Annotated in this window: 51 protein-coding genes, 2 tRNA genes and 1 pseudogene (1 of these 54 cut by a window edge); 31 read left to right on the plus strand and 23 right to left on the minus strand. The window is 62.2% G+C overall.

The genetic code is table 11. The annotated features are described in order from the left end of the window. Positions 1–184: 184 nt before the first annotated feature. From FSO04_RS07150 to FSO04_RS07165, 4 genes are read right to left on the minus strand one after another with little or no spacing between them, the layout of a single operon-like run. Complete coding sequence (locus tag FSO04_RS07150) at positions 185–1,045, minus strand: efflux RND transporter periplasmic adaptor subunit (RefSeq protein ID WP_154559016.1); 861 nt, start codon at positions 1,043–1,045, stop codon at positions 185–187. A 13-nt stretch (positions 1,046–1,058) separates the two neighbouring features. Continuing rightward, positions 1,059–1,259: a DUF1656 domain-containing protein gene (locus tag FSO04_RS07155; protein ID WP_054042269.1), complete on the minus strand. Its 201-nt coding sequence runs from the start codon at positions 1,257–1,259 to the stop codon at positions 1,059–1,061. Next, a complete protein-coding gene (locus FSO04_RS07160) occupies positions 1,249–3,459 on the minus strand; it encodes an FUSC family protein (protein WP_154559017.1) in 2,211 nt (736 codons plus the stop codon). The genes FSO04_RS07155 and FSO04_RS07160 overlap by 11 nt, the downstream gene beginning before the upstream one ends. An 11-nt stretch (positions 3,460–3,470) precedes the next feature. Continuing rightward, positions 3,471–5,027 (minus strand): efflux transporter outer membrane subunit, encoded by a 1,557-nt coding sequence (locus tag FSO04_RS07165; RefSeq protein WP_168435594.1) that lies wholly within the window; start codon positions 5,025–5,027, stop codon positions 3,471–3,473. Between the two features lie 223 nt (positions 5,028–5,250). On the opposite strand from FSO04_RS07165, the gene FSO04_RS07170 reads away from it, so the two are divergent. Together FSO04_RS07170 and FSO04_RS07175 are read left to right on the plus strand one after the other, a co-directional pair. After that, on the plus strand, positions 5,251–6,189 hold the full coding sequence (locus FSO04_RS07170; protein ID WP_154559019.1) for a LysR family transcriptional regulator: 939 nt from the start codon (positions 5,251–5,253) through the stop codon (positions 6,187–6,189). A 132-nt stretch (positions 6,190–6,321) separates the two neighbouring features. Further along, positions 6,322–6,576, plus strand: coding sequence for a hypothetical protein (locus FSO04_RS07175; protein WP_154559020.1), 255 nt, complete (start codon positions 6,322–6,324; stop codon positions 6,574–6,576). A gap of 135 nt (positions 6,577–6,711) precedes the next feature. Here FSO04_RS07175 and FSO04_RS07180 read toward each other — a convergent pair whose 3' ends face one another. From FSO04_RS07180 to wrbA, 5 genes are all read right to left on the minus strand, one after another. Further along, entirely contained in the window at positions 6,712–7,431 is a 720-nt protein-coding gene (locus FSO04_RS07180; RefSeq protein ID WP_154559021.1) for an SOS response-associated peptidase, read from the minus strand. A gap of 122 nt (positions 7,432–7,553) precedes the next feature. Further along, positions 7,554–8,360 carry a metallophosphoesterase gene (locus tag FSO04_RS07185; protein WP_168435595.1) on the minus strand — a complete coding sequence of 269 codons (807 nt, stop codon included), beginning with the start codon at positions 8,358–8,360 and terminating at the stop codon, positions 7,554–7,556. 51 nt (positions 8,361–8,411) lie between these two features. After that, a complete protein-coding gene (locus tag FSO04_RS07190) occupies positions 8,412–9,830 on the minus strand; it encodes an FAD-binding oxidoreductase (protein WP_154559023.1) in 1,419 nt (472 codons plus the stop codon). A gap of 74 nt (positions 9,831–9,904) precedes the next feature. Further along, on the minus strand, positions 9,905–10,357 hold the full coding sequence (locus FSO04_RS07195; protein WP_168435596.1) for a DUF2069 domain-containing protein: 453 nt from the start codon (positions 10,355–10,357) through the stop codon (positions 9,905–9,907). Then, positions 10,354–10,956, minus strand: coding sequence for an NAD(P)H:quinone oxidoreductase (gene wrbA / locus FSO04_RS07200; RefSeq protein WP_115780521.1), 603 nt, complete (start codon positions 10,954–10,956; stop codon positions 10,354–10,356). Before wrbA ends, FSO04_RS07195 begins: the two co-directional genes overlap by 4 nt. A 101-nt stretch (positions 10,957–11,057) precedes the next feature. Here wrbA and FSO04_RS07205 point away from each other — a divergent pair, with 101 nt between their 5' ends. Next, positions 11,058–12,401 carry a YihY family inner membrane protein gene (locus FSO04_RS07205; RefSeq protein ID WP_372342731.1) on the plus strand — a complete coding sequence of 448 codons (1,344 nt, stop codon included), beginning with the start codon at positions 11,058–11,060 and terminating at the stop codon, positions 12,399–12,401. A gap of 39 nt (positions 12,402–12,440) precedes the next feature. Here FSO04_RS07205 and FSO04_RS07210 read toward each other — a convergent pair whose 3' ends face one another. The 3 genes from FSO04_RS07210 to FSO04_RS07220 form a co-directional block, all read right to left on the minus strand. Next, positions 12,441–12,761 (minus strand): Mpo1-like protein, encoded by a 321-nt coding sequence (locus FSO04_RS07210; protein ID WP_012433756.1) that lies wholly within the window; start codon positions 12,759–12,761, stop codon positions 12,441–12,443. A 199-nt stretch (positions 12,762–12,960) separates the two neighbouring features. Then, entirely contained in the window at positions 12,961–13,806 is an 846-nt protein-coding gene (locus FSO04_RS07215) for an alpha/beta fold hydrolase (protein WP_154559024.1), read from the minus strand. Continuing rightward, entirely contained in the window at positions 13,803–15,233 is a 1,431-nt protein-coding gene (locus FSO04_RS07220; protein ID WP_154559025.1) for an O-acetylhomoserine aminocarboxypropyltransferase, read from the minus strand. The genes FSO04_RS07215 and FSO04_RS07220 overlap by 4 nt, the downstream gene beginning before the upstream one ends. A gap of 250 nt (positions 15,234–15,483) precedes the next feature. On the opposite strand from FSO04_RS07220, the gene FSO04_RS07225 reads away from it, so the two are divergent. From FSO04_RS07225 to FSO04_RS07240, 4 genes are all read left to right on the plus strand, one after another. Beyond that, complete coding sequence (locus FSO04_RS07225) at positions 15,484–15,948, plus strand: CBS domain-containing protein (protein ID WP_054042287.1); 465 nt, start codon at positions 15,484–15,486, stop codon at positions 15,946–15,948. Positions 15,949–16,088: 140 nt separating this feature from the next. Next, on the plus strand, positions 16,089–18,026 hold the full coding sequence (locus tag FSO04_RS07230; protein ID WP_154559026.1) for an MFS transporter: 1,938 nt from the start codon (positions 16,089–16,091) through the stop codon (positions 18,024–18,026). A gap of 70 nt (positions 18,027–18,096) precedes the next feature. Continuing rightward, entirely contained in the window at positions 18,097–19,197 is a 1,101-nt protein-coding gene (aroC, locus tag FSO04_RS07235) for a chorismate synthase (protein WP_154559027.1), read from the plus strand. Positions 19,198–19,242: 45 nt separating this feature from the next. Beyond that, positions 19,243–20,718: a tetratricopeptide repeat protein gene (locus FSO04_RS07240; protein WP_154559028.1), complete on the plus strand. Its 1,476-nt coding sequence runs from the start codon at positions 19,243–19,245 to the stop codon at positions 20,716–20,718. 132 nt (positions 20,719–20,850) lie between these two features. On the opposite strand, the gene FSO04_RS07245 is transcribed toward FSO04_RS07240, so the two are convergent. Then, positions 20,851–22,524, minus strand: coding sequence for an electron transfer flavoprotein-ubiquinone oxidoreductase (locus FSO04_RS07245; RefSeq protein ID WP_154559029.1), 1,674 nt, complete (start codon positions 22,522–22,524; stop codon positions 20,851–20,853). A gap of 191 nt (positions 22,525–22,715) precedes the next feature. Between FSO04_RS07245 and FSO04_RS07250 the strand changes: the two genes are divergently transcribed. Further along, on the plus strand, positions 22,716–23,492 hold the full coding sequence (locus FSO04_RS07250) for an SDR family oxidoreductase (protein ID WP_154559030.1): 777 nt from the start codon (positions 22,716–22,718) through the stop codon (positions 23,490–23,492). Positions 23,493–23,583: 91 nt separating this feature from the next. Continuing rightward, the gene (locus FSO04_RS07255) at positions 23,584–24,015 is read left to right on the plus strand and encodes an acyl-CoA thioesterase (RefSeq protein ID WP_154559031.1); all 432 of its coding nucleotides are present in this window, start codon (positions 23,584–23,586) and stop codon (positions 24,013–24,015) included. A 37-nt stretch (positions 24,016–24,052) separates the two neighbouring features. Here the strand turns inward: FSO04_RS07255 and FSO04_RS07260 are convergent, their stop codons facing one another. Further along, positions 24,053–24,598: a LuxR C-terminal-related transcriptional regulator gene (locus tag FSO04_RS07260; RefSeq protein ID WP_154559032.1), complete on the minus strand. Its 546-nt coding sequence runs from the start codon at positions 24,596–24,598 to the stop codon at positions 24,053–24,055. Positions 24,599–24,852: 254 nt separating this feature from the next. On the opposite strand from FSO04_RS07260, the gene FSO04_RS07265 reads away from it, so the two are divergent. The 15 genes from FSO04_RS07265 to FSO04_RS07335 all read left to right on the plus strand — a co-directional run bounded on the left by FSO04_RS07265 (position 24,853) and on the right by FSO04_RS07335 (position 38,850). Then, positions 24,853–25,557, plus strand: coding sequence for a CoA transferase subunit A (locus tag FSO04_RS07265; RefSeq protein WP_028200192.1), 705 nt, complete (start codon positions 24,853–24,855; stop codon positions 25,555–25,557). 2 nt (positions 25,558–25,559) lie between these two features. Then, complete coding sequence (locus FSO04_RS07270; RefSeq protein ID WP_097389913.1) at positions 25,560–26,201, plus strand: CoA transferase subunit B; 642 nt, start codon at positions 25,560–25,562, stop codon at positions 26,199–26,201. A 348-nt stretch (positions 26,202–26,549) separates the two neighbouring features. Further along, positions 26,550–27,461, plus strand: a complete 912-nt coding sequence (locus tag FSO04_RS07275) for an alpha/beta fold hydrolase (RefSeq protein WP_154559033.1) — start codon at positions 26,550–26,552, stop codon at positions 27,459–27,461. A 96-nt stretch (positions 27,462–27,557) separates the two neighbouring features. Continuing rightward, positions 27,558–27,911 (plus strand): RidA family protein, encoded by a 354-nt coding sequence (locus FSO04_RS07280; protein WP_028200195.1) that lies wholly within the window; start codon positions 27,558–27,560, stop codon positions 27,909–27,911. A gap of 83 nt (positions 27,912–27,994) precedes the next feature. Beyond that, on the plus strand, positions 27,995–30,238 hold the full coding sequence (locus FSO04_RS07285) for a RelA/SpoT family protein (protein ID WP_154559034.1): 2,244 nt from the start codon (positions 27,995–27,997) through the stop codon (positions 30,236–30,238). Positions 30,239–30,388: 150 nt separating this feature from the next. Then, a tRNA-Val gene (locus tag FSO04_RS07290) sits at positions 30,389–30,465 on the plus strand. A gap of 251 nt (positions 30,466–30,716) precedes the next feature. Beyond that, a complete protein-coding gene (gene thrS / locus FSO04_RS07295) occupies positions 30,717–32,624 on the plus strand; it encodes a threonine--tRNA ligase (protein WP_154559035.1) in 1,908 nt (635 codons plus the stop codon). Between the two features lie 49 nt (positions 32,625–32,673). Further along, positions 32,674–33,198 carry a translation initiation factor IF-3 gene (gene infC / locus FSO04_RS07300; protein WP_074263967.1) on the plus strand — a complete coding sequence of 175 codons (525 nt, stop codon included), beginning with the start codon at positions 32,674–32,676 and terminating at the stop codon, positions 33,196–33,198. A gap of 248 nt (positions 33,199–33,446) precedes the next feature. Then, a complete protein-coding gene (gene rpmI, locus FSO04_RS07305) occupies positions 33,447–33,644 on the plus strand; it encodes a 50S ribosomal protein L35 (RefSeq protein ID WP_097389908.1) in 198 nt (65 codons plus the stop codon). 29 nt (positions 33,645–33,673) lie between these two features. Further along, positions 33,674–34,033, plus strand: a complete 360-nt coding sequence (gene rplT, locus FSO04_RS07310; RefSeq protein WP_006052502.1) for a 50S ribosomal protein L20 — start codon at positions 33,674–33,676, stop codon at positions 34,031–34,033. A 157-nt stretch (positions 34,034–34,190) separates the two neighbouring features. Beyond that, entirely contained in the window at positions 34,191–35,204 is a 1,014-nt protein-coding gene (gene pheS / locus FSO04_RS07315) for a phenylalanine--tRNA ligase subunit alpha (RefSeq protein WP_028200200.1), read from the plus strand. Positions 35,205–35,341: 137 nt separating this feature from the next. Continuing rightward, entirely contained in the window at positions 35,342–37,777 is a 2,436-nt protein-coding gene (pheT, locus tag FSO04_RS07320; RefSeq protein WP_154559036.1) for a phenylalanine--tRNA ligase subunit beta, read from the plus strand. Between the two features lie 68 nt (positions 37,778–37,845). Next, positions 37,846–38,256: an integration host factor subunit alpha gene (locus FSO04_RS07325; RefSeq protein ID WP_154559037.1), complete on the plus strand. Its 411-nt coding sequence runs from the start codon at positions 37,846–37,848 to the stop codon at positions 38,254–38,256. Between the two features lie 46 nt (positions 38,257–38,302). Continuing rightward, complete coding sequence (locus FSO04_RS07330) at positions 38,303–38,710, plus strand: MerR family transcriptional regulator (protein WP_154559038.1); 408 nt, start codon at positions 38,303–38,305, stop codon at positions 38,708–38,710. 63 nt (positions 38,711–38,773) lie between these two features. Continuing rightward, positions 38,774–38,850: transfer RNA gene (locus FSO04_RS07335), tRNA-Pro, on the plus strand. A 297-nt stretch (positions 38,851–39,147) separates the two neighbouring features. On the opposite strand, the gene FSO04_RS07340 is transcribed toward FSO04_RS07335, so the two are convergent. The 4 genes from FSO04_RS07340 to FSO04_RS07355 all read right to left on the minus strand — a co-directional run bounded on the left by FSO04_RS07340 (position 39,148) and on the right by FSO04_RS07355 (position 44,587). Continuing rightward, positions 39,148–39,375 (minus strand): hypothetical protein, encoded by a 228-nt coding sequence (locus FSO04_RS07340; RefSeq protein ID WP_154559039.1) that lies wholly within the window; start codon positions 39,373–39,375, stop codon positions 39,148–39,150. A 644-nt stretch (positions 39,376–40,019) separates the two neighbouring features. After that, the gene (locus FSO04_RS07345; protein WP_154559040.1) at positions 40,020–41,150 is read right to left on the minus strand and encodes an acyl-CoA dehydrogenase family protein; all 1,131 of its coding nucleotides are present in this window, start codon (positions 41,148–41,150) and stop codon (positions 40,020–40,022) included. A 12-nt stretch (positions 41,151–41,162) separates the two neighbouring features. Beyond that, a complete protein-coding gene (locus FSO04_RS07350; protein ID WP_154559041.1) occupies positions 41,163–42,371 on the minus strand; it encodes an acyl-CoA dehydrogenase family protein in 1,209 nt (402 codons plus the stop codon). A gap of 95 nt (positions 42,372–42,466) precedes the next feature. After that, positions 42,467–44,587 carry a 3-hydroxyacyl-CoA dehydrogenase NAD-binding domain-containing protein gene (locus FSO04_RS07355; RefSeq protein ID WP_154559042.1) on the minus strand — a complete coding sequence of 707 codons (2,121 nt, stop codon included), beginning with the start codon at positions 44,585–44,587 and terminating at the stop codon, positions 42,467–42,469. Between the two features lie 141 nt (positions 44,588–44,728). Between FSO04_RS07355 and FSO04_RS07360 the strand changes: the two genes are divergently transcribed. Together FSO04_RS07360 and FSO04_RS07365 are read left to right on the plus strand one after the other, a co-directional pair. Next, entirely contained in the window at positions 44,729–45,637 is a 909-nt protein-coding gene (locus FSO04_RS07360; protein ID WP_154559043.1) for a LysR family transcriptional regulator, read from the plus strand. Between the two features lie 99 nt (positions 45,638–45,736). Then, positions 45,737–45,925, plus strand: a complete 189-nt coding sequence (locus FSO04_RS07365) for a hypothetical protein (protein WP_154559044.1) — start codon at positions 45,737–45,739, stop codon at positions 45,923–45,925. A gap of 67 nt (positions 45,926–45,992) precedes the next feature. On the opposite strand, the gene FSO04_RS07370 is transcribed toward FSO04_RS07365, so the two are convergent. After that, the gene (locus tag FSO04_RS07370; RefSeq protein WP_154559045.1) at positions 45,993–46,895 is read right to left on the minus strand and encodes a LysR family transcriptional regulator; all 903 of its coding nucleotides are present in this window, start codon (positions 46,893–46,895) and stop codon (positions 45,993–45,995) included. A gap of 94 nt (positions 46,896–46,989) precedes the next feature. Between FSO04_RS07370 and FSO04_RS07375 the strand changes: the two genes are divergently transcribed. From FSO04_RS07375 to FSO04_RS07390, 4 genes are all read left to right on the plus strand, one after another. Then, the gene (locus tag FSO04_RS07375) at positions 46,990–47,868 is read left to right on the plus strand and encodes an alpha/beta fold hydrolase (RefSeq protein WP_154559046.1); all 879 of its coding nucleotides are present in this window, start codon (positions 46,990–46,992) and stop codon (positions 47,866–47,868) included. Between the two features lie 17 nt (positions 47,869–47,885). Then, positions 47,886–49,304 carry a 3-isopropylmalate dehydratase large subunit gene (gene leuC / locus FSO04_RS07380; protein WP_154559047.1) on the plus strand — a complete coding sequence of 473 codons (1,419 nt, stop codon included), beginning with the start codon at positions 47,886–47,888 and terminating at the stop codon, positions 49,302–49,304. Beyond that, the gene (gene leuD / locus FSO04_RS07385; RefSeq protein ID WP_154559109.1) at positions 49,301–49,915 is read left to right on the plus strand and encodes a 3-isopropylmalate dehydratase small subunit; all 615 of its coding nucleotides are present in this window, start codon (positions 49,301–49,303) and stop codon (positions 49,913–49,915) included. The genes leuC and leuD overlap by 4 nt, the downstream gene beginning before the upstream one ends. Before the next feature lie 102 nt (positions 49,916–50,017). Continuing rightward, positions 50,018–51,361 carry a dicarboxylate/amino acid:cation symporter gene (locus tag FSO04_RS07390; protein ID WP_154559048.1) on the plus strand — a complete coding sequence of 448 codons (1,344 nt, stop codon included), beginning with the start codon at positions 50,018–50,020 and terminating at the stop codon, positions 51,359–51,361. Between the two features lie 42 nt (positions 51,362–51,403). Here FSO04_RS07390 and FSO04_RS48255 read toward each other — a convergent pair. After that, positions 51,404–51,502 (minus strand): annotated as a pseudogene (locus FSO04_RS48255) (LuxR C-terminal-related transcriptional regulator); the annotation flags it as partial. A gap of 386 nt (positions 51,503–51,888) precedes the next feature. Between FSO04_RS48255 and FSO04_RS07400 the strand changes: the two are divergent. Then, complete coding sequence (locus FSO04_RS07400; protein WP_154559050.1) at positions 51,889–52,269, plus strand: DUF5594 family protein; 381 nt, start codon at positions 51,889–51,891, stop codon at positions 52,267–52,269. A gap of 20 nt (positions 52,270–52,289) precedes the next feature. On the opposite strand, the gene FSO04_RS07405 is transcribed toward FSO04_RS07400, so the two are convergent. The 3 genes from FSO04_RS07405 to FSO04_RS07415 all read right to left on the minus strand — a co-directional run. Further along, positions 52,290–53,870, minus strand: coding sequence for a methyl-accepting chemotaxis protein (locus FSO04_RS07405; protein WP_168435598.1), 1,581 nt, complete (start codon positions 53,868–53,870; stop codon positions 52,290–52,292). A 21-nt stretch (positions 53,871–53,891) separates the two neighbouring features. Continuing rightward, positions 53,892–55,691 carry a methyl-accepting chemotaxis protein gene (locus FSO04_RS07410; RefSeq protein WP_154559052.1) on the minus strand — a complete coding sequence of 600 codons (1,800 nt, stop codon included), beginning with the start codon at positions 55,689–55,691 and terminating at the stop codon, positions 53,892–53,894. 296 nt (positions 55,692–55,987) lie between these two features. Beyond that, positions 55,988–56,749, minus strand: the 3' portion of a protein-coding gene (locus FSO04_RS07415; RefSeq protein WP_154559053.1) for an aminotransferase-like domain-containing protein. The gene runs 630 nt beyond the window's last position; the window shows 762 of its 1,392 coding nt (coding positions 631–1,392); the start codon falls outside the window, past its right edge — the gene reads right to left on this strand; its stop codon occupies positions 55,988–55,990.

Below are 56,749 nucleotides of genomic sequence, written 5' to 3' on the forward strand. Positions count from 1 at the left end.
CTTACCCACGACCGCCCAGAAAAGCCAAACCCCATCTCCATCTCGCGTACAAGGTCGCTTGATGGAATGGGGCTTAAGTTGAGAGCATTGCCCCGCACAGGGGCAACGCTAATAGACCACTAACAATCAAGGAAAGGCCAAAGCCCTAAGAACGCTGACAAAAAGCGCCGCGAAGGCAACCCCCTCAGCTTGGCTTAACAACAACAGTACAAGTAATCCCAGCAGCCAACACAACCCCATCAGGCACAGAATCAATCTTCACCCGCACGGGCACACGCTGTGCCAACCTCACCCAATTAAAAGTCGGATTCACATCAGCCAGCAGCTCACGGCTTTCGGGATTATCCCGATCATAGATCCCACGAGAGATGCTCTCGACATGCCCTTGAAGGGTGCCACCGCTCATCAACCGAACTTCGGCCTTATCCCCGATACGCACATGAGGCAACTTGGTCTCTTCGAAGTAGCCGTAAACCCAAAAAGAATGACTATCAACAATCGCCAGCTTAGCTGACCCAGCAGTAGCATAATCGCCACGAAACACATTCAAATTAGTGACATACCCATCAACCGGCGCCACCACGCGAGTGCGCTCCAGATTCAACTTAGCAGCATCAAGCGAAGCCAAAGCCTGCTGATAAGAAGCCTCAGCAGCAGAAGCAGTATGAGTCGCATTCTCACGGCTCTCTTTAGACACAACCAAAGCATCCATATCCGCCCGCCGCTGCGCATCATCCCGCTTCATCTGCAACTCCGCCTTCCGCGCAGCGACAGCAGCTTCCGCCTGCTCAACAGCAATCTGATAATGCGAAGGATCGATCTGCATCAACAGATCCCCCTTCTTGACCAGTTGATTATCCTTAACAGGCAAATCCACAACAGCGCCGGAAACATCAGGCGCCACATTCACAATCTCAGCGCGCACGCGCCCATCACGTGTCCACGGCTCATCCATGTAATGAACCCACAACACACGCCCAATCAAAATCGCGACAATAAAAATAACGGTTGTCGCGACGAAGCCCACAACATTTCGGATGGTCATGTTTCGACTCTGATCAACGATAAACGGCGAGACCCAGCACGCCGCACACACACACGAGCAAGCTGGCCCGGAACAAGGACGGATGCCACACCACGCGATACAGGCCCGTATAGGCGATCACGCGGTCCAGCACCCAGGTAAGCGCGGCGCCCGCGACAAACAGCAGCACGATGGCCGGCACGTAGGCGTCGAAAACGGCGATATCACGTGGCATGACGAACTCCTTCTGACGCGTCGGCACGTCCGCTCATCAGCGGTTCAAGCGGCGATTGCGGATCGAGCAGCGCGGTACGAATGAAATGCAGTTGACTCAGAATGCGTTGCAGCCGATGCCGATCCTCACGCGGTGGCGTGAAGGTGGCGAGCATCAGTTGGACTGCGGCAATCGCATCGGTGGTGGCGGCGAGCGCGCGGTCGAAGCGGTCCGCACGCGGCCGTTCGAACAGCGCGGTCACCGCATCGCGCATCGCACGCAATGTGACGCGCCACGGCATTGACTTCGCGTAGCGCGCGTCGCGGGGCAACGCCGCCACTTCGCCGCGCAAGTCGATCATCGCGTTGCCCACTTCGAGCACCGAGAAGAGCCAGCGCAAGGTGTCGCGTTTGACCTCGGGTTCGTTCTGCGCGAGCGCGTTGATCTGGGACATCAGATCGCGTGCACCGCTCTCGAAGCGTGAACGCACCCGGCGCATGCCCGCGCGGCTCGCCAGCGTCACCTGGCGGCGCAAGTCCATCAGCAGACGGTTGCGCAGCCAGGGCGTCGACGGCGGTAGCAGCACGGCAAAGGCAATCGCGCACACCAGCATCGACAGCACCAGCGCAATCGCATCGTTGATGGTGCCGCTCGGGTCGTAGTGAATCAGGTTGTCCGGGCCGGCGAGGAAACAAAAGAAGATGCAGTAGCCGACGCCGTAGCCGGCCAGCGCGGGCCGCGTCGTCATGAATACGCCGAGCAGCAGGAACGGCGTGAGCGCAGCGCACAGCAGCGGAAAACCGTCGATGTGCGGATACACGCCGTACACCGCGATCATCCCCATCACCGAGGCGACCAGCGTGCCGGCGGCCATCTGGAACGCCGTGCGCTTCGGATTCGGCGATGCTGACGCCAGCGCGCAGACCGCCGCGGCATCCAGTGTCAAGGTCGAGCCGCTCGGCCAGGCAGTCGCGATCCAGAACGCGCCGAGCACGATCATGACGATGGCCGCGCGTAAGCCGGCGACGCCCGCTGCAATTCCATTCGTCTTCGGTTCGTAACGCTCGATCCAGCGCTCCCGCTCGTGCGTGTCGACGGCAAGCGATGCATAGGTGGCCGCGTACGCGTGCAGGTCGTCGATGAAGCGATACAGCAGTTCGGCGCCGGTGTCGAAGTCGAGCAGCGGTGCGTCCGGCTGCGTTTCCAGTGCGGCGCGTGTTTCGCGCACGCGCTTGGGCAGCTCCGCTTTGTAGGCGTCGAGTTGCGCGGCGGCGTGGGCGGCATCCGTGGCGCTCAACACCGGTTCGCCGGATTTCGCGAGCAACGGGGCGATTTCCTTGAAGTACGGTTCGAGCGCTTCGACCGCGACCATCGCGCCGCTCGTGTGCGTATCGCGCAGCCGGTTCATCAACTGATGCAGCGCGTGAAAGCGCGTCGACGCGGTCATGAACTCGCTGTTCAGACGCGCCAGACGGCCGCCGCGCATCCGCGAATCGGGACCTTCGAACACGGCGACACTGCGCGCGGCTTCGAAACCCACGATGTCGGCGACAAAGCCTGCATTGGTTGCTTCGATCTGCGCACGGTCGTTGCGGCCGGCCAACGAGGCCGAAACATACTCGACGAACGCCGAGAAACGCGCCCGCACGGTGCCGCGCATCTGCAAGCCGGCGAACTGCGGAAACACGAGACCACTGACGGCGCCCGCGCAGACGATGCCGACCACCACTTCAGCCACCCGCGTGAGCGCGCTGAGAAACGCGCCATCCGGATGCTGCGAGGCGGGGATGCCGATCAGCGCGGCGGTATAGCCGGCCAGTACGAACCCATACGATTTGAAGTTGCGATTACGCGCGGCGCCAGCGGTGCAGATGCCGACCCAGATCGCGGTCGTGACGATGAACAGTTCCGGCTGCTGCGCAAACAGGCCGATCAACGCGAGCATCACGACGAGGCCGACCAGCGTGCCGCAGATCCGGTAGAAGCTCTTGGCGAACACCATCCCGCTTTGCGGCTGCATCACGATGAACACGGTGGTCATCGCGGTGCGCGGCTGCGGCAGGTCGAGTTTCATCGCGATGCCGAGCGCGAGGAAGCAGGCGGCGAGCGCCTTGAACAGATAGACCCACGTGAGGCCGTCGGTGCGCGCCCAGTCGGCGGCGGCCGAGTAGAGCGCGGCGAACGATGACGCGCGCGAGGCGGGAGAAGGGGAGGCTGACATGGTCGGCTCCCTTACTCAGCCGCGCTGGCGTTGACGTTGGCGGAAGGGTGGCTTGTGCTGGCCGCCGCGTTGCCCTTACCCTTCCCATGCGCCGGCAGCGTCTCGTTCGCCTGTGGGCCGTTGGCTGGTTCGTCGAGTCCACCACCCAAAGCCGTGACCAGCGACGCATGCGCGCCCAGCCGCTCCGCCTGAATCTTCGCGACGCCTTCCTGCGCGTGCAGCAACTGGCTTTGCGCGATCAGCACGTTCAGATAGTCGGTCAAACCGCGCCGATAGCCTTCGCGCGCGAGGTCGTAGTTCTTGCGCGCCGCTGCGACCGAGCGGTCTGCGTCTTGCGCCTGGGTTGCGAGCGAACGGATCCGGATCACCTGGTCGGAGATGTCCTTCAGCGCGCCGACGATCGACTGGTTATAGCTGTCCACCGCCTCGTCGTACCCTGCCGACGCCGCGCCGAGCTGCGAGCGCAGACGCCCGCCGTCGAAGATCGGCAGCGACAGCGCCGGCCCCGCGCTCCAGCTATGCGACGGGTCCTTCAGGAACTGGAACAGCGGGCCCATTGCGGCATAGCCGCCGATCGACGCCAGCAGGTTGATGTCCGGATAGAAATTGGCCTTGGCGACGTCGATGCCGCGCGCTTGCGCCGCAACCGTCCAGCGCGCCGCGACCACGTCCGGCCGATGGCCGATCAGATCCGCGGGCAGCGCGCTTGGCAGACTGGCGGGTGCGTTGTCGAGCGAGAGCGTCGGACGCTGGATCGCATCGCCCGCGCCCGGACCCTTGCCGGCCAGTGCCGCTAACTGGTTGCGGCCGAGCGCGATCTTTTCCTCGAGCGCATCGATCTGGCGTTCGTATTCCGGCATCGGCGTTTCGGCCTGGCTCACTTCGAGCTGGGTGCCGATGCCGCCTTTCAGACGCCGGTTCGCCAGGTCGACGATCTGCTGCTGTTGCTGCAGCGTGGACTTGGCGATATCGAGCAGCGCGTAGTTCATCGACAGCTCGATGTACGTACGCACCACGTTGCCTTCCAGTTCGAGCTGGGCGGCGCGGAAGTCCGCCGCGCTTGCATGAGCGGCGTCGAGTGCACGTTCCGCGGCGTTCTTGTCCTTGCCCCAGAGATCGAGGTTGTACGACAGACCCAGCGTGCCGGTGTTGTTCCACGACTGCTGGCCTGCGAGCGGGCCGGGGCCGTAATAGAGGTTGTCGGCCCATTTCTGACGCTGGATCGACAGGCTGCCGTTCACCTGCGGCGACAGCGCCGAACGGGCGACACCCGCCATCGACATGGCCTCGCGCACGCGCGCCTGGGCGACGGCGAGACTCGGGTTGCTCGTCTGCGCGGCTTCGATCCACTCATTGAGCTGCGGGTCGTTATAGGCGCGCCACCAGTCGGTGGCAGGCCATTGGGCGTCCGCGTTGGCGGCCCGGATGGCGTTGCCCACGTCGAGCGAAGAGGGCTCCACTCCGCGGTCCTGCGGCGCGATGCCTCCGGTACTGGCACAGCCGGCGATTGTTAATAGGATCGTAAGAACCGCGGCTGCGGCGACCCCTTTCTGTACCGGAGACTGCACGATTTCCTCCAAAATTGGCTATAGAAGCATGTGCGTCATTATATTTTTTGATTGATTGGGGAATAACCGGTAAAGATGCAAGGGATTTTTACGCAATATGAGACAATCGCCTTTGCGAATCGTGTAACAATCGCTGCGGATCACTGGCAACTATGTTGCAACTTATGTTGCATGGGACCGGAGTAAGGGCTGAAGCACTAACTCCGGATCGACAGGAAAAAGTATGGATACGCTTCAAAACATGCGCGTATTTGTCCGCGTCGTCGAAGCGGGCAGCTTCACGGGTGCCGCGCAGCACCTGAACACGACCACGGCGTACGCATCGCGCGCGGTTTCCGATCTGGAAGCGCATCTGCGCACGCGTCTGTTGAACCGCACCACGCGCCGTATCGCGCTGACCGAGGCGGGTGAGCGCTATCTGCAGCGCTGCGAACAGATCCTCGCGTACGTGGATCAGGCGGAAGCGGAGGCCGGCGATGCCCACGCGCGTCCGTCCGGCAAGCTCAAGGTCCACGCGATGACGAGCTTCGGCCAGCACTACGTGGTGCCGGCGGTGGGCCGCTATCAGCAGCGCTATCCGGACGTGCACATCGAGCTGACGCTCGCGCAGCGCATGCCCGATCTGCTCGACGAGGGTTTTGATGTTTCGCTGACGCTGGCAACCGGCCTGCCGGATTCGGGGCTGGTGTCGCAGCGGCTGGGCAGCGCGTTCAGCATCGCGTGCGCGTCGCCGGCTTATCTGGAGCGGCACGGCGTGCCCCAAACGCCCTCCGACCTCGCGCGCCACACTTGTCTGCAAATGGTGACGCCGATATTCCCGACCGACAAATGGATCTTCGACGGCCCGAATGGCGAAGAAACCATCGCCCTCGGCCCGGCCACCTTTCAGGTGAATGTCGCCGAAGCGATGGCGGTTGCGGTGAGTAGCGGCATGGGGGTCGGATTGATTCCGATCTACTCGGCGATTAGCGGTCTGCGCAGCGGTGACCTCGTCTGGCTGTTGCCGGAATACACGTCGCAGGAAATGAATCTGTATGCGCTGTATCCGTCCCGGCAGTATCTGGACGCAAAAATTCGTACCTGGGTCGAATTTCTGCGCGAAGAACTGCCCGTCACGCTGGCCGTCGATCAGGAAGAGTTGCGCCAGTTCGCGCGCAGTTGAATCGGCGGTACGCCGGCGGTTGACCATTGTTGACGGTTCCAGCGAGCAGTGGCGTGACAGTCTGTTACATAAGTGCCGCGCCGCAACATTTCCTTACTTCTGCGCCGGGGTCGATTTGCTAACGTGTGGTTCATGCGCTGCCGCATTCAGCCGGACGCGTTCAATTGGCCGCTGTTCGGCAAATCGCAAGATCCGCAACAATCGCAACAATCGAAGGACGAGGAATTCATGGATACGCATCTGATGATCGGCGTGGCCGTCATGCTGGGACTGATCGGAATCGCCGCATCGCGCGATCTGCTGCGCCGCCTGCGCGACCAGCAGCCGCAACTGGTGCCGATCAAGGTCGAGCGCTCTGATCTGCAGGGGCAACGGCGCGATCGTTGAGGCTGGCCGGCGCGCCGGGGTACTGGGCGCGCAGCAATTGAGCTTGCTGTTGCATTTTTTCGGCGTGCCCTGCGCGTGCGTTGCCGCGCGGTTGCGGTCCGGCTGCCGATTAGTTTCGATCCGCGCTCCGCACGTTCAGTGCAGCGCTTCAATCAGACCCGGCTCGTCATTGAGCGTGCGGTCTACCTCCGGGCTCACCCGGTGCCAGCGGAACCGCGCGGCGGGCAGGCAGGCGCTGCGAGCGAGCTGCTCGAGTTCGTCGAACTGCAGGGCCGGATCCAGCCATCTGCGCGCCGCCTCCGGCGCGAATACCAGCGGGCGGCGGCCGTGTACGTCGATCAGGCCCGCGTCGGCGGTGGCCGTTACGATCACCAGTCCCATGCCTTCCGTTTGCGGTTCCGTGCCGCGTACGCTCGATAGCGCCGCGAGGTACATCGGTGCGTCGCTTTTCAGGTGCACGAAGTAGGGCTGGCGGACCGTTGCCTCAGCGTCCGCTGTGTTATCTCCATGCGATGTTCCCGGCGTCGCTTCCATGCGCCATTCGAACCAGCCGTCAGCCGGCACCAATACTCGCCCGGTTTTCCACAGATCTTTGAAGTAGCGCGTATGCGGCGCGGTTTCGGCGCGCGCGTTGATGGTCTGCGGCAGATGCTGCTCACGTGCCCAATCCGGGCAATAACCCCAGTGGATCGCGTGCAGTGTCTGGTCCGGGTAAATCGCGAGCGGGTGAGTGCCCGGCGCGAGGTTGTAGCCTGGGCGGCGGTCGGCGTCGTCGAATAGCATGAGCGGATCGGCGAGGCCGAGCTGCCGTGCGTACAGATGCGGATCGCGGTACTGGCTGATTCGACCACACATGAGCGACCTCCGGAGATGACCGGGCTGGCGGGGTTGGCCGAGTCGAAGACCCGAATCCAACGACAACAACAGCGTAGTGCGTGGCGCCTGGCCGCGCTACCCAGATCGGCCCCAAGCCGACGCTATATCTCGACGACCTTATCCCACGCGAACTGCGGATTCTCCGGTTGACGGGTGCGCCGGTCGAGATAGCCGCGTGGATTGCAGACCACGCGCGTGCCGTTCACGGTGTAATCGAACGGCGTATGCGTATGTCCGTGAATCCACAGTGCAACGGGCGAGCGCACCAGTTCCGGCAAATGATTGACGAAACCGGCCGACACGCGGTCCTCGGCATAGCGCGCGGCCAGGCTCAGCCGATGCGGCGCGTGATGGGTGACGACGATCGTCTTGCCGTCGAACGGCTTCGCCAGCTCGCTTTCGAGCCACGCGCGCGCCCGCCGGTGCAGCGCGAGGGAATCGTCAGGGGTGAAGTCGCGCGGCGAGTCCTGAGTGTCGTGCGGCCAGTTCATCTGGATCAGGCCGCGGAAGTCGAGCATCGCGCGGCGCGATGCGTCGATGGACTCGGCGAGCGTGTCTGGATCCGCGCCGTATAACGCGAAGTCGGTCCATAAGGTGGTGCCGAGCACGCGCCAGCGGCCTTGCGGGTCGATCAGCGCGGCATTGTTCAGCACGTGCACGTTGTCGACTTGTGCCGCTGCGTCGTACAGCGCCGTGTCGAGCGCGCCGAATTCGCCGTCGTAGTACTCGTGATTGCCGGGCACGTAGACCACCGGCACGACGCCGTCGAAAGTCTGCGCCGCCCAGCGCGGACCGGCCGCGTGATTGTGGATGTCGCCGGCCAGCACGATCAGGTCCGCTTCTGCATGCGGGACCAGTTCGGGCTCGTCGTTCTCCAGATGCAGATCGGACAGCACTCGAATCTTCACGACGACAACTCCTGCAATGGGCCTCGCACCAAACGGCGAAGGCTTCAAACCCTAGCGTAGCACCTTGCCCGGATTCATCAGGTTCAGCGGGTCCAGCGCGCGTTTGACGGCGCGCATCAATTGCACCTCGACGTCCTGCTTGTAATGCATCGCCTCGTCGATCTTCAACTGGCCGAGACCGTGTTCCGCGCTGATGCTGCCGCGATGCCGGTGCACGCTGTCGTAGACGAGCTGGTTGATCGGGTTTTGCCACGTCTTGAGAAACGCCTTTGCGTCGACGCCCTCGGGCGCCTGCACGTTGTAATGCAGATTACCGTCGCCGAGATGCCCGAACGTGACCATGCGCACGCCCGGCACGGCTTGCGCGATTGCCGCGTCGGTTTCCTCGATGAAGTGGCCGATGCGCGAAATCGGCACCGCGATATCGTGCTTGATGTTCAGCCCTTCCTCAGCCTGCGCGAGCGGGATATGTTCGCGCAGATTCCAGAATGCCCGCGACTGCGCGAGGTTTTCCGCGACTACCGCGTCTTCGACCAGGCCGTCTTCGAGCGCGGTTTCCATCAGGCGCTCGAATAGCCCACGCGCGTGTTCCTCGCTCTCGCTGTCCGACAGTTCCAGTAGCACGACTTGCACATGCGGCTCGGCGAACGGATAGCGCATCTGTTCGAAATGCCGGCCCACCAGCCGCAGACAGAAATCCGACATCAGTTCGAAGCCGGTCAGCAGTGGTCCGGCGACGCGTTGCGTGAGCGAGAGGAAATCGAGCGCCGCATGCGGCGACGCGAGCGCGGCGAGCGCCGTGACGCGAGCGGCCGGCTGCGGATGCAGCTTGAGCACGGCGGCGGTGATGATGCCGAGCGTGCCTTCCGCGCCGATGAACAGATCGCGCAGGTCGTAACCGGTGTTGTCCTTGCGCAGGCCTCGCAGGCCGTCCCACAGTTCTCCTTGCGCGGTGACCACTTCGAGGCCCAGGCACAGCTCGCGCGTGTTGCCGTAGCGCAGCACGCCGGTGCCACCCGCGTTGGTGGCGAGATTGCCGCCGATCGTGCAGCTGCCTTCCGCGGCGAGGCTGAGGGGAAACAGGCGGCCGGCTTCTTCGGCATGCTTCTGTACTTCGGCGAGGATGACACCGGCTTCGACGGTGATCGTATTGTTGTGCGGATCGATGTCGCGCACGCGATTCAGACGCCGCAGACTGATCACCGCCTGCGCACCGCTTGCATCCGGCGTGGCGCCGCCGGCCAGGCCGGTGTTGCCGCCTTGCGGCACCAGCGCGATGCGATGTTCGACGGCAAGTTTGACGAGCGCCGCGACTTCGTCAGGCGTGGCCGGGCAGAGCACCGCGCAGGCCGCGCCGGTGTAGCGGCGGCGCCAGTCGGTGAGGTAGGGGGCGGTGTCGTGCGGGTCGGTCAGCACCTGGGCGGCGCCGATGGCGTCGCGGCAAGCGGTGAGGAAAGCGGCTTGAGTCATGTTGGTCGGTCAGGGTGTTCGGCGGATAGATTACGCGGGAGGTGACGTGAAAAGCGACGCGAAAGGCGCTGTTCTCATCGTGTGCCTCCCTCGGCCTGCCCGGTGTTTTGCTGTGCGTTCTCTTGTGCCGCCTGCTTTGCGGCCCGTTTCGCTGCCCGTTTTGCCGCGCGCTTGAACGGTGCGACATACGCGAGCGTGCAGACGAAGAAAACTACGGCGAGAGCGGCTTCGAACCAGCCGAGGCGGGCGCTCAGGCCACGGTCGCTCCAGCCGCGCACGACGCCCTCGGCAAAATACAGCAGGATCAGCATCGACGCCCATTGCAGCGTGTAAAGCCGGTGCCGCCACACGCCGGGCAGGGCGAGCAGCAGCGGCACGGCTTTGAGCACCAGCGCCGAGCCGCCCGGACGCAGCGGCGCGAGCCACCATTCCCATGCGACGGACAAGGCGATCAGCGCGAGCAAGGCGGCAGTGGCGCCGAAAGCGGCGGCGCGTTTTTGCTGCACAGGCAGGGCGGCTGCGTTCACGGCCGCTCGCTCATGGATGCCGCCGTGCGGGCAACGCGGGCGCCGAGGGCAATCGCGAGCGTTTTTTCGTCGGCGGAGATGCCCTGTTCGGCCGTGCCCGCGCGCGCGAAGTGTGACGCGCCGTAGGGCGTGCCGCCGGTTTGCGTAGTGGAGAGCGCGCTCTCGGTGTACGGGATGCCGACGATCAGCATGCCGTGATGCAGAAGCGGCAGCATCATGGACAGCAGCGTCGACTCCTGGCCGCCGTGCAAGCTGCCGGTGGACGTAAATACGCAGGCCGGTTTGCCGGACAGCGCGCCCGAAAGCCACTGCGGCGTGGTGCCGTCGAGAAAATATTTCAGCGACGCCGCCATGTTGCCGAAGCGGGTGGGCGAACCGAGCGCGAGACCGGCGCATTCTTCGAGGTCGCGCAGTTCGACGTAGGGCGGTCCTTCAGCGGGAATGTCCGGCTGGGTCGCTTCGCAGACGGTGGAAACCGCCGGCACGGTGCGCACGCGCGCCTGCATGCCGGGGACGCTGTCGACGCCGTGCGCGATCGCCAGCGCAAGCTCGCGCGTGGCGCCGTGACGGCTGTAATAGAGCACGAGAATGTCTTTCATAGGCCTCATCGGTGAGCGGGTATTATAGGGGCTGGGTCCGCCAGACAGGCCATCCATAGCCATTCGGCCAGGCCTCGCGCACGGTCGTGAAACACCGTTTTATGAAGCAGGGAGGTAGCGAGGTGGGTTTGTTGTCCAGGGTGCGTTTCGATCTCGACACGCTCAAACGGCTCGCGCAGTTTGCGGCGAAGCGCAGTAGCGAAGACCGCATTCCGCAGGTGGCCGGCAGCCTCACGTTCACCACCATGCTCGCGCTCGTGCCGCTCGCCACGGTCGCGTTCGCGCTGTTCACCGCGTTTCCAATTTTCAGCTCGTTTCAGATGTCGCTGCAGATTTTCCTCGCCGACCATCTGATGCCCGCGCAGCTCAACAGTCAGATTTTCGATTATCTGAATCAGTTCGCGTCCAAGGCCAAAGGCCTCACGACCATCGGCATGATTTTTCTGTTCGTCACCGCCGTCATGACGATGATGACCGTGGAATCTGCTTTCAACGTGATCTGGCGGGTGCGCAAGGCGCGGCCGATCGCGCAGCGCATCCTGGTCTACTGGGCCATCATCACGCTCGGTCCGATTCTGATCGGCGTGAGCCTGTCGATTTCTTCTTATCTGTTCACGCGGTCCATGGCGTTCACCACGGCCGTCCAGCATATTCCGCCGGTGATCGACTGGGCGTTGACCAGTGCCGCGCTGCCGTTGACGGCGCTCGCCTTCACGATGCTTTACGTGTTTCTGCCGAACTGCCGTGTGGAGTGGCGCGACGCGGTGATCGGCGGGGTTGCTGCCGCAATCGCCTTCGAACTCGCCAAGCGCGGCTTTGGCTACTACGTGCGCCGCATTCCGACCTATACCACGGTCTACGGTGCGTTTGCCGCTGTGCCGCTATTCCTGCTGTGGATGTACCTATGCTGGTTCATTGCGCTGGCCGGCGCGATGATCGCGTCGGCGTTGCCGGCGATCCGCATTGGCCAGTTTCACCGGCCGACTTTCGAGGGCAGCGATCTGTTCGATTCGCTTGAACTCCTCGCGCGGCTTTCGGAAGCGCGTGATGCGGGTAAGCGCGGCTACACGATGCCAGAGCTCTCGCGAATGCTTCGCCGGGAAATGGATACCACGATCAGGCTGCTGCAAAAACTCGAGGAGATCGAGTGGATCGCGCGCTTGCAGGACGACGACACGCGTGCGCACTTCTTGCTGCTGGCAAATCCGGCGCAGATCACGGTCGAGCGTCTGTTCGACCTGTTCGTGATCGACCGCGCGGAACTCGAATATCAGCTTGAGCTGAACTCTACGCGCGTGGATGGCCAGACGCTTCTGGCTGCGCTGGAAAACGACAAGCTGAAAGTGACGCTTGCTACGCTGTTGGCGGCGCGTGCCGCCGCACGGGCAACGCGCGCGCAGGAAAGTGAGCAGGGTACTTCTTCAATGCCGCATCAGGCTGCGTGAGCAGGCTGCACGAGCAGGCCGCCTGAAGCTGCGGCAAACCTACAGCGAAATTTTCCCCACGCAGATGTCCTTGAACATCACCCAATCGCCCATCAGGCTATAAAGCGGATGCCGGAAGGTAGCCGGCCGGTTCTTCTCGAAGAAGAAATGCCCGACCCAGGCAAAGCCATATCCGCAGATCACGGCAGCCGGCAGCCATAGCCAGTCACCGGTGGCGAGCGCCATGGCGAGGCAGCCGATCACGCCGAGCGAACCCACGAAATGCAGCCGCCGCGATACCGTGTTGCGATGCTCGCTCAGGTAGTACGGGTAGAACTCCGCGAAACTCGCGAAGTGATCGGTGTGCGCGGTTTGAGCCATCACGGCCTCCGAATGTCGACGCTACTCGATTCCGTGCCCGTCGCTCCCAGGTTGCTTCGCCGCGCGCGGGCATGCTCGGAACGCGCTCGAAACGGGACAGGCTTGACCCATTGTGCGGCTATCGGACCATGCGCGCAACCAGGCCATTCGGCCGATGGCGCGCCTCCACGTGCCCGGTTATCGTGACGCCTCGCAGTGACTATCGAACGCCGATTGGAACAGCACCTGCGGCCTTTGAGGCGAAGCTGAACAGCGCGTCGAGCGTGGCATCGGGCTGCTCGGTCATCAAGGCATGGCCGGCCTCGAGCGTGACAGTGTCGACCCGTGCGCCGGCTTGGGAGAGCGCGGCAGCGAGCGCTTTGGCCGCACGCGGCGGCGTCATCGCATCGCGCCGGCCCACGATCAGGCGCGTCGGGCAACGGACCTCCGTGGCGCGTGTGAGGCCGTCCGCGTAGCTATTGCAGGCGGTGAAGTCGGTGTGGAACAGGTGCGGCTCGCCGCTGGCCGAGACACGCTCCATCAGCCGCTGGTTCATGCCGTGCAGCCAGAAGCCCGGGCCGGGGCACGACGGCTTGGCGGCGAGCGTCGAATGCGACCATTGATTGACCATGTCGATTGCATCGGGCTCGCGGTGCAGGGCGGCGTCGAGCAAGGTGTCGGAGACAGCCATCGGCACGGCGGTGGCGAGCAGCGCCAGGTGCGTTACGCGCTCCGGATAGCGGCCGGCGAAGTCGAGGGCGATCAGCGAGCCCATGCTGTGGCCGGCCAAGAAGGCGCGCTGTACGCCCGCGGCGTCGAGCAGGGCGGCCAGCCAGTCGGCCATTGCGGTCACGGTGGTGAGCGCCGGGCCGGCGCTGCGGCAGTGACCGGGCAGATCGACCGCCAGCACCCCGAAGCCGTGATGGGCGAAGTAACGCGTTTGCAATGCCCACACGCTATGGTCATGCTCGGCGCCGTGGATGAACACCGCGGTCGGCAGGTTGGGGTCGAAGGGTTTGCCGCCGGTGTACGCGTAGGCGGGCTTGCCTTGAACGGTGAGGATCATGCGGACTCCGGGCGGGGTTTGGCGGCATCGGCAGGCGGGACGGATGGGTTGCCGTTTGCCGGAGCAGCGGATGAACTGACGGGGCCGGTTTTTGCCGTGCTTGACGGACTGGATGACCCACTCCCAGGCGCACTCGTCCCGCTCGCTTTCTGCGCGGCTTTCAGTGCGCGTTTGAGGTCGTCGATCAGATCGTCGGGGTCTTCAAGGCCGATCGACAGACGGATCGTACCTTCGGCGATGCCGGCTGCGGCGAGCGCGGCGGCGTCCATGCGGAAGTGCGTCGTCGATGCGGGATGGATGACCAGCGAGCGTGCGTCGCCGACGTTCGCGAGATGGGAGAACAGCGAAAGCGCTTCAATGAAGCTGCGCCCGGCGGCGCGGTCGCCGCGCAGATTGAAGCTGAACACCGCGCCCGCGCCACGCGGCAGCAGACGCTTCGCGAGCGCATAGTCCGGATGCGACGGCAGTTCCGGGTAGGCGACGGCTTCGACGGCAGGGTGTGCGCTCAGGAATTCGACCACCTTGCGCGTATTCGCGACGTGCCGTTCCATGCGCAGCGGCAGCGTCTCGATGCCTTGCAGCAGTTGCCAGGCGGCCTGGGGATGCAGGCACGCGCCGAAGTCGCGCAAGCCCTCGCGGCGTGCGCGCAGGAGGAACGGCGCGACCGTGCTTTCCTCGGCGAACACCATGCCGTGAAAGCCCTCGTACGGTTCGGTAAATTCGGGGAAACGGCCGGAAGCGTTGAAGTCGAAAGTGCCGCCGTCCACGAGTACGCCGCCGATCGTGGTGCCGTGGCCGCCGAGGAATTTGGTCGCCGAGTGATAGACGAAGTCGGCGCCATGCTCGAATGGCTTGAGGAGATAGGGCGTCGTGAAGGTCGAATCGACGAGCAGCGGTACGCGGTGCTCATGCGCGAGCTGCGCCACCGTGGCGATATCGAGCACGTCGAGGCCCGGGTTGCCGAGCGTCTCGCCGAACAGCAGGCGCGTGTTCGGGCGCAGCGCGGCGCGCCACGCGTCGATGTCACCGGGTTTGACAAAGGTCGTCTCGATGCCGAAGCGATGCAGCGTGTAGTGCAGCAGGTTGTGTGAGCCGCCGTACAGCGCGCTGGAGGCGACGATGTGGGAGCCGGCGCCCATCAAGGTGGCGATCGCCAGATGCAGCGCGGCCTGGCCGCTGGCCGTGCCGATCGCGCCCGCGCCGTTTTCCAGCGCGGCAACGCGCTCCTCGAACACGGCCACGGTCGGATTCGAGATGCGCGAATAGACGTGGCCGGCGCGCTCCATATTGAAGAGCGCCGCGGCGTGGTCCGAGTCGCGGAACGAAAACGAGGTAGTCTGGTAAATAGGCGTGGCGCGCGCGCCGGTGGTGGGGTCGGGCGCGGCGCCGGCGTGCAGCGCAAGCGTATCGAAACGGTTGGCGGACATCCTGGGCGGCGAGGCCACGGACGGCCTCGCGAAAGGTGAAAGTGGCGGCCATCCTATCACCGGCATGGATCGCTTCAAGCGCGGTTTTCCCGCGGGTTGGCCAATGTGGGCGCGCTGAACGGCGCCGGGCCGACCTTGCAAACGCCCGTGGCGCCTTGGTGGGCGGGCCGCTTTCCTTTTATGGACCTTTCCGCTAGGATCGAAAGTCATTCAGGCAATATCAGCCTAGCGGGTATCACGGAGACAGATTATGCGAGTCAGCGACATTCTTAAAGTCAAAGGCAACACCCTTTTCACGGTCACGCCGGATACCACGCTGCACGACGCAGTCAATACCATGGCCGAGCACGATATCGGCTCGCTGGTCGTGATGGAATACGGCGATCTCGTCGGCATGCTGACGTTTCGCGAAATTATTCTGACCTTGAGCAAGCATGGCGGCAGCCTCGGTACCTCCACGATCCGCAAGTTGATGGACGACCATCCGCTCACCTGTACGCCCGAAACGGACGTCAACGAGGTTCGCCGCATGATGCTCGAGCATCACGTGCGCTATTTGCCGGTGCTGGAAAGCCGCACGCTGATGGGCGTGATCTCGTTCTACGACGTCGCAAAGGCGGTGGTCGAAGAGCAGGGCTTCGAAAACCGCATGCTCAAGGCCTATATCCGCGACTGGCCGGAAGAACCGCAGGATCAACAACCGGCGCCGCGTTAACTCACGCGCGGTGGCTCACCGCGGCGCTCGCGCCGTTGCCGTGAGTATGAAAATGCGATCAAGGCGCGCGCGAAAGCGTGCGCTTTTTTTGTGCCCGGCCCTTCCCCTTTGCTGCTCTCTTAGCCTGTTCTCCGAACCTCATGAGCGATCGTCCGTTACCTGCCGCCCGCCGTGCCGCCCGCTCCCACGAGACGCACGAGTCCCAGTTCCGCCTGCTCAGCCAGCGCCGCTTCGCGCCGTTTTTCTGGACCCAGTTTCTCGGCGCGATGAACGACAACGTCTTCAAGATCGGCTTCACGTCGCTCGTGACATACCAGGCGGCGCGTTTTTCCGGCGTCGATCCGAAAACCGCGGCGTTCCTGATCTCGGCGATCTTCATTCTGCCGTTCGTGCTGCTGTCGGCCACCTCCGGCCAGATCGCGGACAAGTACGACAAGGCGATGCTCACGCGCTTCGTCAAGAGTTTCGAAATCGTCGTGATGCTGATCGGCGGCACGGGTTTCTGGATGCATAGCGCGCCCTTGCTGTATCTGTGCACGTTTCTGATGGGCGTCCATTCAACCGTGTTCGGACCGGTCAAGTATTCGTATCTGCCGCAGCATCTGTCGAAGTCAGAGCTGGTCGGCGGTAACGGCATGGTCGAGATGGGCACCTTCGTTGCGATTCTGATCGGTACGATCGTCGGCGGCGTGGGTGCGGGTTTCGTCGAGCATGGCGCGGTGGTGCTGGCCTGCGCCTGTGTCGGGATTGCGCTGGTGGGGCGGCTGGTGTCGAACTTCGTGCCTGTCACGGCGGCGCCGCAGCCCGATCTGCGCGTCAACTGGAATCCGGTCAGTGAAACGTGGCGCAACCTGAAGCTCGCGCGCGAAAACCGCACGGTGTTTCTGAGCCTGCTGGGGATTTCCTGGCTGTGGTTCGTTGGTGCGACTTTTCTGTCTTCGTTTTTCAGCTTTGCGAAAAACGTGCTGTCCGCCGATCCGGACGTCGTGACCGTGCTGCTCGGCACGTTCTCGATCGGTATCGGCCTCGGTTCGCTGATGTGCGAAAAGCTCTCGAAGCGGCGCATCGAAATCGGCCTCGTGCCGCTCGGCTCGATCGGCATGAGCGTGTTCGCGATCGATCTGTTCTTCGCGAGCCATGCGTTGCCGGCCGCCGGGCATCTGCTGAGCGTCGGCGAATTCCTCGTGCGGCCCGCCCATTGGCGCGTGCTGGCCGATCTGTTCCTGCTGGCCATGTTCGGCGGCTTCTATAGCGTGCCGCTCTATGCGCTGATCCAGAGCCGCAGCCAGCCGACCCACCGCGCGCGCATCATCGCCGCGAACAATATTCTGAACTCGCTGTTCATGATCGTCTCGGCGCTGATGGCAATGGGACTGACCGCGGCGGGCTTCAGTATTCCGGCGATTTTCCTCGTCACCGCGCTGCTGAACATTGTCGTCGCGACGTACATTTATTCGCTTGTGCCCGAGTTTTTGCTGCGCTTTATCGCCTGGGTGCTGGTGCACACCTTCTACCGGATTCGCCTCGTGCATGCCGAACGGATTCCGGAAGAGGGCGCGGCCGTGCTGGTGTGCAACCACGTGAGCTTCGTCGACGCGATTGTCATCATGGCCGAGAGCCCGCGGCCGATCCGCTTCGTGATGGACCATCAGATCTTCAAGTCGCCGTTTGGCGGTTGGGTGTTCCGCCATGCGAAGGCGATTCCGATTGCGCCTGCCCATCAGGACCCTGAGCTGCTGACGCGCGCCTATGAGCGCTGCGCAGAGGCGCTCGCCGAGGGCGAGCTGGTCTGCATCTTCCCGGAAGGCAAGCTGACGAAGACCGGTGAGATGAATCCGTTCCGCCACGGCGTGACCGAGATCATTCGCCGCACGCCGGCGCCGGTGATACCGATGGCGCTGCGCGGGCTGTGGGGGAGCGTGTTTTCGCGCGCCAACGACGCGCGCTGGCCGCGGCCGATTCAGAAGGGCGTGATGAGCCGGCTGACGCTGGCGGTGGGTGAGCCGATCGATCCGGCCGAGGCGACGCCTGAGGTGCTGCAGCAGATCGTCACCGAGTTGCGCGGGGCGCGGAAGTAGGGCGGCCGGGACCTAGCCTCTTCAGGGCTGGCATAATAGTGCTTTCCCCGCATTTCTTTGGACGACGCCCATGTCCGGCAACACGCTCGGTACGCTTTTCACTGTCACGACCTTCGGCGAATCGCATGGCCCCGCGATCGGCTGCGTGATCGACGGCTGCCCGCCGGGCATGGCGCTTAGCGAAGCCGACATCCAGCTCGAACTCGATCGCCGCAAACCCGGCACGTCGCGCCATGTCACGCAGCGCCAGGAAGAAGACAAGGTCGAGATCCTGTCGGGCGTGTTCGAAGGCCAGACCACCGGCGCGCCGATCGCGCTGCTGATCCGCAATACGGACCAGCGCAGCAAGGACTACGGCAACATCGCCGACACCTTCCGTCCCGGTCACGCCGACTACACCTACTGGCAGAAATACGGCATTCGCGACTATCGCGGCGGCGGCCGTTCGTCGGCCCGTCTGACCGCACCTACGGTAGCGGCCGGCGCGGTTGCGAAGAAATGGCTGCGTGAAAAATTCGGCACTGAGATCCGCGGCTACATGGCGGCGCTCGGAGAGATCGACGTGCCGTTCGTCGACTGGTCGCATGTGCGTGAGAACCCGTTCTTCGTGCCGAATGCGGAGATCGTGCCGGAGTTGGAAGCATATATGGACGCCTTGCGTAAAGACGGCGACTCGATCGGCGCACGCATCAACGTTGTGGCTTCCGGCGTGCCGGTTGGGCTCGGCGAGCCGTTGTTCGACCGCCTTGACGCGGACATCGCGCACGCCATGATGGGCATCAATGCGGTGAAGGGTGTCGAGATCGGCGCGGGCTTCGCCAGCGTCGCGCAACGCGGTTCGGTGCACGGCGACGAATTGACGCCGGAAGGCTTCGTCGGCAATCACGCGGGTGGTGTGCTCGGTGGTATTTCGACCGGACAGGACATCACGGTGTCGATCGCGATCAAGCCGACTTCGAGCATCCGTACACCGCGCCGCTCGATCGACAAGGCGGGGCAGCCCGTTGTCGTCGAAACGTTCGGGCGTCATGACCCGTGCGTCGGCATCCGTGCCACGCCGATCGCCGAATCCATGCTCGCGCTGGTGCTGATCGACCATGCGTTGCGCCACCGTGCGCAATGCGGCGATGTCGCCGTCAGCACGCCGAAGATTGCGGCGAGCGCGCCGTAAAGAGCGCTCTCTGAGCGTCCTCGTATTGCGTGCGGCCTCGTCTCAATGACCGATACGAACACCGACCCGGCAGATAGCCAACTCGCGGACCTCCGCGCGCGTGCCGCCGCGCCGCACGCTGGCGCTGCGGACTGCCTCGCATTCGGACAATTCTTGCTGGAACGCGTCGGCCGCGACAAAGCCCTTCGGCGCGAGGCGCTCGCGGCGCTGGTGCGCGCTTACCAGCTTGATCCCTCCTGCGAACCTACGCTCCTTCACACCATCGCGCAGACGGCCTTCATCGTGCGCGACTGGTTGCTCGTCGACTCCGCCACAACGCTGCTGCTCGCGCAAAACGCCGAAGACGCCAACGCGCTGATCTGGCGTGCGGCAGCCGTGCAACAACGCAACGACTTCGGCATGGCCGAGCGGCTACTGCGCGAAGCGGTACGTGTCGTGCCCGGCAACCCGGTGGCGCTTCACAAGCTCGCGTTGTGCATCAAGGAGCAGGCGCGGCTGGCTGAAGCGGAAGCATTGCTCAGACAAGTGCTGGCGTTGTCGCCGGATAACATGCATGCGCTGTTCGATCTGTCGGAACTCGAAATCCGCACGGGACGTTTCGCCGAAGGCTGGGCGCATTACGAGTCGCGCGTCGCGTTCGGCGACGATTTGAATAACGCGCAGCATGCGCTCGCTGCGATCAGCGCGCATTGGCAGGGCGAATCGCTGCAAGGCAAAACGCTGGTCGTGTACGGCGAGCAAGGTAACGGCGACTGCCTTTGGGCGGTGCGCTTTCTGCCGCTGCTGGCCGAGCGGGCGCGAAGCGAAGGCGGCCGGGTGATTTTCGGTCACGACGGGCCGTTGCGGCATCTATTCGAACGGATGCTGCCTGCTGACTTGCCGCTCGAAACGAGTCTTGAAACGCGGCCGGATTTCCATTGCGGGTTGATGAGCTTGCCGTTGCGGCTTGGCGTCTTCGATGCAACAGGGTGGGGCGCGCCGTATCTGAGCGCCGAGCCCGCGCGCGTGCAGGCATGGCGCGAGCGGGTTCATGCGCACACGGCCGGCAAGCCGGGCAATCGCAACGTTGGTTTAGTGTGGAACGGCAATCCTGAGCATATCCGCGATACGCGGCGGTCGGTGCCTGTCGAGCAACTCGAGCCGCTATTGAGCGTGCCGGGCGTGACCTGGTTTGCGTTGTCGCCTGGACGCAGCGAGACGGTCGCACAGTGGCGGGCCAAGGGGCTCGATGTTGTCGACCTGACCCACCATTTTCAATCCGGATTCGACGACGTCGCTGCGCTACTGGCGAATCTGGATCTGGTCGTCACGATTGATAGCGGACCCGCTCATCTGGCGGGGGCGCTCGGCGTGCCGACGAGTTTGATGATCGATCATGTGTCGGCATGGTTTTGGGGCGACGAATCGGGCACCACGGCCTGGTACGATTCTATTGAGCTCTTCCGACAGCCTGAGATTGGCGCGTGGGCGCCGGTGTTGGCTAAAGTGCGAGAGCGGATTGAAATGATGCGGGGCGTTTGAGCTTGTTGCTTTGCGGCGACGCTGGCAGTACGTCTGCAATGGATGCCGCTTTGTTTTTACCTGCGCGGAGCTTGTTTGCCTGCATGCCGTGCGCGGACAAACAAGCTCCGCGCACGGCAATCAAACACCGAATCACATATTCGGATAGTTCGGACCGCCGCCACCCTCAGGCGTCACCCAGACAATGTTCTGGGTCGGGTCCTTGATATCGCAGGTCTTGCAATGCACGCAGTTCTGAGCGTTGATCACGAGACGCTCGCTGCCGTCGTCGTTCTTCACGAACTCATAGACGGCAGCCGGGCAGTAGCGTGACTCCGGACCGGCATAGGTCTGCCAGTTCACGTTCACCGGCACCGACGGGTCTTTCAGCGTCAGGTGAGCCGGCTGATTTTCTTCGTGGTTGGTGTTCGAAATGAACACTGAAGACAAACGGTCGAACGTCAGCTTCCCATCCGGCTTCGGATACGTGATCTGCTTGCACTGCGACGCAGGTTTCAGCATCTCGTGATCGGAATGCTGGTGATGCAGCGTCCAGGGCACGTTGCCGCCTAACAGCTTCTGCTCGATGCCGACCATCAGCGTGCCGAGGTACAGGCCCTTGCTCATCCACTGCTTGAAGTTGCGCGCACGATGCAGTTCCGTGTGCAGCCACGAGGTCTTGAACGACTCCGGATACGCTGTCAGTTCATCGCTGGTGCGGCCTGCCTGCACGGCTTCAAAAGCAGCCTCAGCCGCCAGCATGCCCGTCTTGATCGCCGCGTGCGAACCCTTGATCCGCGACGCGTTCAGGAAGCCCGCATCGTCGCCCACCAGCGCGCCGCCCGGGAACACCAGCTTCGGCAGCGACAGCAGGCCGCCCGCGGTAATCGCCCGCGCGCCGTACGACACCCGCTTGCCGCCTTCCAGAATCGCGCGGATCGCAGGATGCGTCTTGTAGCGCTGGAATTCCTCGAACGGCGACAGGTACGGATTCGTGTAGCCGAGGCCGACCACAAAGCCCACCACCACCTGGTTGTTGTCCATGTGATAGAGGAACGAGCCGCCGTACGTGTCGTTCTCCAGCGGCCAGCCAGCGGTGTGCATCACCAGACCCGGCTTGTGCTTCGCCGGATCGATTTCCCACAGTTCCTTGATGCCGATACCGTAGACCTGGGGATCGACGCCTTCACGCAGCTTGAACTTGTCGTTCAGTTGACGGCCGAGGTGCCCACGCGCGCCTTCGCAGAAGAGCGTGTACTTTGCGTGCAGCTCCATGCCGAGCTGGAAGTTCTCGGTCGGCTCGCCGTCCTTGCCGATCCCCAGATTGCCGGTCGCGACGCCTTTAACCGAGCCATCGTCGTTGTAGAGGATTTCCGCAGCCGGAAAACCCGGGAAAATCTCTACACCGAGCGCTTCAGCCTGCTGACCCAGCCAGCGCGTGACATTCGCGAGGCTGACCACGTAGTTGCCGTGGTTCTTGAAGTTGTCCGGCAGCGCCCAGGTCGGCACGCTCTTCGAACCGGTTTCCGTCAGGAACAGGAATTTATCTTCGGTCACGTCCACCGTCAGCGGCGCGCCTTTTTCCTTCCAGTCCGGGATCAGTTCGGTGATGGCGCGCGGATCCATCACCGCGCCCGACAGGATATGAGCCCCGATCTCCGAGCCTTTTTCCAGTACGCACACGCCAAGCTCGACGCCTTTTTCCGCCGCCAACTGCTTCAGGCGGATCGCTGCGGACAGGCCAGCCGGGCCGCCGCCGACGATCACGACGTCGTATTCCATCGACTCGCGTGGACCGTATTGCTCAATGAGACTTGCGGGGGTCATTGATGCTCCTCTTCTTACCGTTAGAATGCTTTTTTCGGGATCGTATTGTGGGCGATGGTCTCCGCCACTGCAACCAGATGAGCAGAGATTAGCGCGATCGTTCTATTTCTGTGATACGGTATGACCCGCAGTGATGGTCTTACCGCACCTGTCAACCGCGTCTGTAACAACAACCGAATAAGGGAACGACAATGGGCCGTTCGATCAATCTGGAAGGCAAGGTCGCGCTGATCACCGGCGCCTCGAGCGGGTTGGGGAAGCGCTTTGCTCAAGTATTGTCGCAGGCTGGCGCCAAGGTCGTGTTGGCAAGCCGCCGCACCGAGCGCCTGAAGGAGTTGCGCGCCGAGATCGAAGCCTCCGGTGGCGCGGCGCACGTCGTCTCGCTCGACGTCACGGATTATCAAAGCATCAAGTCAGCCGTTGCTCACGCGGAAACCGAGGCGGGCACGATCGACATTCTGGTGAACAATTCTGGTGTGTCGACCACGCAGAAGCTTACAGAAGTCACGCCGGCCGACTTCGAATACGTGTTCGACACTAACACGCGCGGCGCTTTCTTTGTCGCTCAGGAAGTCGCCAAGCGCATGATCATGCGTGGCAATAGTGCGCAGAAGCCGTCATACCGGATCATCAATATCGCGTCGATGGCGGGCCTGCGGGTGTTGCCGCAGATCGGCCTGTACTCGATGAGCAAGGCCGCCGTCGTCCATATGACGAAAGCCATGGCGCTGGAGTGGGGCAAGCACGGCATCAACGTGAACGCCATCTGCCCGGGCTATATCGATACCGAGATCAACCATCATCACTGGTCGACTGAGCAGGGGCAGAAGCTGGTCTCGCTGCTGCCGCGTCATCGTGTCGGCAAGCCGGAGGATCTGGACGGGCTGTTGCTGCTGCTGGCGGCCGACGAATCGCAGTTCATCAACGGCTCGGTGATTGCCGCCGACGATGGGTTCGCTCTCGTCTGAACGCGGCTTTGGGCGGCCGTTCCTTGTTTGCCACGTTTACCCCGGCCCACGCGCCGGTTTCACCCTCGTTTCAACCCGTTAAAGAAGTACGATGAGCGATTTTCACGCAGTTTTTGAGATGTCGATGCCGATCCGCTGGGGCGACATGGACGCATTCGGCCATGTGAACAACACGGTCTATTTCCGGTACATGGAGCAGGTGCGGATTTCCTGGTTCGAACAACTGGGTCTGGCCGGCAGCAACGCCGACGGGCAAGGGCCGGTGATCGTCAATGCGTCGATGGAGTTTCTCAAGCAGTTGCACTATCCGGGCGACGTGATCGGCCGGATGTCCGTGGCCATGCCCGGGCGCAGCAGTTTCGACACGGCATTCGAGCTCGTGCGCGCCGATGATCCGAACACCGTCTATGCGCGCGGTGCTGCGCGCTGCGTGTGGATCGACTACGCCGCGGGCAAGTCGGTACCGGTTCCGGATATGCTGCGCGCGACCATCGAGAGCGCGGCGCTGGTCAAGGCGGCTTAATATCCCGGCGCCTCCTCAGCGCCTTCTCAGCGCCTTCTCAATGCCCGAGCAAGCGCTGCAACAGCTCGGTTGCATTCCCCGTATCGTATTTGCGCATCAGCCGCGCGCGGTAGACATCGACCGTGCGCGGGCTGATATCCAGCGCCCGTCCGATCTGCTTGCTGGTTTTGCCCGTCACCAGTTGCGCGGCGACTTCCCGTTCGCGCGGCGTTAACTCGACCGCCACGCGCCGTGTCGCGCTCAAATCCTCGAAAGTCCACACACCGGCTGCGTGCGGGTCCATGCGTTGCTGCGCGCGGCCCGTCACGTGGCACCAGAACAATTCCCCGTTGGCCCGCTTCATGATGCGGTCGTCCGCGTAACTGCCTTGCGCGGTCATGATCGGCGGAATCCGCGCGCCGATCCGCTCGAATTCGTCCGTCGACGGATACAGCACCTGGAACGACTGGCCGAGCAGCGCCTCGCGCGTGCAGCCGAATATCGACGCCAGCTCGTCGTTGCAGTCTTCGATGATCCGTTCGCGTGACAGCACGAGTCCGATCGGGGCGAGGTGAAACGCGGTTTGGTAATCCAGTGCGGGCATGGGCTGGCGGCAAGTACTTATGTATTTTTGCGTATTGTGCCGCATGGCGCGCCCAGCGTACTCTTTCGGGCACATGACAACGCGGCGAAACCGTTCGTGGCGGGCATTGGCGCAAGTGATCAGGCAATCCTGACAGTCTGAGCGCAAAGCCGGCCACGGATGACTAGAATGACGTGTCGGGCTTGCGCCCGCTAAGCGTCATATCGAAGTCGCAATGATCCGGTTTCGGATTTCCATAAAGGAAGGGACAAACGATGAACAAGGTCTATCCAGGCGCGGCTGAAGCGCTGAAAGACATCGTCAAGGACGGGCAGACGTTTGCCGTCGGTGGTTTCGGGCTGTGCGGCATTCCGGAAGCGCTGATCGGCGCGCTGCGCGATTCGAAGGTGCAGGGCATCACCTGCATCAGCAACAATGCGGGTGTCGACGGTTTCGGCCTCGGTTTGCTGCTCGAAACGCGCCAGGTCAAGAAGATGATTTCTTCGTACGTGGGCGAGAACAAGGAGTTCGAACGCCAATATCTCGCCGGCGAACTCGAGCTCGAATTCACGCCGCAAGGCACGCTCGCCGAGAAGCTGCGCGCCGGTGGCTCGGGCATTCCGGCCTTCTTCACGAACACCGGCTACGGCACGCTGATCGCCGAAGGCAAGGAAACCCGCCAGTTCGGCGAAAACCATTACGTGCTCGAACATTCACTGACGGCCGACGTCGCTTTGGTCAAGGCATGGAAAGCCGATAAATCGGGCAACCTGATCTATCGCCGCACCGCGCGTAACTTCAACCCGATGTGCGCGATGGCCGGCAAGATTACCGTCGCGGAAGTCGAGGAAATCGTTGAAGTAGGCGAACTCGATCCGGACGCGATCCACACGCCGGGCATTTTCGTGCAGCGCATTGTACTCAATGCGCATCCGGAAAAACGCATCGAACAACGCGTCGTCCGCGCGAAAGGAGACTGATCATGGCATGGACTCGTGACGAAATGGCCGCACGCGCGGCGAAGGAATTGCAGGACGGCTTCTACGTGAACCTCGGCATCGGCTTGCCAACGCTGGTGGCGAACCACGTGCCGGCTGGCGTCGAAGTGTGGCTGCAGTCGGAAAACGGCCTGCTCGGCATTGGCCCGTCGCCGACCGAAGAAGAAGTGGATGCCGACCTGATCAACGCCGGCAAGCAGACGGTGACCACGCTGCCGGGTTCGTCGATTTTCTCGTCGGCGGATTCGTTCGCGATGATTCGCGGCGGCCACATCAATCTGGCGATTCTGGGCGCGATGCAGATCAGCAAGAAGGGCGATCTGGCCAACTGGATGATTCCGGGCAAGATGATCAAGGGCATGGGCGGCGCGATGGATCTGGTCGCAGGCGTCAAGCGCGTGGTCGTGCTGATGGAGCATGTCGCGAAGGGCGACCAGCACAAGATCCTCGAAGAATGCACGTTGCCGCTGACGGGCGTGGGCGTGGTCGATCAGATCATCACCGATCTCGGCGTGATCGAAGTGACGGAAGACGGTCTGAAGGTGACTGAGCTGGCGCCGGGCGTCAGCGTCGAGGAGATCCAGACGAAGACGGGCGCGCCGCTGGATGTGAGCGCGGTGAGCTGAATGGTGGTGTGAGCCGCCCGCATCGGTCTTTGTGACGGTAGTTGGTGGCATCGCAAGTTGCCTTGTGGGTCGTGGGCGGCTTACGAAGCGAATTGAAGCGAGGTTGTAAGTGGGCGAGGCGCGAGTCTCGCCCGTTTTGTTTTGGTGCTGTCCTTTCGTGCCGTTTTGCGCTGCCCGCATCGGGACGCCTGCGCTGCGGCTTTGACCCTGGGGCATCTTGGTCACTCTTAGGCCGTTTGGCCGATCCTTGCCGTGCGGCAAAGCGGTTTACAATCGTTTGAAGATTCGACGTTCATTTCCCGCCGCTTGGTCTGCGTCGAGCCCATGGCGCTTTTGCAAGGAACCCAGATGACCGAGACGTCCGCTTCCACCGCCGAGCGGCCCGCGCCGCGCCAACGTTATGTGCAGTGCGCGAGCGCCGGTGGCCTGCACCGGATCGCCTACACCGAGTGGGGCGACCCCGCTAATCCACGTGTGCTGCTGTGCGTGCACGGCTTGACGCGCTCGGGGCGCGATTTCGACCGCCTCGCGGCGGAATTCGCCGGCACTTACCGCGTGGTGTGTCCGGATGTGGCGGGGCGGGGCTTGTCTTCGTGGCTCGCGAACCCCAACTTCTATAGCATCCCGCAGTACGTCGCCGACATGGTTACGCTGATCGCGCGCCTGAACGTCGAAACGGTCGACTGGTTCGGTACCTCGATGGGCGGTCTGATCGGGCTCGCGCTGGCCGGCCTGCCGGGAACGCCGATTCGTAAAATGCTGCTGAACGACGTCGGGCCGCATCTGGAGCCGGTGGCCGTAGAGCGCATCGGCGATTACCTCGGCAAGCCCGTGCGTTTCGAAACGCTGCAGCAGGGCATCGATTACGCAGCGTTGCTTGCGCAAACTTTCGGTCCGCTCACACCAGAGGAATGGCGCGAGATCAATACGCCGCTTTTGCACGAGCAGGACGGCGCGTGGTTGTTCCGCTACGACCCGCGAATCGCACAGCCGTTTACCGCGACAACCGAAGAAGCGGCCAAACTCGGCGAGGCCGCGTTGTGGCATTCGCTGGCTGCGTTTCAGGGGCCGGTGCTGGTGGTGCGAGGCGAGCAATCGGATCTGCTCTCGCGTGAGACCGTCGCCAAGATGGTCGAGACAGGGCGCGCTGTATCCAGCGCGGAAATCTCGGGCGTCGGGCATGCGCCGGCGTTTCTGTCGGCTGATCAGATCGACCTCGCGAGGCAGTTCTTTATCGGGCCGGCCGCTGACGCGTCATAATGTAGGGTTCCGCGCGGCGTCCTTTATTGGGAGCAATGCGCGGGAGCAATGCGGAACGCATCTGCGATCAATTTTCAACCAACCTCAGGATTCTTCATGGCAGTCATTCGTCACCACGTCGGCAAGCGCCTCTCGGAAACTGCTGTGTACAACGGCACCGTGTACCTCGCCGGCCAGATCGCCGAAGACGCGGATCAGGACATCACGGGTCAGACGCGCGAAGTGCTCGGCCACATCGACCGTCTGCTGGAAGAAGTGAACAGCGACAAGTCGCACTTGCTGTCCGTGCAGATCTACATCTCGGACATGGTGCACTTCGCCGGCATGAACGCAGTGTGGGACGAGTGGGTCGCACAAGGCGCCACGCCGCCGCGCGCTACCGTCGAAGCGAAGCTCGCTAACCCGAAGTGCCTCGTCGAAATCGTCGTGGTCGCGGCGCAGCGCGATTGAGCCTGGCTGACCTGGTTTACGCCTGGTCTCGCAGTTGTTGTTGACATTCCGTTGATCCGTCTGGCCCGGTGGGCCGTCGCACCATGACTACCGAAATCGTTACGAGCACGCCAACCCCCATCCCTTCCTTCGACGAAGCGATGGCGTTCGTGCGCGAACATGCGGGCGAAGTGCGGCTCTCATCGGGCGAGTTGCTGGCGGATCATGCGGCGGGTACGGCGTCGATCATGCGCACGCTCAATGTCGATCCGCCGGCTGTGCTGGCAGCGGCCTTGTTTGCCCTGACGCCGCATCTGCAAGACCCGGAACGCGTGATCGCCGATAACTTCGGCGAAGAAGTCGCGCAACTGGTGGGCGACGTGCGCAAGTTGCTGCGCCTGGGGACGGTGAGCTTGCGCGCCGCGCAGAATGCGATGCCCGAAGCCGGGCGCGATGCGCAGGCCGCGCGCCGCGCGCAGGTCGAGGCGCTGCGCAAGATGCTGCTCGCGTTCGCGCAGGACATTCGCGTCGTGCTGATACGGCTCGCGTCGCGCTTGCAATCGCTGCGTTATTACGCGGCGGCGAAAATCACGCCTTCGCCCGACGTCGCGCGTGAAACGCTCGATATTTACGCGCCGCTCGCCAACCGGCTCGGCATCTGGCAACTGAAATGGGAGCTCGAGGATCTCGCGCTCCGCTTCGAAGAGCCGGTCACGTACAAGCGCATCGCCAAGCTGCTCGACGAGAAGCGCGTCGAGCGCGAGAGCTATGTTGCGCAGGCAATCGAGCGGCTGCAGCAGGAACTGGCTGCGGCGAATGTTCAGGCTGAAGTCAGCGGCCGGCCAAAACACATTTACAGCATCTGGCGCAAGATGCACGGCAAGGAGCTGGACTTCGCCGAACTGTACGATGTGCGCGCGTTTCGCGTCATCGTGCAGGACATCAAGGATTGCTACACCGTGCTCGGCATCGTGCACAACCTGTGGCAGCCGGTGCCGAAAGAGTTCGACGACTACATCTCGCGCCCGAAGCCTAACGGCTATAAATCGCTGCACACGGTCGTGATCGGCGACGACGGTCGCGCGTTCGAAGTACAGATCCGCACGCAGGAAATGCATCAGTTCGCCGAGTATGGCGTGGCGGCGCACTGGCGTTATAAGGAAGCGGGCACGCGTGGCTACGGCGGCCAGTTCAGCGCCAATGAGAAGTACGACGAGAAGATCGCGTGGTTGCGTCAACTGCTCGCGTGGAAAGACGACGTCTCCGAAGGCGAGCACGGCGAGAAGCGCGCCGCGCAGCCGTGGGAGCAATTGCGCCAGGCTACGCTCGACGACGACCACATCTACGTGCTCACGCCGCAAGCACGCGTGATTCCGCTGCCGCACGGCGCCACACCGGTGGACTTCGCGTATCACCTGCATAGCGAGCTGGGGCATCGCTGCCGTGGTGCGCGTGTCGACGGCGCGATGGTGCCGCTCAACACGGCGTTGCAGAACGGCCAGACGGTCGAGATCGTCGCGGTGAAAGAGGGCGGTCCGTCGCGTGACTGGCTCAACCCGCAACTCGGGTATCTGCAGAGCCATCGGGCGCGGCAGAAAGTGCGCGCGTGGTTCAACGCGGTCGAAGTGCAGGAGCACATCTCGAGCGGCCGTGCGATGGTCGAAAAGACCCTGCAGCGCGAGGGCAAGACGTCGGTCAATCTCGATCAGCTCGCCGCCAAGCTCGGCTTCAAGACCACCGACGATCTGTTCTCGGTGGTCGGTAAGGAAGAATTTAGTCTGCGGCTCGTCGAGCAGGCGCTGCACGATGCGCCGCCGCCCGAGCCGGTAGTCGAAGCGCCGGAACAGTTCGAGAAGCGCAGTAGCGGCGCGAGCGTCGCCCGCGGGGCTTCCACGGGTGTACTCGTGGTCGGCGTCGACGCGTTGCTTACGCAACTCGCGCGCTGTTGCCGTCCCGCACCGCCCGACGACATCAGCGGCTTCGTCACGCGCGGCAAGGGTATGTCGATCCACCGCAGCGATTGTCCGACCTTCGTGCGCATGGCCGATCGCGCACCCGAGCGTGTGTTGCAAACCGCGTGGTCGGCGGATGTCATGAGCGGCCGCGGGCAGTCGGTCTATCCCGTCGACCTCAGCATCGAGGCCACAGATCGGCAGGGTTTGCTGCGCGATATCTCCGAAGTTTTCGCGCGCGAGAAGATGAATGTGATCGGCGTGAAAACGCAGTCGCGTCGCAATGCGGCGTTCATGCAATTTACTGTCGAAGTATCGAGCGCCGCGCAAATTCAGCGCGCGTGTACGTTGCTCGGTGAAGTAATCGGCGTGGTGCGCGCTTCACGCAAGAGTTGATGCGCGCACGCGGCGGACGGTGCCTGTGGGTGCCTGCAGGTGCCCGGCAGGCATCGGTTCGATGTGCCCGCGCGCATGAGTAGAAATTTAAAGTCGGTGCATAAAAGTACTTGCCAAGCGGTGTGGGGCTCCATATAATCTCGTTTCTTCAGGCTCGTAGCTCAGCTGGTTAGAGCACCACCTTGACATGGTGGGGGTCGTTGGTTCGAGTCCAATCGAGCCTACCAACGAAAGAGAAATTCCGGTTTTACCGGGGTTTCGCAAACTGCAGTAAGCGCTTCGGCGCAAAAGGCAAATACGGTTATGGCACCGCGAACGTTGACCGAAACTACTTCGGAGCGACGCTAGTCGAGGACCACTTTCGCCACTGTAGTTAGCAGGAAATGTGAATGCGGCCCCTCGAAAGTGGGGCCGCATTTTTTTTGGTTTTTTGACCTGGTTGTATGTGCCGCCGCCGGTCGGCACCACGGAGAACGCAATGGTTTCGATACGTCTGCCTGACGGTTCTGTTCGACAGTACGAGCATCCGGTGACCGTCGCCGAAGTGGCCGCATCGATCGGCCCCGGCCTCGCGAAAGCTGCGCTCGGCGGCAAGATCGACGGTGAACTCGTCGATACGTCCACGCTGATCGATCACGACGTGGCGCTTGCCATCGTCACCGAGAAAGACGCCGACGGCCTCGACATCATTCGTCACTCCACGGCGCACTTGCTCGCGTACGCGGTGAAGGATCTGTTCCCGGAAGCGCAGGTTACGATCGGTCCCGTCATCGACAACGGGTTCTATTACGACTTCGCGTATAGCCGTCCTTTCACGCCGGAAGATCTCGAGAAGATCGAAAAGCGCATGCAGGAACTCGCGAAGAAAGACGAGCCGGTCTCGCGCCGTGTGGTCTCGCGCGACGAAGCCGTGGACTACTTCAAGAGCATCGGCGAAAAGTACAAGGCCGAGATCATCGAATCGATTCCGGCCACCGACGAAATCAAGCTGTACTCGCACGGCGGCTTCACGGATCTGTGCCGCGGCCCGCACGTGCCGTCCACCGGCAAGCTGAAGGTTTTCAAGCTGATGAAGCTTGCGGGCGCTTACTGGCGCGGCGACTCGAAGAACGAGCAACTGCAGCGTATCTATGGCACGGCCTGGACGAAGAAGGAAGACCAGGAAGCGTATCTGCACATGCTTGAAGAGGCGGAAAAGCGCGATCACCGCAAGCTCGGCAAACAACTCGACCTGTTCCACATGCAGGACGAGTCGCCGGGCATGGTGTTCTGGCATCCGCGTGGCTGGACGCTGTGGCAGCAGGTCGAGCAGTACATGCGCCGGCGCGTGAACGACGCCGGCTACCTCGAAATCAAGACGCCGATGATCATGGACCGCTCGCTCTGGGAAGCGTCGGGCCACTGGCAGAACTATCGTGAAAACATGTTCACGACGGAATCGGAAAAGCGCGACTACGCGATCAAGCCGATGAACTGCCCGGGTCACGTGCAGGTGTTCAACCACGGTCTGCGCTCGTATCGCGATCTGCCGCTGCGTTACGCGGAATTCGGCTCGTGTCACCGCAACGAATCGTCGGGCGCGCTGCATGGTCTGATGCGCGTGCGTGGCTTCGTGCAGGACGACGCGCACATTTTCTGTACCGAAGACCAGTTCATCAGCGAATCGATCGCGTTCAACACGCTGGCGATGAGCGTCTACAAGGACTTCGGCTTCGACAATGTCGAGATCAAGCTGTCGCTGCGCCCGGATGCTCGCGCCGGCACGGATGAGACATGGGATCGCGCGGAGCAGGGCCTGCGTGAGGCGCTGACGGCGTGCGGCGTGACGTGGGAAGAGTTGGCGGGCGAGGGCGCGTTCTACGGCCCGAAGGTGGAGTACCACATCAAGGACGCGCTCGGCCGCTCGTGGCAGTGCGGCACGTTGCAGCTCGATATGGTGCTGCCGGAGCGTCTGGGCGCCGAATACGTCGCCGAAGACAATAGCCGCCGCCGCCCGATCATGCTGCACCGGGCAATCGTCGGATCAATGGAGCGTTTCCTCGGCATTCTGATCGAGCACCATGCTGGTGCAATGCCGTCGTGGCTCGCGCCGATGCAGGTTGTGGTGATGAATATCGCCGAAAGTCAGACCGAATATGCGCAGTCGCTAGCCCAATCGTTGCAAAAACAAGGGGTTAGAGTAGAGGCCGATTTGCGCAACGAGAAGATTAGCTATAAAATACGGGAGCACACGCTGGAAAAGGTGCCGTACCTGCTTGTGGTCGGCGACAAAGAGCGTGAAGCCCAAACGGTAGCCGTGCGTGCCCGTGGTGGTGTCGATCTGGGTGTGATGCCTCTCGATACCTTCATTGAGCGTCTGCGCCAGGATGTGCAGTCGTTCAACTGAGCCACTTGGCAGCCCGGCTCGTTTTTTTAATTTTTAGAGGAAACGTAACATCGCTACTGATAAGTCTGCGCACCGCATCAACGGTGAAATTACAGCACCCGAGGTGCGTCTGGTCGGAGTCGAGAACGAACCGCTCGGCATCGTGAAACTCGCTGATGCGTTCCGCATGTCGGAACAGCAGGATGTGGATCTGGTTGAAATCGCTCCGCAAGCGGTTCCTCCGGTCTGCCGTTTGATGGACTACGGCAAGTTCAAGTACTCGGAAGCGAAGAAGCAACACGAGGCCAAGCTCAAGCAGAAGATCGTCCAGGTCAAGGAAGTCAAATTCCGCCCGGGCACCGATGACGGCGACTACAACGTCAAGCTGCGCAACCTCATCCGCTTCCTCGACGACGGCGACAAGACGAAAATCACGTTGCGTTTCCGTGGCCGCGAAATGGCTCACCAGGAAATCGGTATGCGCATGCTCGAGCGCCTGCGCACGGACCTCGACGAAGTCGGTCAGGTCGAGCAGATGCCGAAAATGGAAGGGCGCCAGATGATCATGGTGCTCGCGCCGAAGAAAAAGAAGTAAGCCGCTGGAGCAGCGGCGCACCGTGTGGTGCGCGCTCCGGTTGTGAAAGATTGAAACGATGCTGTGCCGGGTGTCCGGTGCGGGATCGGCAGGTTTCGGAACGGCGCATGTGCAAATGTGCGCCGCTTCCTGAAAAGCGGCTGCCGGCAGTAACGGCGGTCTGCATACCAAGTGGAATGGGTTTCGAAGGGCGGGTAATGGCCATCTGGCCGACCGCACACCCATATCCATCTAATAATGGAGTTGTCATGCCGAAGATGAAGACCAAGAAGAGTGCTGCAAAGCGCTTCGTGGTGCGTCCGGGCGGTACCGTCAAGCGCGGTCAAGCCTTCAAGCGCCACATTCTTACCAAGAAGACCACCAAGAACAAACGCCATTTGCGCGGTTCGACGTCAGTTCATGAAGCAGATATGAACTCCGTGCGCGCAATGCTGCCGTTCGCTTAACCCTTAACCGACACTCATAGGAGCAAGATATGCCTCGAGTAAAACGTGGGGTTACCGCACGGGCCCGTCACAAGAAGATCATCAAGCTGGCCAAGGGTTACCGCGGCCGTCGCAATAACGTCTATCGCATCGCCAAGCAGGCGGTCATGCGCGCAGGCCAATACGCCTACCGCGATCGCCGCAACAAGAAGCGTGTGTTCCGTGCATTGTGGATCACGCGTATCAACGCGGCGGTGCGTCAGCACGACATGACGTACAGCGTGTTCATCAACGGCCTGAAGAAGGCTTCGATCGAACTCGACCGCAAGGTGCTGGCCGACATGGCTGTGTTCGACAAGGCTGCTTTTGCTGCGATCGTTCAGCAGGTGAAAGCCGCCGTTGCAGCCTGATTGCGCTTTGGGCAATTAAACTGCGTGGTTCGTTGCAGCGAACATCCGGTAGTCTCGGTGACGCTGCAGCAAAAACGGGGCTCCTCACCGAGCCCCGTTTTTGTTGGTCGAACCAGTTTTGCATCGATTGAACACTGACGTTGAAATGATGGGATCAATGGATCTGGACCAGATTGTCGCCGACGCGCAAAAAGCCTTCGCAGAAGCCTCCGACGTCACCACCCTCGAGAACGAGAAAGCGCGCTTTCTCGGCAAATCGGGTGCGTTGACCGAGCTATTGAAGGGCCTTGGCAAACTCGATCCCGAAACGCGCAAGACCGAAGGCGCACGGATCAACCTCGTCAAGCAACAAGTGGAGGCCGCGTTGACGGCCCGCCGTCAGGCGCTCGCCGACGCGTTGCTGAACCAGCGCCTCGCCGCTGAAGCCATTGACGTCACGTTGCCCGGCCGCGGCACCGGCGCAGGTAGTCTGCACCCGGTGATGCGCACATGGGAGCGCGTCGAACAGATTTTCCGTACGATTGGATTCGATGTGGCCGACGGCCCCGAGATCGAAACCGACTGGTACAACTTTACCTCGCTGAACAGCCCGGAAAACCACCCGGCGCGTTCGATGCAGGACACCTTCTACGTCGACGGCAAAGATGCCGACGGCCGTCAACTGCTGCTGCGCACGCACACCAGCCCGATGCAGGTGCGCTACGCGCGCACCAACACGCCGCCGATCAAGGTGATCGTGCCGGGCCGCACGTATCGTGTGGACAGCGATGCAACGCATTCGCCGATGTTCAACCAGGTCGAAGGCCTGTGGATCGACGAGAACATCAGCTTCGCGGACCTGAAGGGCGTCTACTCCGATTTCCTCAAGAAATTCTTCGAGCGCGACGATATTCAGGTGCGCTTCCGTCCGTCGTACTTCCCGTTCACCGAACCGTCGGCTGAGATCGACATGCTGTTCGAAACGGGCAAGAACGCCGGCAAGTGGCTCGAAATTTCGGGTTCCGGCCAGGTTCACCCCACGGTGATCCGCAACATGGGCCTCGACCCCGAGCGCTACATCGGTTTTGCTTTCGGCAGCGGCCTTGAGCGGCTCACAATGTTGCGTTACGGCGTGCAAGACCTGCGTCTGTTCTTCGAAAACGACCTGCGTTTCCTGCGTCAATTCGCGTGAACCGGCGCGTACGAACGCGACAAGCATAGAGCGCGGCACTGCACGCAGTGCCGCAGCAGCGTCCCCGGCAGAGTCCAGTGAATCAATGGGCCGCCTGCCGGACGTGGACCTAACCTGATCAGAACGTACACAGAACCATGCAATTCCCGGAATCCTGGCTGAGAACCTTTGTCGATCCGCAACTGACGACCGATGAGCTGTCGCACGCGTTGACGATGGCGGGTCTCGAAGTCGAAGACCTGCGGCCGGCCGCGCCGCCGACCTCGAAGATCGTCGTCGGCCAGGTGCTGGAAGTCGTCAAGCACCCGGACGCGGACAAGCTCAACGTGTGTCAGGTCGACGCCGGCACGGGCGCGACGCTGAACATCGTGTGCGGTGCGCCGAATGTCGCGCCGGGCATCAAGGTGCCGGTCGCGCTGGTCGGCGCGCAACTGCCGCCGGCCGAAGAGGGTGGCACGCCGTTCGCGATCAAGCTCTCGAAGCTGCGCGGCGTGGAAAGCCAGGGCATGCTGTGCTCGGCACGCGAACTGAAGCTCTCGGAAGATCATAGCGGTCTGATGATCCTGCCGGAAGCTACGCCGATCGGCCAGGACATCCGCGAAACGCTCAATCTCGACGACACGGTTTTCGAAATCAAGCTGACGCCGAATAAGGCGGACTGCCTGTCGGTGTTCGGCGTGGCGCGCGAAACGTCGGCCATCACCGGCGCGCCGCTGCGTCCGCTCGAGATCAAGCCAGTCGAAGTCAAGTTGAACGAAACGTTGCCCGTCAAAATTTCGGCACCCGATCTGTGCGGCCGCTTCTCGGGTCGCGTGATTCGCGGCGTGAATGCGCGCGCGAAGTCGCCGCAATGGATGGTGCAGCGTCTCGAGCGTTCGGGTCAGCGCAGCATTTCCGCGCTCGTCGATATCTCGAACTATGTGATGCTCGAACTCGGCCGTCCGTCGCACGTGTTCGATCTGGACAAGATCCACGGCAGCATGGACGTGCGTTGGGGCCGCAAGGGCGAAACGCTCAAGCTGCTGAATGGCAACACCGTTGAACTCGATGAAACCGTCGGCGTGATCGCAGACGAACAGCACATCGAAAGCCTCGCCGGCATCATGGGCGGCGACAGCACGGCCGTCACGCTCGACACCACCAACATCTATCTCGAAGCCGCGTTCTGGTGGCCGGATAGCATTCGTGGCCGCTCGCGCAAGTACAACTTCTCGACCGATGCAGGCCATCGTTTCGAACGTGGCGTCGATTACGCGACCACCGTCGAACACATCGAACGCATCACGCAATTGATCCTCGATATCTGCGGCGGCGAAGCCGGCCCGGTCGACGATCAGATCGTCAACGTGCCGAAGCGTGAGCCGGTGAAGATGCGGGTCTCGCGTGCGAACCGCATCATCGGCATCAAGATCGACGCGGACGAAATTGCGCAGATCTTCACGCGCCTCGGCCTCACGTTCGAACGCGACGGCGATACGTTCTCAGTGATCCCGCCGTCGTACCGCTTCGATATCGAAATCGAAGAAGACCTGATCGAAGAAGTCGCGCGCATCTACGGCTTCGAAAAGATCCCCGCACGTCCGCCGGTCGCGACCAGCGAAATGCTGCCGACCAACGAAACGCAGCGCTCGATTCACGTGATCCGTCACGCGCTCGCCGCGCGCGATTACGTGGAGACGGTCAACTTCAGCTTTGTGGATGCCGAGTGGGAGTCGGACTTCGCCGGCAACGACAAGCCTGTTCGTCTGTTGAATCCGATTGCGAGCCAGTTGTCGGTCATGCGCACCACGCTGTTCGGCAGCCTGATCAACGTTCTGCGCACGAACCTGAACCGCCGCGCGGCCGATCGCGTGCGCGTGTTCGAAGCCGGCCGCGTGTTCCTGCACGATCCGTCGATCAAGGCAGGCGAATTGACCGTCGAAGGTTTTGCCCAGCCGAAGATGTTCGGTGGCCTCGCCTACGGTCCCGCGCTCGAAGAGCAGTGGGGCGCGCAAACGCGCACGGTCGACTACTTCGACGTGAAGGGCGATCTTGAAGCCGTGCTCGCGCCGGCCGTGGCGAGCTTCGTGAAAGCGGAGCATCCGGCATTGCATCCGGGCCGCAGCGCGCGTATTGAACTGAATGGCCGCGCAGTGGGCTGGATTGGTGAATTGCATCCGCGCTGGATGCAGAAATATGATTTGCCGCATGCGCCGATTCTGTTTGAAATCGAAGCGGAAGCATTAATGCAGCGCGTATTGCCGACTCCAGCGGATGTGTCTAAATTCCCGCCGGTGCGTCGCGATATCGCGGTGGTCGTCGATCAGAAAATCGAGGTGCAGGCGCTGCTGGACGAGCTCCAGAAGGCTCAGTCCGAAGAGGCTTGCAAGACTGTTCAGAAGGTTGTGCTTTTCGACGAATTCCGTCCAAAATCAAACACTTCCGGTGGTTTGGCTGCTCACGAGAAAAGCCTTGCGTTCCGTGTGACCTTGCAAGATACTGGCGGGACCCTTCAGGATGAAACGGTCGATCTGGCCATTCAAACTCTGGTGGAACGTCTGGCTCGAGTATATGGCGCACGGTTGCGTGGATAACCCGCATTTAACATTTGCACGGCATTTTTCGCAACCTCCGTTTCTGCTTGGCGCGCCATTTGATAGATATGAATGAAATGAACTCGAGTGATTTCGAAGCCCTTCTTACGGCGCAACGCAGCGCCATGATTCGCGAAATTCCGACATCACCCGCGGCCGTTTCCAGCGAAACGCCGACGCTTACCAAGGCTGAACTTGCCGAGTTGCTGTTCGACAATGTCGGGCTCAACAAGCGGGAAGCGAAAGACATGGTCGAAGCATTCTTCGAGGTGATCCGCGATGCGCTGGAGAGTGGCGATAGCGTGAAGCTGTCGGGGTTCGGCAACTTCCAGTTGCGCGACAAACCCCAGCGTCCCGGCAGAAACCCGAAGACCGGCGAGGCGATTCCGATCGCCGCGCGCCGCGTTGTGACGTTCCATGCGAGTCAAAAGCTGAAAGCGTTGGTCGAGAACGGCGCTGAGGCGAGCTTCGCGCGCTGATCGACTGGCGCGTCCCTGCGCAACCCACCACGACGGCTAACTGACGATGACAGCGACGATCGAAAAAGTCGTCTTGCCTCCGATTCCGGCGAAGCGCTACTTCACGATTGGTGAGGTCAGCGAACTATGCGGCGTGAAACCGCATGTGCTGCGCTATTGGGAACAGGAGTTCACGCAGTTGAGGCCGGTCAAGCGGCGCGGCAATCGCCGGTACTACCAGCATCATGAGGTGCTGTTGATCCGGCGGATTCGCGAGTTGCTGTACGAGCAGGGCTTCACGATCAACGGGGCACGCAATCGGCTCGATTCGCATGGCGGTGGCGCGCAGGGTGCGCCGGCTGATCTGGTCGAGGAGGGCGAGGGCGCGGCGGTGCCGGCCGCAGCAACGGCTGCGGTAGATGTGGAGCAGTTGCGCAAGGAATTGCTGCATGTGATCGACTTGTTGGGTCACTAGTTTTCTTTGTTAGCGCAGAGCGGTTCTAATCGATTGAAGTGTCTGTTATAATTTTTAGCTGTTCGGGGCGTAGCGCAGCCTGGTAGCGTACCTGCATGGGGTGCAGGTGGTCGGAGGTTCAAATCCTCTCGCCCCGACCAAAGAAATCAAGGCCTTATGGATGCACGTCCATAAGGCCTTTTTCTATTCTGACGTTCGCTACCGTCTGGTTACCGGATCGTCATGAACTCGAGACTGGCATTGCGCAACATCGAAAAGGATTGGAAGGTGCCGCCTATCGCCTGGCGGCAAGCCGTCAACCAGTTCGACGAGCGGTTCACCCGCGCCACAAGCTGAGATTTTTTATAACGACCTCAGCACACAGAAATCCAGACACATCCAGTCACTGCAACAGCGCGGGTAGTTTTTCAGCCTGCCCGTGAATGCCGCCGACGATGTCATAGTTCATCGTTTCCCGTGCGCGTTCTTTTTATCGCGGTCACCCCACCCAATTGCGCATAGCAAATCCGAAACGCGGCGTCCATGTCGTAAATACCCGCCCCGCAATTGATTTGTATCAGCCCGGGCCAGATCAGAAAATCAGCGATCGCGGCACTGCGCCTTGTTCTCATCTTTGCAACGTTTTCGGCGCTCGCTTCTATCTCGCGGATAAACACAGCGATCACGCGCCCACTGCATCAAAAGCACTGTGTAGAGCGTTCCAGGCGACCGGTCTGGTGCCACCGGTTTCACTCAGGCGCGTTACAAGATTGAAACGATTTGTGACGGTATAGAGCATTTAAACAGTCACGGCACCTCGGCATTCAAATGCACGCCTTGGTTAGTTCAAGGATGGCTCGCTTTTTGCGTTGACACACTACAGACCATCAAGACACTGCATCAAGCGAATTCAATACAGCTGCACAAGCAGCAAAAAGACAATATACGAACGGGGGAAAACGATGGAATTCTTACTTGGCTTTGGAGTGGGGGGATCCTTTGGCGCGTGCCTTGGTCTGCTGGTCGCAGTAATGCTTCGAGCAAGCAAGGACGACGCCTTGGAGACACGGTTCACTGAGCCGGACGGAGCAGCGCTGCGCAAAGCCTGCAGAGTCGCCGAATGACAGTCGAGTTCTCTTCGGAGAACAGGCACGAGGCCGGTCATTCTGAAACGACAACATCTGCTTGGACTGTCACATGGCGGTGACCGCGCGGATGTGATGGAGGACGCTCGGAGGTCGGGCGGGAGTCGTTGGCAAACGGACGAGGGCAGCGCCGCTGGCAAACCATCACAGCGGCGCTGATTCGAAGAAAGCCTGCAAACCAGCTCTCACCCTCTGCCGAGCGCGATAAACCGCTCGAGATGATGATCCTCATCCCCCAACTGATGGTCGATCATCACAAGCCGCTTCGCATAGTGAGCCATCGGCAACTCCCACGTCATGCCGATACCGCCATGCAACTGAATACATTCCTCGGCGACCATCGTCCCTATCCTGCCGATGCTGTATTTTGCCGCTGACACCGCGCGTTCCCGCACGGTGCGCTCAGCGCCAAGCGCGGCCGCGGCATTGATCACCGCCGATCGCGCCTGCTCGATCTCGAGCAGCAGATCCGCCATCCGATGTTGCAACGCCTGGAAGCTGCCGATTGGTACGCCGAACTGCTTGCGCGTGCGCAGGTATTCGAGCGTGTAGTCTTTCGCGACATCCATCGCGCCGACCGCTTCGGAACACAACGCAAGCACGCCACAACTGATCGCGTACTCGAGCGTCGCGAAGCCTTCTCCGGCCGCGCCGAGCACCGCATCGTTTGCGAGCGTGACGTTGTCGAACGTGACCTCGGCCGCGCGGCCGCCGTCGATCTTGCGATAGCCATGCACGCTGACACCCGAGGCGTCGCGCGGGACGAGAAAGAGCGTGATGCCGGCTTCGGCGTCGTCGGCACCTGCGGTACGTGCGGAGACCAGGAAAAGGGAAGCGTTTTCGCCGTGTTGAACCACCGCCTTCGCGCCGTTCAACTGCCATGCGTCGCCAGCACGCTGGGCACGTGTTGTGACGCGCGACAGCTCGTAGTGGCCGTCCGGCTCGCCATGCGCGAGCGCAACGATTCGGGATCCGTCGATCAATTCGCCAAGCGCGGCCTTTTGCGTTTCATTGCCGCCACGCGCGATCGCCTGGCCGACGATCAGCGTATCGAGAAACGGCTCGACCACGAGGCCGCGACCCAGGCTCTCGAATACGACGGCGATATCGAAGCCGCCGCCGCCAAACCCACCCTGCGCCTCATCGAACAACGCGCCGATAATGCCGAGTTCCGCGAAACGATTCCACAGGTCGGCGCTGAAACCTTCGGGCGAGCCTGCAATTCGGTCACGCGTTTCGAAGGCGTATTGCTCGGTGACAAAACGGTTGAGCGTATCCGCCAGCATGCGGCGGTCTTCGGTGTGCTGGAAATTCATGAAGTGCGCCCCTTACAGTCCCAGGATCATTTTGGAAATGATGTTCTTCTGGATTTCGTTGGAGCCGCCGAAGATCGACAGCTTGCGGTTGTTGAAGTAGAGCGAGGCAGCGCTTGCGGCTTCGTCCGGACCGACTGGCGTACCCTCGAAGCCATCGTGCAAGGCTTCCTCGACGAACGGCTGCGCATACGGTCCCATCGCACGGCGCGTGAGCGAAGAGATCTCCTGGCGGATCTCAGTGCCGCGAATCTTCAGCATCGAACTCTCGGCGCCCGGCACGCCGCCGCCGGCCACCGCCGCGATCACTCGCAGATTGGTGGTCTTCATGTTCTCCAGATCGATCTCGACTCGCGCCATGCGTGCCGCAAACGACGGATCTTCCGCAAGCGGCCGGCCGTTGCGCTGCTGCTTCGCGGCGATCTTGCGCAGCCGGTTAAATGCGGCGACTGAGAAGCCGACGCCCGCGATATTGGTGCGCTCATACGTGAGCAGGTATTTGGCGTAGGTCCAGCCCTTGTTCTCTTCGCCCACGAGGTTCTCAACCGGTACACGCACATCCGTGAAGAAGACTTCGTTGACTTCGTGCTCGCCATCGAGCGTGATGATCGGCCGCACTTCGACGCCTGGCGTATTCATGTCGATCAGCAGGAAGCTGATGCCTTCCTGCTTGCGCACGTCGGTGGCAGAGCGCACGAGGCAGAAGATCATGTTCGCGTAGTGGCCGAGCGTGGTCCACGTCTTCTGGCCGTTGACGATGTAGTGCTCACCTTGCGCATCGCTGCCGCGTACCGCGGTGGTCTTGACCGACGCGAGGTCCGAGCCCGCGCCCGGTTCCGAATAGCCCTGGCACCACCAGTCCGAGCCATCGAGAATGCGCGGCAACCAGTGGTGCTTTTGCGCTTCGTTGCCGTATTTGATCAACACTGGGCCGAGCATGTTGACGCCGAAGGGCACGACACGCGGTGCGCCCGCCAATGCGCATTCATTCTCGAAGATAAATTTCTGCACGGCGTTCCAGCCCGGGCCGCCGTACTCCTCCGGCCAATGATTGGCGAGCCAGCCTTGTGCGTTGAGAATCGCGTGCCACTCAGCCATGTCGTCGCGCGTAAGCCTGCGGCCGCCGTGTACTTTGTCGGCGAGACGTTGTGGGAGTTTGTCGCGCAAAAAACGCTGCACGTCAGTGCGAAAAGCCTCTTCTTCAGGCGTGAAGTTCAGATCCATAGCGGGTTCTTCCCTAGATATTTACCGGACCGGCGGGTGAGCGCGTAGGCAGGCGGGCCCGTACCGGTCGAGAATGCTCCAAATAACGTGCCGTCTCAAGCTGACTGGTTGAGGCTCGCGAAATCGGCGCCGCGCTCGACCAGTTCGACCAGCAGCGGCGACGCTCGCCAGAACAGCGGGTCTTCTTTGGCGAATTCGCGGATGTCTGCGAGAACCGTGGCGAGGCACACCGTATCGGCGTATTTCATCGGACCGCCGCGATAGCGCGGAAAGCCGTAGCCATAGAGGAAGGTCACGTCGACATCGAGTGGCCGCAGCGCGATGCCTTCGTGCACGACATTGGCGCCTTCGTTGATCATCGCGGCCATGTAGCGGCGCACGATTTCTTCGTCGGTGAACGTGCGCGGCGTGATGCCGGCGCGCTCGCGTTCGGCGTCGATGATGGCCTCGACTTCAGGGTCGGGTGCGCCGCTGCGCGAACCTTCGGGGTACAGATAAAACCCACGACCGGTTTTCTGGCCGAACCAGCCGCGTTCGCAAAGACGGTCGGCGATCTGCACGTAGCGCGCGTTGGGGTTGCGTGTGGCCGCGCGCCGCTTTCGCGCAGCCCAACCGATGTCGCCGCCTGCCAGATCGACCACCTGGAACGGGCCCATCGGGAAGCCGAATGCACGCACTGCCGCGTCAATCTGATACGGCGACGCACCGTCTTCCATCATGGCGTCGGCCGCGTTGCGATACACCGCCAGCACGCGATTGCCGATGAAGCCGTCGCACACGCCAGCACGCACCGGCGTCTTGCGCAGCTTCTTCGCAAGTTCGAACGCCGTCGCGACCACGTCGGCGCTGACCTGCTTCGGCACCACCACTTCCAGCAGTTTCATGATGTTGGCGGGGGAGAAGAAGTGCAGGCCGATCACATCCGCAGGACGGGAAATACTGGCCGCAATCGCATCGATGTCGAGATACGACGTGTTGGTGGCGAGCACCGCGCCCGCTTTGCAGACACGATCGAGTTCGGCGAACACGGCTTTTTTCACCGACAGGTCTTCAAATACCGCTTCGATCACCAGATCGGCGTCGGCGAGTGCATCGTATGAAGTGCTGCCTTGCCAGCGTGTCATCACGTCGGTTTTCTTTTCCGCGCTCATGCGGCCTTTGGCGATCATCCCGTCGTAGACCTTTTCGATGTGCGCGCGGCCGCGCGCGAGCGACGCGTCGTCGCGTTCGATCATCGTCACCGGCAGGCCGGCATCGAGCACGGCGACGGCAATGCCCGCGCCCATCGTACCGCCGCCCACCACGCCGATCTTATTCAGCGTGCGTGGTTTCGCATCGCGTGTTTCCGGGGCCTTGAGCACTTCGCGTTCGGCAAAGAACGCGTGAATCAGGCCGGCACGCTGCGGGCTGTCGATGCATTCCAGGAACAGTTTGCGTTCGAGCCGCAGGCCATCTTCGAAAGGCTGTTCGATGGCGGCTTCCACGGCATCGACGATTTTTAGCGGGGAGAACAGGCCGCGCGATTTCTTCGCCGTTTCCGCGCGCGCCGCGGCGACGGCGGCGAGGCTTGCTGCGCGGTCGCTTAGCGCAGCGGCATCGCGCGTGCGGCGCACTGGCGCATGAGCGGCCAGCAGTTCCTGTGCGTAGGCGAGTCCTTCAGCGAGGATGTCGTCGCTGCTGCCGAGCCGGTCGATGAGGCCAAGCGCGAGTGCTTCTTTCGCGCCGGCGTGGCGGCCGCTCAGGATCAGGTCGAGCGCGGCCTGCGCGCCGATCAGGCGCGGCGTACGCTGTGTGCCGCCTGCGCCCGGCAGCAGGCCGAGTTGCACTTCGGGCAAACCGAGCTTCGCGCCGTTCACGGCGAGACGGTAGTGCGCCGCGAGCGCCACCTCCAGGCCACCGCCGAGCGCGGCGCCGTGAATGGCGGCCACCACCGGCTTCGCACACGCTTCGATACGGTTGCATACATCCGGCAGCGACGGCGGCACCGGCGGCTTGCCGAACTCGCGGATGTCCGCGCCCGCGATGAAGTTGCGTCCGGCGCCGACGATCAGCACGGCTTCGACGGCCTTGTCGGCATCCGCGGCTTCGATGGCGGCGAGCAGGCCGCGCCGCACGTCGGCGGATAAGGCGTTGACCGGTGCGTGGTCGATGGTCACCAGCAGGACTTTGCCGCGCAATTCGCGCGTCACAACGTCGGCGGAAGGGTTGAGGGTCATCGTGTCGTCTCCTGATTGATATCGGGGCAGATCTGGCATACCGGGCCTGGCGAATTCTCCGATTGTGGGTTGGTCAAGGTTTATTGACAATTACATAGGCGGTTGACAGACTGTCAAAGATACTTTGACAAAGGCTATGCCATGGACGTCAATTCGCTGACCTTGCTGGTCGATATCCTTGATGCGGGCAACCTGAGCGAGGCCGCGCGCCGGCTGAAGATGAGCCGCGCGAATGTGAGTTACCACCTGAACCAGTTGGAGCGCTCGATCGGGCTGCAACTGGTCAGGCGCACCACGCGCCGGGTCGAAGCGACTGAAATCGGTCTGCAGTTATACGAGCATGGCCGCACCATTCAGAATGCGCTGCTGGCCGCGCGCGAATCGGTCACCACGCTCGGGCAGAGCTTGCAGGGGCGGGTGCGGTTGAGTGTGCCGAGCGGTTATGGGCAACTGGTGATGTCGGATTGGCTGATCGCGTTCAAGCGTCTGTATCCGGGCATCGTGCTGGACGTGATGTTCGAGAATCGGGTCGAGGATCTGATGCGCGACGAGGTCGACATCGCGGTTCGGGTGATGTCGGAGCCGCCGCAGAATCTCGTCGCACGTGACATGGGGTCGGTGCGATATGTTGCGTGTGCGTCGCCGGATTTTGCCGAAAGCCGCGGCATGCCGGTGCGTCTCGACGATTTGCGCACTGCGCCGTTGATTACGGCGGCGGTGGTCGGCAGGCAGTTGCGGGTGGCGGCTTATTTGCGCGACGAACGCCACGAAGTGCTGCTGGAGCCGACGATTATTTCCGAGAACTTCCTGTTCTTGCGCCAGGCGGTGCTGGCCGGTCTGGGCGTCGGCCTGGTGCCCGACTACGTGGTGCAGGACGACCTGCGCCGCGGGGACGTGGTGACGGCGCTCGATGAATGGCGTCTAAGCATCTTCGGTACGAACATGTACTTGCTCTATATGCCGAATCGGCATCACACGCGGGCGGCGGCGAGTTTTATCGAGTTCATCCTGGAGCAGGCGCACGGAAGCGGCAGAGGGGTGGCCGCTTGAGTCGCAATGAAGCACCGGTGCCTCACTCGCGGGTATGCTTAACAAAACGGCGAGATAGCCGTGCATCTGGCAGCACATCAAACTTCAGGGGAGACGGAGATGAAATGGGCAATCGCATGTCTAGCTCTGCTTGCAATCGCCATTGTCATTGTGTTGGTCTCGCGTCTCCCGAGTGAGGATGCCATTCGTCTGGCAGGCTACGCGGCCACTGCGGCCTTCGCCGCATTGGTCAGCTTCCTGATCCGCTGGCGAGCAAATCGCGCCCAGCGAAACAAACGCGTCGGCTGAACACGCACGCCGGGTATTCGTCCGACCCGCGTGATCGCCCTGCAGCGCCCGGCTCACCGCACGCGTGCTAAGCCGATCGAACACTCGCTTGCAGTTCGTCGCCGAGAAAGTCGATGAACGTCCTGAGTTTCGCCGACAGCCGATGCCGCTCCAGATAGATCGCGTGAATGTCCGCGTTCGGCAGCGCCCAGTCCGTGAGCAACGGCACCAGCTCGCCACGTTGCAAGTGGCGGGAAATCTCCCATGCGGAGCGCACGGCAATACCGCGCCCATCGAGCGCCCACTTCAGCACGGCGCTGCCGTCGTTGCTGCTCAACGGACCATCCACCTTCACCGTCTCCGACTTCTTGCCGCGCGCAAAATGCCAGGTGCCGTACGCCGATTCGTTTTCGCGTAAGACGAGGCACGCATGGTGCGTCAAATCGTGTGGCATGGCCGGTGCGCCATGCCGTTTCACGTAGCCCGGTGCGGCACACACCAGCCGCTGGTTTTTCAGCAGCAAACGCGCATTGATACGTGCATCCGGCACCTCGCCAAAGCGAATGCCCAAGTCGAAGCCTTCTTCCTGCAAGCTGACCGGCCGGTCAGTGAGATGCAACTGAATTTTCATCGATGGAAAACGCTCGCTGAACCGTGAAATGGCCGGCGCGACGTGCGCGCGGCCGAAACCGAACGACGCGTTCACGCGCAAAAGCCCAGTCGGCTCGGCGCGGCTGCTGGTGACCAGTTGCTCCAGTTCAGCGAGGTCGTCGAGGATACGCGAGCCGTTCGCCAGATAGATCTCGCCCTCGGCGGTGAGGCTCAGGCGGCGGGTGGTCCGGTTGACGAGACGCACGCCCAGGCGCTTTTCGAGTTGCGCGAGACGCTTGCTGATCGACGGCGGCGTCACGCCGAGCTCACGCGCTGCGGCCGCCAGATTGCGGTGGCGCGCCACCAGCGCGAACAGATTCAGGTCGGAAAAACCATCCATCGATTCGTTCCCAAAAGTTAATTCCGGATTGCACTAATAGAAACCATATCTCTGCAGGCATCAATTAGACTGCATTCAGATACGGGAGGCAACGATGTTTAGAGGTTTCACCGACGCGTCGATCCACGTCGACGGCATCCAGATCCACGCAATCCGTGGCGGCAACGGCCCGGCCTTACTGCTGCTGCACGGCCATCCGCAGACCCATGCGATCTGGCATAAGGTTGCGCCCACGCTGGCGCAGTACTTCACGGTCATTGCTGCGGATCTGCGCGGCTACGGCGACAGCGGCAAACCGCAAGGCGAGCCCGACCACAGCCACTATTCGAAACGCCGCATGGCCGCGGATCAGGTTTCGTTGATGCGCGCCCAGGGCTTCACACAATTTGCCGTGGTCGGCCACGACCGGGGTGGACGCGTTGCGGCTCGCATGGCGCTCGATCATCCGCAAGCCGTGACGAAGCTGGTCACGCTGGACGTCGCACCGACACTCGCCATGTACGAGCAAACGTCGTTCGAGTTTGCGCGCGCTTACTGGCACTGGTTTTTTCTCGTGCGTCCCGCGCCGTTTCCCGAAACGCTGATTCGCGCCGATCCCGATCTCTATCTGAAGCAGACCATAGGCGCACGCAGCGCCGGGCTGGCACCGTTCATCGATGCCGCCTATGCCGAGTATTTGCGCTGTCTGTCGGACCCTGCCACCGCGCACGGCATCTGCGAGGACTACCGCGCGAGCATCACGATCGACCTCGATCACGATCGCGCGTCGCTCGCTGAAGGGCAGAAGATCGAATGCGATTTCCTCGCGTTGTGGGGCGCGCAGGGCGTCATCGAGCAATGTTTCGAGCCGCTCGCCGAATGGCGTCAGTGGTCGGCGCACGTGAGCGGCGAGGCTTTGCCGTGCGGCCACTATATTCCCGAGGAAGCGCCCGAGTTGTTACTCGAACGCGTCCTGCCGTTCTTGCAGTCCTAGTCGCCGGTCGGCCCATCATGTCAAAACGAACCCTTTACCAGAAGCTCGTCGATTCGCACGTCGTCACGCGTATCGACGAACAAAACGTGCTGCTGTATGTCGATCTGCATCTGATGAACGAATACACCAGTCCACAGGCGTTCAGCGTGCTCGCGGCGAAAGCGCGGCCCGTGCGTCGTCCGCGGCAGCAGTTGGCGGTGGTCAGCCACATCATTCCAACGCATGCGGAGTCGCCGCGCGTGATTCGCGATGCCGCTTCCCTGTTGCAGGCGAATAATCTCGCACGCAACTGCGAGCAGGCCGGTATCGAACTGCATGCGGCGAATGATCCCCTGCAAGGCATCGAACATATCGTCGCGCCAGAACGCGGTTTGATTCGCCCAGGCATGGTCGTGCTATGCGGCGATAGTCACACGACTACGTACGGTGCGCTCGGTGCATTGGGCTTCGGCATCGGCACCTCGGAGGTCGAGCACGTGCTTGCCACGCAAACACTGGTCTATCGCGTCGCGCAAACCATGCGTATCACGATCGACGGGACGTTGCCCTACGGCACATCGTCGAAGGATGTGATTCTGTGGATCATCAGCCGCATCGGCGCACAGGGCGCGCGTGGTTATGCGGTGGAGTTCGCAGGATCGACGATCGCGTCGCTGTCCGCGGAAGCGCGCATGACCTTATGCAACATGACCGTGGAAGCCGGCGCGCGAGCGGCATTGATCGCACCCGACGCGACCACGTTCGACTATGTCCGCGCGCATGCAACATCACTGGACGATGCCGCATGGGCTGCTGCCATGAACGACTGGCGCGAACTGAAATCGGACGCCGGTGCGAGTTTCGATGCCGAACATCATTTCGAGGCACACGATATCGCGCCGTTCGTCACATGGGGCACGAGCCCCGATCAGGCGATCGCAGTCGATCAGCGCATTCCCAGTGCGGCTGCGCAAAAAACACCGGAGGCTGCCGCCGCACTGCGTCGCGCGCTCGACTATATCGGGCTCGATGCGGACCAGCCGATTGCGGGCACGCCGATCGATCGCGTGTTCATCGGCTCGTGCACCAATGGACGTATCGAAGATCTGCGCGTGGTCGCTGCGATTGTGCGAGGGCGCCACGTCGCGCAAGGGGTGCGCGCGATGGTCGTGCCGGGCTCGGGCAGTGTGCGCCGCCAGGCCGAGGCCGAGGGCATTGCGGCGCTGCTGCGCGATGCCGGTTTCGAATGGCGTGAGCCGGGCTGTTCGATGTGTCTCGCGATGAACGACGACTTTCTCGCGGTAGGCGAGCGCTGCGCATCCACGACCAACCGCAACTTCGAAGGACGTCAGGGGCGCGGCAGCCGCACCCATCTGATGAGCCCGGCGATGGCCGCTGCCGCTGCACTCACCGGGCGCATCACCGACGTCCGCACGCTGGAGACGCAATCATGCTGACGAGACTCACCGAAATCGACGGAAATGCCGCGCCATTGCCGATCGAAAACCTCGACACCGATCAGATCATGCCGAAGCAGTTTCTTCGCATCATCGACAAGACCGGACTGAGCGAGGGCTTGCTGTATGACTTGCGTTTCGATGCAGAAGGCGAGCCGCGCCCGGATTGCGTGTTGAATCAGACGGCGTATCGCGGCGCACGCATCCTGATTGGGGGATCGAATTTCGGCTGCGGCTCGAGTCGTGAACATGCTGTGTGGGGGCTGCAGCAATTCGGTTTCGAAGCCGTGATCGCGCCGAGTTTCGCAGAGATTTTCTATTCGAACGCGATGAATAACCGCTTGCTGCTGGTGCAGCTGGATCGCGAAGCAGTCGACGTTCTAATGCAAGACGCGGCGACACATCCGGCTGCACGATTGCATATCGACATCGAGCAGCAGACGGTGACGACGGTCACCGGCCGCACGTTTACGTTCCCGCTCGGCGCGCGTCACAAACAGATGGTGATCGAGGGCATGGACACCATCGATCTCACGCTCGCTTCACTCCCCGCGATTGACGCGTTCGAGAGTACCCATTTCGAACGGCATCCCTGGGCCGCCGTGCTGTAAATCCCCTGGCGGCACTTGCGCCGCCTTTCAACCGAAACGCGTGTGACCGATTCCCCGGCAGAAGGGAAGGGACGCGCTTTGCCTTTTAAAAACGGAGGAGACATGAAGCGCAAACCGCTTTATAAGGTGCTGTACGTGCAGGTGATCGTGGCGATCGTTGTCGGTGTGATCGTGGGCCATTTCCTGCCGGCGGACGCGGTGGCGATGAAGCCGCTCGGCGACGCTTTCATCAAACTCGTTCGCATGATCATCAGCCCCGTGATCTTCTGCACCGTCGTGACCGGCATCGCCAGCATGCACGACATGCGCAAGGTCGGCCGCGTGGGTGGCAAAGCACTGCTGTATTTCGAAGTGGTGTCGACGCTCGCGCTCGCCATCGGTTTGCTGGCCGCGCACGTGCTGAAACCCGGGGTGGGCTTTAACGTCGATCCCACTACACTCGACGCAGGCGCAATATCCAGTTACGCCGCACAAGCCGCGCACGGTGGGGGGCTGGCGGGTTTCTTCATGCACATCATCCCGGAGACGTTCGTCGGCGCGTTCACGCAGGGCGATATTCTGCCGGTGCTCCTGATTGCCATGTTGTTCGGCACGGCGCTCGCGGTGATGGGCGAACCAGCGAAACCCGTCATCGGTTTGATCGAACTGCTGTCGAAAACTTTCTTCCGTATCGTGCGCATGATTACGAGCCTCGCGCCAATCGGCGCGTTCGGCGCCATCGCGTTCACGATCGGCAAATATGGCATCGTCTCCTTGCTGCCGATGATGAAACTGATCGGTACGTTCTATCTGAACGCATTCCTGTTCGTCTCGTGCGGACTCGGCCTGATTGCACGGGCATGCGGTTTCAGCTTGTGGCGCTTCGTCGTGTACATCAAGGACGAGCTGCTGATCGTGCTCGGCACGTCGACATCCGAAGCAGCGTTGCCGCAGTTGATGGAGAAGCTCGAACGGCTCGGGTGCTCACGCGGGATCGTCGGGCTGGTCGTGCCGACGGGCTACTCGTTCAACCTCGACGGCACCAATATCTACATGACGCTCGCGGTGCTATTTCTCGCCCAGGCCACGAATACCCATTTGACGATTGCTCAGGAGATCACGTTGCTGGCGGTGACGATGCTGACGTCGAAAGGTTCGACCGGCGTTACAGGGGCCGGCTTTATCACGCTGGCCGCGAGTCTTTCGGTCGTGCCGACCGTGCCGGTGACGGCGATGGTGCTGATTCTCGGCATCGACCGTTTCATGTCCGAGTGCCGCGCGCTGACCAATACGATGGGCAACGGTGTGGCATCGATCGTGATTGCGGCGTGGGAGAAGGAGCTAGATCGCGACAAGCTGAAGGTGGCGTTGGCGAGACCTGTTGTCACGTCCGGCACGGTTGCGGCAGAGGAGGGCGAGGCCGTCGTGGGTCGCCTGCCCGAACGTGAAACGCAACGCTCGATGTGACTGCGCCGCCGTGATCGCCTCATGTCCATGCAACAACCCGCGGCGTGAACTCAGGCCAAGCTTCGCGAATGCGCGCTTGGCGTAAGTTTCAACCGTCGATTCCTTGACACCCATCGCCTCTGCGATCGACAGCGTCGTCATCCCCTTGACGAAGGCCGAGCCACACGTAGTGCGGAGTGGGAGCTGATGAGTCCTTTGTCACTAACGCTGAATGTGCGAGAGCACGGATTCCAGATGCACCACTACCCGTAGCAGACCACGGGACCCGCTTAGCATTAGCGGTTTGAGCCGCTTTCTCTTGCTTACTTCTCTTTGCGGCGGCAAAGAGAAGTAAGTGCCGCCCCGCACAGGGGCAACGCTAATAGACCACTAACAAAACAAGGAAAGGCCAACGCCCCAAGAACACAGACAAAAAGCGCCGCGCAGGCAAACAGAAGAAGAAAAGACCTACACCACAGCACCCGCAACCGCGGCCGACCTCACATGCTACGATGCTCCGTCCATCGCACAAAACATCGGAGACATAGATGCATCCAGAGAGCGCCGCCCGTTTCGACGAACAGTTCGCGCCTCGCATCGCCGAGGCAATCGCCGCATGTTTCGCTACCACCGTGCATACTGAAGTGCTCCCATACGGCGGCCACGGCCACCCCACCCGCGTGCGAATCCACGCAACACCGATCGAAGACCTGCGCCACTACGCACATCCGTTGAATCTGTTTCTAACCTGGGACAGCGACGAGATCGAACGACTAATGGGTGCGGAAGGGCCAGCGCGCTTCGCCGGCTATCTGGCCGCGTTACCACGCAAGCTCGAAGCCTGGCGCCACGTCCGCGAACTGGATTTCGTCTCGCACACCCAGGCCGAGCCGACGGTATTGCTCGGCGGCCTCGACTTCGAGTCTTAACTAAGAAGCCGCCGCACCGATCAAACCGCCGCACCGATCCGAAAGAAACTCACACTTTGCACCAACCCTGAAGCCTTACTCTGCACCGCATCGGCCGCAGCCGCCGCCTGCTCCACCAAAGCCGCATTGCTCTGCGTCGCCTGATCCATCTGCGTGACCGCATCGTTTACTTCCGCAATACCTGCCGCCTGATCGACACTGGCCGTCGCGATCGCCTCGACGATACGCGTCACGCTGCCCGCGCTTTGCACCACGCCGTCCATCGTATTGCTTGCGTGATTGATCAACTGCGTACCGGCGTCGATCGTAGCTACCGACTCACGAATCAGCGCCTTGATCTCGCGCGCAGCATCGGCCGAGCGTTGCGCGAGGCTGCGCACTTCGCTCGCGACGACGGCGAAGCCGCGCCCCTGCGTGCCGGCACGCGCCGCTTCAACCGCGGCGTTGAGCGCCAGAATATTGGTCTGCGCGGCGATCGCTTCAACCACCGCGATGATATCGACGATCCGCTTGGACGCCGCGTCGATCTGGCCCATGGTGCGCACGGCATCGGTCATCACAACACCGCCGTCGCGCGCCGCTTGCGCCGCGGTCCGCGCGAGCGTGGTGGCCTCGCGTGCGTTACTGGCGTTGCGCTGAACCGAGTCGGTGAAATGCTGCATCGACGCGGCGGTTTCTTCGAGCGAGGCGGCCTGTTGTTCCGTGCGCGCCGACAGGTCGAGGTTGCCGGCGGCGATCTCCTGGGTCGCTGAGGAAATCGTGTGCGCGCCTTCACGAATCTCGCTGACGATGTGCCGCAGGCGTTGATTCATTTCGTTGAGCGCGACCAGCAACTGACCGGTTTCGTCGCGGCTCACGACGGTGACATCCGCGCGCAGATCGCCTGCCGCAACCGCTTGCGCGACACCCACTGCCTGCCTGACCGGCAACGTAATGCTGCGGCTCAGGAACCAGACCGCGAACGCGCCTACGCCGAGCGAGCCGATCACGACCGACAGCAGCAGCACGCAGGCGAGCGTGTATGCGTGTTCCGCGGCTTCGCCCGTGCGCACGTTGGAGTCTTGCGCCTGCTGCATCACCATAGCGACGATTTCGTCGATAGCGGCGGTCGGCGCCCGGTCGATGCCTTTGACCAGACCGTCGACGACGTGCGCCGTATTCGGATCGGCCGCGTCGTAATGCTTGAGCGCGTCGAGGTAACGGTCCTGCAACGAGGCGTGCGTGGCGAGCGCCTTGTCGACCCCGTCGACGTTGGCGCCCAATGCACTCAGTTGATCCTTCAGTCGTAGCAAGGCCGCGTGCGTCGTGCCGCTTTCCTTGCTGAAGGCGTCACGGTACTTGGCGAACGCAGCCGGGTCCGCGCCGCGCAGCAACAGGTCCTTCCATTCCTGCACCTGCTTCTTGAATTCGATCTGCGCGACGCGCGCAGTGTCCGCGGCTTGCGCGTATTGGCCGAGCGTTTGCGCGGACTGGATTTGCAGCGCATGCGTATTCGACAACGCATGCCACCCTTCCAGACCCACTACCATTGTCGCGGCGAGCAGCACCGCGCCGAGCAGCGCCAACTTGACGGCGATCTTCAGATTTCTATAGAGCGTCACGAGGATTTCCTTTGGCAGACCTTAGTCCAGCTTGAATTGCGTCACGGCACTGGCAAGACTCACGGCCTGGCTTTGCAACGCGGCAGCGGCGGCAGTGGATTCCTCCACCAGCGCGGCGTTCTGCTGAACCATTTCATCGAGTTGGCTGACTGCGCGGTTCACTTCCTGAATCCCGCGCGTTTGTTCGTTGGCCGCCTGGGTGATTTCGGAAATGATGGTGGTCACGTTGGCGACGTTGCTGACGATTTCCGTCATCGTCTCGCCGGCCTGGCGAACCTGGCCCGACCCCGAGGTCACGCTCGCCACGGTTGCTTCGATCAGCGCCTTGATTTCCTTCGCGGCCTGCGCGCTGCGTTGCGCGAGGCTGCGCACTTCGCCGGCGACCACCGCGAAACCGCGGCCCTGTTCGCCGGCGCGCGCGGCTTCCACCGCTGCGTTCAACGCGAGAATGTTGGTCTGGAATGCAATGCCGTCGATCACGCCGATGATGTCCGAGATCTTCACCGAGGCATGTTCGATCTCGCCCATCGTCGTAATCACTTCGGAGATCACTACGCCACCGCGCGAGGCCACCTGCGATGCGGACACGGCCGTATCGTCGGCCTGCTTCGCGGCGCTCGCCGATTGCGTAACCGTCGAGGTGATTTCTTCCATCGACGCCGCTGTCTGTTGCAGGCTGGCCGCTGCGGATTCGGTGCGGCCCGACAGATCGACATTGCCCGCGGCGATTTCATTAGCGGCCACGCGCACCGATTCGCTGGCATCGCGAATCTGGCGCATCACGTGGCTGAGTTTGTCGATGAAGGTGTTGAACGAGCGCGCGATCTGCGCGACTTCGTCGTGGCCGACGGCTGGCAGACGTTGTGTCAGATCGCCTTCGCCCGAGCCGATCGCGTCCATTGCATCGCGTACTTTCGAGAGGCGCTGGAACGACACGGCGGTAACCGCGGCCACGATGGCGGCGGCGATGGCGGCGATCACGATCAAGGCGATCACCGAAGCCGTCAACAGCGATCGCATACCCGCCGTCGCTTCCGATTTATCGAGTGCGACGACCGCGTACCAGTCGGTACCGGGAATGGCCTCGGCGCGCAGCAGCTTCGTGCTGCCGCTCACGTCGACTTCGACGGGGTGCTCGGCGCCGAAGAGCGCGGTCAGCTTGTCGCTGGTGAGCGCGGGTGCGAGGTCCGATACCGGCTTCAAAGTCAGCTTGGCATCCGGGTGCGCGACGATATGGCCGCTCGCGTCGATCAACATGCCGAAGCTCGCGGGCGTCGGATGAATCGCCTTGACGTTGGCAATCACGCTGTCCATCGCGACGTCGCCGGACACCACGCCTTTCACCACGCCATCGCGTACCACTGGCGCGGCGAACGCGACCACCAGCTTGCCCGTGCCCACATCCACATACGGCGGCGTCACCACCGGCTTGCCCGCTGCCGCGGCCTGCTTGTACCAGGGGCGGCCGGTCGGATCGTAGTCGGGCGGAATGCCGGTCGGGTCCGAAAACTTCGCGGTCTTGTCCGCGTAGCCGACGTACACGTTGGTGAACTTGCCGGCTGCGGCGATCTGCTTCAACGCGGCGGACGGATCGGGTTGCAGCACCGCGTCCTGCAGCGAGTTGATCATCTGACTATTGGAGGCGATCCAATCTTCGATCCCGTCTGCGTGACCGCTTTCGACAGCGTTCAAACTGCTTTCGATCGCATCGGCGTTGTACGAGTTGGCGACGACATAGTTGAGAACCGCGTTAGCAGCGAGCGCAACCACAACGATGGCGACGCACAGGGCGACGATGCGCGCGCGAATGGAGGAGAACATGTTGGGAGTCTTTCGGAGTAAGCAGTGAGCCGTAGTCGGTGAGGCGGGGGCCTCATACGCGGTATACGGCGCCGGCAGTGGGGACTTGAGCGGGTAATGCTTTCAGTTTCTGACGGCGGCCGGCAACGCCGCTTGTGGCGGCGCGCCGCGATGCTACACACTTTTTCGCGCGATGCGGGTTTTTCAATGGATGCCGAAACAGCGCCCTGGCATTGAGTTTCGGGCGCTGTATTCGTATGACGATAACGGTGGGTATGACGCTATGCGAGGCTATATGCCGATGCGCGCAAATGGTCTTACATCACCGGAGAATGCAGATGATGCGGATGGTCGAGTGTCTCACCCACGATGCGCAGTGCCTCTTCGCATTCGTCGCGCGTCTTTGAACCGCCGAGGCACACACGCATTGCGTTCGGCGGATTGCCATCGGTGGAAAACGCCGCCCCCGCAACGGCGGCGATGCCCTGGTTGCGCAGTTGCAATGCGAGTTCGGAAGCACTCCAGCCGCTTTCGGCCGGTACCGGCAACCACAAATGAAAGCCATCCGCGTGCGCTTCGTAAGGCCACGCATCGAGCATGCGCGATGCAATCGCCTGGCGTGCGCGCGATTCGTTGCGGATTGCGTTGAGCATATCGAGCGCGGTGCCGTCGACGATCCATTGCGTTGCGAGCGTGACCGTGAACGGACTCGCCATCACCGTTGTCGCGCGCAACGCGCCGGCGAGGCGCTGCGTTTGCCTGGCAGTTGGCGCGTGCAGATGCGCCACTCGCAAACCGGCGCCGAGACTCTTCGATAAACCCGTCACGTAGTAGGTCAGTTCGGGAGCGAAGCTCGCGAGCGCATCGGGCGCACTCTGCGGCAGCATCGCATACGCATCGTCTTCGATGATCGGAACGCTGTAGCGCAAGGCGACATCGGCGAGCGCCTCGCGCCGTTTGTGCGTGAGCGTGAGCGTGCTCGGATTCTGCAGAGTCGGATTGCAATAGAACGCGCTCGGCTTGTCGGTTTTACAGAGCGCTTCGAAGGCGTGCGCGAGCGGACCTTCGTCGTCACGCGG

It is taken from the genome of Paraburkholderia madseniana (assembly GCF_009690905.1).
In the GTDB taxonomy this organism is placed as follows: domain Bacteria; phylum Pseudomonadota; class Gammaproteobacteria; order Burkholderiales; family Burkholderiaceae; genus Paraburkholderia; species Paraburkholderia madseniana.

Excerpts from the sequence above, each read along its gene's own strand:
- FSO04_RS07150 (WP_154559016.1), bottom strand. The coding sequence starts at position 1,045 with ATGACCATCCGAAATGTTGTGGGCTTCGTCGCGACAACCGTTATTTTT.
- FSO04_RS07155 (WP_054042269.1), bottom strand. The coding sequence starts at position 1,259 with ATGCCACGTGATATCGCCGTTTTCGACGCCTACGTGCCGGCCATCGTG.
- FSO04_RS07160 (WP_154559017.1), bottom strand. The coding sequence starts at position 3,459 with ATGTCAGCCTCCCCTTCTCCCGCCTCGCGCGCGTCATCGTTCGCCGCG.
- FSO04_RS07170 (WP_154559019.1), top strand. The coding sequence starts at position 5,251 with ATGGATACGCTTCAAAACATGCGCGTATTTGTCCGCGTCGTCGAAGCG.
- FSO04_RS07175 (WP_154559020.1), top strand. The coding sequence starts at position 6,322 with ATGCGCTGCCGCATTCAGCCGGACGCGTTCAATTGGCCGCTGTTCGGC.
- FSO04_RS07180 (WP_154559021.1), bottom strand. The coding sequence starts at position 7,431 with ATGTGTGGTCGAATCAGCCAGTACCGCGATCCGCATCTGTACGCACGG.
- FSO04_RS07190 (WP_154559023.1), bottom strand. The coding sequence starts at position 9,830 with ATGACTCAAGCCGCTTTCCTCACCGCTTGCCGCGACGCCATCGGCGCC.
- wrbA (WP_115780521.1), bottom strand. The coding sequence starts at position 10,956 with ATGAAAGACATTCTCGTGCTCTATTACAGCCGTCACGGCGCCACGCGC.
- FSO04_RS07205 (WP_372342731.1), top strand. The coding sequence starts at position 11,058 with ATGAAGCAGGGAGGTAGCGAGGTGGGTTTGTTGTCCAGGGTGCGTTTC.
- FSO04_RS07210 (WP_012433756.1), bottom strand. The coding sequence starts at position 12,761 with ATGGCTCAAACCGCGCACACCGATCACTTCGCGAGTTTCGCGGAGTTC.
- FSO04_RS07215 (WP_154559024.1), bottom strand. The coding sequence starts at position 13,806 with ATGATCCTCACCGTTCAAGGCAAGCCCGCCTACGCGTACACCGGCGGC.
- FSO04_RS07220 (WP_154559025.1), bottom strand. The coding sequence starts at position 15,233 with ATGTCCGCCAACCGTTTCGATACGCTTGCGCTGCACGCCGGCGCCGCG.
- FSO04_RS07225 (WP_054042287.1), top strand. The coding sequence starts at position 15,484 with ATGCGAGTCAGCGACATTCTTAAAGTCAAAGGCAACACCCTTTTCACG.
- FSO04_RS07230 (WP_154559026.1), top strand. The coding sequence starts at position 16,089 with ATGAGCGATCGTCCGTTACCTGCCGCCCGCCGTGCCGCCCGCTCCCAC.
- aroC (WP_154559027.1), top strand. The coding sequence starts at position 18,097 with ATGTCCGGCAACACGCTCGGTACGCTTTTCACTGTCACGACCTTCGGC.
- FSO04_RS07240 (WP_154559028.1), top strand. The coding sequence starts at position 19,243 with ATGACCGATACGAACACCGACCCGGCAGATAGCCAACTCGCGGACCTC.
- FSO04_RS07245 (WP_154559029.1), bottom strand. The coding sequence starts at position 22,524 with ATGACCCCCGCAAGTCTCATTGAGCAATACGGTCCACGCGAGTCGATG.
- FSO04_RS07250 (WP_154559030.1), top strand. The coding sequence starts at position 22,716 with ATGGGCCGTTCGATCAATCTGGAAGGCAAGGTCGCGCTGATCACCGGC.
- FSO04_RS07255 (WP_154559031.1), top strand. The coding sequence starts at position 23,584 with ATGAGCGATTTTCACGCAGTTTTTGAGATGTCGATGCCGATCCGCTGG.
- FSO04_RS07260 (WP_154559032.1), bottom strand. The coding sequence starts at position 24,598 with ATGCCCGCACTGGATTACCAAACCGCGTTTCACCTCGCCCCGATCGGA.
- FSO04_RS07265 (WP_028200192.1), top strand. The coding sequence starts at position 24,853 with ATGAACAAGGTCTATCCAGGCGCGGCTGAAGCGCTGAAAGACATCGTC.
- FSO04_RS07270 (WP_097389913.1), top strand. The coding sequence starts at position 25,560 with ATGGCATGGACTCGTGACGAAATGGCCGCACGCGCGGCGAAGGAATTG.
- FSO04_RS07275 (WP_154559033.1), top strand. The coding sequence starts at position 26,550 with ATGACCGAGACGTCCGCTTCCACCGCCGAGCGGCCCGCGCCGCGCCAA.
- FSO04_RS07280 (WP_028200195.1), top strand. The coding sequence starts at position 27,558 with ATGGCAGTCATTCGTCACCACGTCGGCAAGCGCCTCTCGGAAACTGCT.
- FSO04_RS07285 (WP_154559034.1), top strand. The coding sequence starts at position 27,995 with ATGACTACCGAAATCGTTACGAGCACGCCAACCCCCATCCCTTCCTTC.
- thrS (WP_154559035.1), top strand. The coding sequence starts at position 30,717 with ATGGTTTCGATACGTCTGCCTGACGGTTCTGTTCGACAGTACGAGCAT.
- rpmI (WP_097389908.1), top strand. The coding sequence starts at position 33,447 with ATGCCGAAGATGAAGACCAAGAAGAGTGCTGCAAAGCGCTTCGTGGTG.
- rplT (WP_006052502.1), top strand. The coding sequence starts at position 33,674 with ATGCCTCGAGTAAAACGTGGGGTTACCGCACGGGCCCGTCACAAGAAG.
- pheS (WP_028200200.1), top strand. The coding sequence starts at position 34,191 with ATGGATCTGGACCAGATTGTCGCCGACGCGCAAAAAGCCTTCGCAGAA.
- pheT (WP_154559036.1), top strand. The coding sequence starts at position 35,342 with ATGCAATTCCCGGAATCCTGGCTGAGAACCTTTGTCGATCCGCAACTG.
- FSO04_RS07325 (WP_154559037.1), top strand. The coding sequence starts at position 37,846 with ATGAATGAAATGAACTCGAGTGATTTCGAAGCCCTTCTTACGGCGCAA.
- FSO04_RS07330 (WP_154559038.1), top strand. The coding sequence starts at position 38,303 with ATGACAGCGACGATCGAAAAAGTCGTCTTGCCTCCGATTCCGGCGAAG.
- FSO04_RS07345 (WP_154559040.1), bottom strand. The coding sequence starts at position 41,150 with ATGAATTTCCAGCACACCGAAGACCGCCGCATGCTGGCGGATACGCTC.
- FSO04_RS07350 (WP_154559041.1), bottom strand. The coding sequence starts at position 42,371 with ATGGATCTGAACTTCACGCCTGAAGAAGAGGCTTTTCGCACTGACGTG.
- FSO04_RS07355 (WP_154559042.1), bottom strand. The coding sequence starts at position 44,587 with ATGACCCTCAACCCTTCCGCCGACGTTGTGACGCGCGAATTGCGCGGC.
- FSO04_RS07360 (WP_154559043.1), top strand. The coding sequence starts at position 44,729 with ATGGACGTCAATTCGCTGACCTTGCTGGTCGATATCCTTGATGCGGGC.
- FSO04_RS07365 (WP_154559044.1), top strand. The coding sequence starts at position 45,737 with ATGAAATGGGCAATCGCATGTCTAGCTCTGCTTGCAATCGCCATTGTC.
- FSO04_RS07370 (WP_154559045.1), bottom strand. The coding sequence starts at position 46,895 with ATGGATGGTTTTTCCGACCTGAATCTGTTCGCGCTGGTGGCGCGCCAC.
- FSO04_RS07375 (WP_154559046.1), top strand. The coding sequence starts at position 46,990 with ATGTTTAGAGGTTTCACCGACGCGTCGATCCACGTCGACGGCATCCAG.
- leuC (WP_154559047.1), top strand. The coding sequence starts at position 47,886 with ATGTCAAAACGAACCCTTTACCAGAAGCTCGTCGATTCGCACGTCGTC.
- FSO04_RS07390 (WP_154559048.1), top strand. The coding sequence starts at position 50,018 with ATGAAGCGCAAACCGCTTTATAAGGTGCTGTACGTGCAGGTGATCGTG.
- FSO04_RS07400 (WP_154559050.1), top strand. The coding sequence starts at position 51,889 with ATGCATCCAGAGAGCGCCGCCCGTTTCGACGAACAGTTCGCGCCTCGC.
- FSO04_RS07410 (WP_154559052.1), bottom strand. The coding sequence starts at position 55,691 with ATGTTCTCCTCCATTCGCGCGCGCATCGTCGCCCTGTGCGTCGCCATC.